At 73.5% G+C, this 57,249-nt stretch carries 48 protein-coding genes and 2 pseudogenes (1 of these 50 only partly in view); 22 read left to right on the top strand and 28 right to left on the bottom strand.

The genetic code is table 11. From position 1 onward, the window contains the following. Positions 1-51, top strand: the 3' end of a protein-coding gene (locus AB0883_RS20150) for a hypothetical protein (protein ID WP_366642708.1). It extends 1,020 nt beyond the left edge of the window; 51 of the gene's 1,071 nt are visible here — the last part of the coding sequence; the start codon falls outside the window, past its left edge; the stop codon is at positions 49-51. Here the strand turns inward: AB0883_RS20150 and AB0883_RS20145 are convergent. Next, on the bottom strand, positions 39-734 hold the full coding sequence (locus AB0883_RS20145; protein WP_366642707.1) for a Tat pathway signal sequence domain protein: 696 nt from the start codon (positions 732-734) through the stop codon (positions 39-41). The genes AB0883_RS20150 and AB0883_RS20145 overlap by 13 nt on opposite strands. A 378-nt stretch (positions 735-1,112) precedes the next feature. On the opposite strand from AB0883_RS20145, the gene AB0883_RS20140 reads away from it, so the two are divergent. The 3 genes from AB0883_RS20140 (at position 1,113) to AB0883_RS20130 (ending at position 3,201) form a co-directional block, all read left to right on the top strand. Further along, positions 1,113-1,886 (top strand): TetR/AcrR family transcriptional regulator, encoded by a 774-nt coding sequence (locus tag AB0883_RS20140; protein ID WP_366642706.1) that lies wholly within the window; start codon positions 1,113-1,115, stop codon positions 1,884-1,886. A gap of 177 nt (positions 1,887-2,063) precedes the next feature. Then, complete coding sequence (locus AB0883_RS20135; protein WP_366642705.1) at positions 2,064-2,693, top strand: DUF6230 family protein; 630 nt, start codon at positions 2,064-2,066, stop codon at positions 2,691-2,693. Position 2,694: 1 nt separating this feature from the next. Further along, complete coding sequence (locus tag AB0883_RS20130) at positions 2,695-3,201, top strand: DUF6114 domain-containing protein (protein ID WP_366642704.1); 507 nt, start codon at positions 2,695-2,697, stop codon at positions 3,199-3,201. A gap of 1 nt (position 3,202) precedes the next feature. Here AB0883_RS20130 and murD read toward each other — a convergent pair whose 3' ends face one another. Beyond that, the gene (murD, locus tag AB0883_RS20125; RefSeq protein WP_366642703.1) at positions 3,203-4,549 is read right to left on the bottom strand and encodes a UDP-N-acetylmuramoyl-L-alanine--D-glutamate ligase; all 1,347 of its coding nucleotides are present in this window, start codon (positions 4,547-4,549) and stop codon (positions 3,203-3,205) included. 90 nt (positions 4,550-4,639) lie between these two features. Between murD and AB0883_RS20120 the strand changes: the two genes are divergently transcribed. Next, a complete protein-coding gene (locus tag AB0883_RS20120) occupies positions 4,640-5,989 on the top strand; it encodes a hypothetical protein (protein WP_366642702.1) in 1,350 nt (449 codons plus the stop codon). A 140-nt stretch (positions 5,990-6,129) separates the two neighbouring features. Here AB0883_RS20120 and AB0883_RS20115 read toward each other — a convergent pair whose 3' ends face one another. Continuing rightward, complete coding sequence (locus AB0883_RS20115) at positions 6,130-8,031, bottom strand: PucR family transcriptional regulator ligand-binding domain-containing protein (RefSeq protein ID WP_366642701.1); 1,902 nt, start codon at positions 8,029-8,031, stop codon at positions 6,130-6,132. A gap of 146 nt (positions 8,032-8,177) precedes the next feature. Here AB0883_RS20115 and AB0883_RS20110 point away from each other — a divergent pair. After that, a pseudogene (locus AB0883_RS20110) lies at positions 8,178-8,332 on the top strand (DNA-binding protein); the annotation flags it as partial. A gap of 146 nt (positions 8,333-8,478) precedes the next feature. Here the strand turns inward: AB0883_RS20110 and AB0883_RS20105 are convergent. Continuing rightward, positions 8,479-8,901 (bottom strand): MarR family transcriptional regulator, encoded by a 423-nt coding sequence (locus AB0883_RS20105; protein WP_366642700.1) that lies wholly within the window; start codon positions 8,899-8,901, stop codon positions 8,479-8,481. A gap of 86 nt (positions 8,902-8,987) precedes the next feature. Between AB0883_RS20105 and AB0883_RS20100 the strand changes: the two genes are divergently transcribed. Continuing rightward, complete coding sequence (locus AB0883_RS20100) at positions 8,988-9,986, top strand: NADP-dependent oxidoreductase (protein ID WP_366642699.1); 999 nt, start codon at positions 8,988-8,990, stop codon at positions 9,984-9,986. A 100-nt stretch (positions 9,987-10,086) separates the two neighbouring features. Here AB0883_RS20100 and argG read toward each other — a convergent pair whose 3' ends face one another. Together argG and AB0883_RS20090 are read right to left on the bottom strand one after the other, a co-directional pair. After that, positions 10,087-11,538, bottom strand: a complete 1,452-nt coding sequence (argG, locus tag AB0883_RS20095; protein WP_366642698.1) for an argininosuccinate synthase — start codon at positions 11,536-11,538, stop codon at positions 10,087-10,089. Positions 11,539-11,611: 73 nt separating this feature from the next. Beyond that, complete coding sequence (locus AB0883_RS20090) at positions 11,612-12,421, bottom strand: RNA methyltransferase (RefSeq protein ID WP_366642697.1); 810 nt, start codon at positions 12,419-12,421, stop codon at positions 11,612-11,614. 143 nt (positions 12,422-12,564) lie between these two features. Here AB0883_RS20090 and AB0883_RS20085 point away from each other — a divergent pair, with 143 nt between their 5' ends. After that, positions 12,565-14,436, top strand: coding sequence for a thiamine pyrophosphate-requiring protein (locus tag AB0883_RS20085; protein WP_366643007.1), 1,872 nt, complete (start codon positions 12,565-12,567; stop codon positions 14,434-14,436). A gap of 17 nt (positions 14,437-14,453) precedes the next feature. Here the strand turns inward: AB0883_RS20085 and AB0883_RS20080 are convergent, their stop codons facing one another. From AB0883_RS20080 to AB0883_RS20060, 5 genes are all read right to left on the bottom strand, one after another. Then, positions 14,454-15,017, bottom strand: a complete 564-nt coding sequence (locus AB0883_RS20080) for a dihydrofolate reductase family protein (protein WP_366642696.1) — start codon at positions 15,015-15,017, stop codon at positions 14,454-14,456. A 137-nt stretch (positions 15,018-15,154) separates the two neighbouring features. After that, entirely contained in the window at positions 15,155-17,371 is a 2,217-nt protein-coding gene (locus tag AB0883_RS20075) for a transglycosylase domain-containing protein (RefSeq protein WP_366642695.1), read from the bottom strand. Between the two features lie 233 nt (positions 17,372-17,604). Further along, a complete protein-coding gene (locus AB0883_RS20070; RefSeq protein ID WP_366642694.1) occupies positions 17,605-18,399 on the bottom strand; it encodes a hypothetical protein in 795 nt (264 codons plus the stop codon). Positions 18,400-18,547: 148 nt separating this feature from the next. Continuing rightward, positions 18,548-19,654 carry an SPFH domain-containing protein gene (locus AB0883_RS20065; protein WP_366642693.1) on the bottom strand — a complete coding sequence of 369 codons (1,107 nt, stop codon included), beginning with the start codon at positions 19,652-19,654 and terminating at the stop codon, positions 18,548-18,550. A gap of 4 nt (positions 19,655-19,658) precedes the next feature. Then, positions 19,659-20,132, bottom strand: a complete 474-nt coding sequence (locus tag AB0883_RS20060; protein ID WP_366642692.1) for an NfeD family protein — start codon at positions 20,130-20,132, stop codon at positions 19,659-19,661. 111 nt (positions 20,133-20,243) lie between these two features. On the opposite strand from AB0883_RS20060, the gene AB0883_RS20055 reads away from it, so the two are divergent. Continuing rightward, the gene (locus AB0883_RS20055; RefSeq protein ID WP_366642691.1) at positions 20,244-21,560 is read left to right on the top strand and encodes a serine hydrolase domain-containing protein; all 1,317 of its coding nucleotides are present in this window, start codon (positions 20,244-20,246) and stop codon (positions 21,558-21,560) included. Positions 21,561-21,721: 161 nt separating this feature from the next. Here the strand turns inward: AB0883_RS20055 and AB0883_RS20050 are convergent, their stop codons facing one another. Further along, positions 21,722-22,531 carry a DUF3097 domain-containing protein gene (locus AB0883_RS20050; RefSeq protein WP_366642690.1) on the bottom strand — a complete coding sequence of 270 codons (810 nt, stop codon included), beginning with the start codon at positions 22,529-22,531 and terminating at the stop codon, positions 21,722-21,724. Between the two features lie 214 nt (positions 22,532-22,745). Between AB0883_RS20050 and AB0883_RS20045 the strand changes: the two genes are divergently transcribed. After that, positions 22,746-23,540 (top strand): hypothetical protein, encoded by a 795-nt coding sequence (locus AB0883_RS20045; protein ID WP_132238744.1) that lies wholly within the window; start codon positions 22,746-22,748, stop codon positions 23,538-23,540. A gap of 7 nt (positions 23,541-23,547) precedes the next feature. On the opposite strand, the gene AB0883_RS20040 is transcribed toward AB0883_RS20045, so the two are convergent. From AB0883_RS20040 to AB0883_RS20010, 7 genes are all read right to left on the bottom strand, one after another. Next, on the bottom strand, positions 23,548-24,459 hold the full coding sequence (locus tag AB0883_RS20040) for an HAD-IIA family hydrolase (protein WP_366642689.1): 912 nt from the start codon (positions 24,457-24,459) through the stop codon (positions 23,548-23,550). After that, a complete protein-coding gene (locus AB0883_RS20035) occupies positions 24,378-25,439 on the bottom strand; it encodes a ferrochelatase (protein ID WP_366642688.1) in 1,062 nt (353 codons plus the stop codon). Before AB0883_RS20035 ends, AB0883_RS20040 begins: the two co-directional genes overlap by 82 nt. A 100-nt stretch (positions 25,440-25,539) precedes the next feature. Next, a complete protein-coding gene (gene fabI, locus AB0883_RS20030) occupies positions 25,540-26,307 on the bottom strand; it encodes an enoyl-ACP reductase FabI (RefSeq protein ID WP_366642687.1) in 768 nt (255 codons plus the stop codon). Positions 26,308-26,362: 55 nt separating this feature from the next. Next, on the bottom strand, positions 26,363-27,067 hold the full coding sequence (fabG, locus tag AB0883_RS20025; RefSeq protein WP_366642686.1) for a 3-oxoacyl-ACP reductase FabG: 705 nt from the start codon (positions 27,065-27,067) through the stop codon (positions 26,363-26,365). Between the two features lie 646 nt (positions 27,068-27,713). Further along, positions 27,714-28,664 (bottom strand): VWA domain-containing protein, encoded by a 951-nt coding sequence (locus AB0883_RS20020; RefSeq protein ID WP_121400748.1) that lies wholly within the window; start codon positions 28,662-28,664, stop codon positions 27,714-27,716. Next, positions 28,661-29,665: a DUF58 domain-containing protein gene (locus tag AB0883_RS20015; RefSeq protein WP_366642685.1), complete on the bottom strand. Its 1,005-nt coding sequence runs from the start codon at positions 29,663-29,665 to the stop codon at positions 28,661-28,663. Before AB0883_RS20015 ends, AB0883_RS20020 begins: the two co-directional genes overlap by 4 nt. Next, on the bottom strand, positions 29,644-30,750 hold the full coding sequence (locus AB0883_RS20010; protein WP_366642684.1) for a MoxR family ATPase: 1,107 nt from the start codon (positions 30,748-30,750) through the stop codon (positions 29,644-29,646). Before AB0883_RS20010 ends, AB0883_RS20015 begins: the two co-directional genes overlap by 22 nt. A gap of 273 nt (positions 30,751-31,023) precedes the next feature. Here AB0883_RS20010 and AB0883_RS20005 point away from each other — a divergent pair, with 273 nt between their 5' ends. From AB0883_RS20005 to AB0883_RS19995, 3 genes are all read left to right on the top strand, one after another. Next, positions 31,024-31,254 carry a hypothetical protein gene (locus AB0883_RS20005; RefSeq protein ID WP_366642683.1) on the top strand — a complete coding sequence of 77 codons (231 nt, stop codon included), beginning with the start codon at positions 31,024-31,026 and terminating at the stop codon, positions 31,252-31,254. A gap of 22 nt (positions 31,255-31,276) precedes the next feature. Next, positions 31,277-31,816 carry a PH domain-containing protein gene (locus tag AB0883_RS20000; protein ID WP_366642682.1) on the top strand — a complete coding sequence of 180 codons (540 nt, stop codon included), beginning with the start codon at positions 31,277-31,279 and terminating at the stop codon, positions 31,814-31,816. A gap of 173 nt (positions 31,817-31,989) precedes the next feature. Beyond that, entirely contained in the window at positions 31,990-33,363 is a 1,374-nt protein-coding gene (locus tag AB0883_RS19995) for a PH domain-containing protein (RefSeq protein WP_366643006.1), read from the top strand. Between the two features lie 15 nt (positions 33,364-33,378). Here the strand turns inward: AB0883_RS19995 and AB0883_RS19990 are convergent, their stop codons facing one another. Then, a complete protein-coding gene (locus AB0883_RS19990) occupies positions 33,379-34,413 on the bottom strand; it encodes a phosphatase PAP2 family protein (protein ID WP_366642681.1) in 1,035 nt (344 codons plus the stop codon). Positions 34,414-34,513: 100 nt separating this feature from the next. Between AB0883_RS19990 and AB0883_RS19985 the strand changes: the two genes are divergently transcribed. Together AB0883_RS19985 and AB0883_RS19980 are read left to right on the top strand one after the other, a co-directional pair. Then, the gene (locus AB0883_RS19985; RefSeq protein WP_366642680.1) at positions 34,514-34,918 is read left to right on the top strand and encodes a hotdog domain-containing protein; all 405 of its coding nucleotides are present in this window, start codon (positions 34,514-34,516) and stop codon (positions 34,916-34,918) included. Further along, complete coding sequence (locus AB0883_RS19980) at positions 34,915-35,742, top strand: MBL fold metallo-hydrolase (protein ID WP_366642679.1); 828 nt, start codon at positions 34,915-34,917, stop codon at positions 35,740-35,742. The genes AB0883_RS19985 and AB0883_RS19980 overlap by 4 nt, the downstream gene beginning before the upstream one ends. 24 nt (positions 35,743-35,766) lie before the next feature. Here AB0883_RS19980 and AB0883_RS19975 read toward each other — a convergent pair whose 3' ends face one another. After that, positions 35,767-36,702: a PfkB family carbohydrate kinase gene (locus AB0883_RS19975; RefSeq protein ID WP_366642678.1), complete on the bottom strand. Its 936-nt coding sequence runs from the start codon at positions 36,700-36,702 to the stop codon at positions 35,767-35,769. A 65-nt stretch (positions 36,703-36,767) separates the two neighbouring features. Between AB0883_RS19975 and AB0883_RS19970 the strand changes: the two genes are divergently transcribed. Next, on the top strand, positions 36,768-37,142 hold the full coding sequence (locus tag AB0883_RS19970; protein WP_366642677.1) for a nuclear transport factor 2 family protein: 375 nt from the start codon (positions 36,768-36,770) through the stop codon (positions 37,140-37,142). A gap of 271 nt (positions 37,143-37,413) precedes the next feature. Further along, positions 37,414-38,532, top strand: a complete 1,119-nt coding sequence (locus tag AB0883_RS19965; protein ID WP_366642676.1) for a lytic polysaccharide monooxygenase — start codon at positions 37,414-37,416, stop codon at positions 38,530-38,532. Positions 38,533-38,662: 130 nt separating this feature from the next. Here AB0883_RS19965 and asnB read toward each other — a convergent pair whose 3' ends face one another. Beyond that, a complete protein-coding gene (gene asnB, locus AB0883_RS19960; protein ID WP_121400737.1) occupies positions 38,663-40,624 on the bottom strand; it encodes an asparagine synthase (glutamine-hydrolyzing) in 1,962 nt (653 codons plus the stop codon). A 227-nt stretch (positions 40,625-40,851) separates the two neighbouring features. Between asnB and AB0883_RS19955 the strand changes: the two genes are divergently transcribed. The 3 genes from AB0883_RS19955 to AB0883_RS19945 all read left to right on the top strand — a co-directional run bounded on the left by AB0883_RS19955 (position 40,852) and on the right by AB0883_RS19945 (position 46,187). After that, positions 40,852-42,333, top strand: a complete 1,482-nt coding sequence (locus tag AB0883_RS19955) for an aminopeptidase P family protein (RefSeq protein WP_366642675.1) — start codon at positions 40,852-40,854, stop codon at positions 42,331-42,333. Between the two features lie 342 nt (positions 42,334-42,675). Continuing rightward, positions 42,676-44,205, top strand: coding sequence for a hypothetical protein (locus tag AB0883_RS19950; protein WP_366642674.1), 1,530 nt, complete (start codon positions 42,676-42,678; stop codon positions 44,203-44,205). Positions 44,206-44,621: 416 nt separating this feature from the next. Continuing rightward, on the top strand, positions 44,622-46,187 hold the full coding sequence (locus AB0883_RS19945; RefSeq protein WP_366642673.1) for a hypothetical protein: 1,566 nt from the start codon (positions 44,622-44,624) through the stop codon (positions 46,185-46,187). A 99-nt stretch (positions 46,188-46,286) separates the two neighbouring features. Here AB0883_RS19945 and pulA read toward each other — a convergent pair whose 3' ends face one another. The 4 genes from pulA to AB0883_RS19925 form a co-directional block, all read right to left on the bottom strand. Then, positions 46,287-51,779, bottom strand: a complete 5,493-nt coding sequence (gene pulA / locus AB0883_RS19940; RefSeq protein WP_366642672.1) for a pullulanase-type alpha-1,6-glucosidase — start codon at positions 51,777-51,779, stop codon at positions 46,287-46,289. Positions 51,780-51,930: 151 nt separating this feature from the next. After that, positions 51,931-52,623, bottom strand: coding sequence for a cellulose binding domain-containing protein (locus AB0883_RS19935; RefSeq protein ID WP_366642671.1), 693 nt, complete (start codon positions 52,621-52,623; stop codon positions 51,931-51,933). A gap of 133 nt (positions 52,624-52,756) precedes the next feature. Continuing rightward, a complete protein-coding gene (locus AB0883_RS19930; protein WP_366642670.1) occupies positions 52,757-53,146 on the bottom strand; it encodes a hypothetical protein in 390 nt (129 codons plus the stop codon). A 37-nt stretch (positions 53,147-53,183) separates the two neighbouring features. Beyond that, the gene (locus AB0883_RS19925) at positions 53,184-53,900 is read right to left on the bottom strand and encodes a hypothetical protein (RefSeq protein WP_366642669.1); all 717 of its coding nucleotides are present in this window, start codon (positions 53,898-53,900) and stop codon (positions 53,184-53,186) included. Between the two features lie 19 nt (positions 53,901-53,919). On the opposite strand from AB0883_RS19925, the gene AB0883_RS19920 reads away from it, so the two are divergent. Next, on the top strand, positions 53,920-54,102 hold the full coding sequence (locus tag AB0883_RS19920) for a hypothetical protein (protein WP_091630004.1): 183 nt from the start codon (positions 53,920-53,922) through the stop codon (positions 54,100-54,102). A 12-nt stretch (positions 54,103-54,114) separates the two neighbouring features. Here AB0883_RS19920 and AB0883_RS19915 read toward each other — a convergent pair whose 3' ends face one another. Further along, positions 54,115-55,785, bottom strand: coding sequence for a right-handed parallel beta-helix repeat-containing protein (locus AB0883_RS19915; RefSeq protein WP_366642668.1), 1,671 nt, complete (start codon positions 55,783-55,785; stop codon positions 54,115-54,117). 73 nt (positions 55,786-55,858) lie between these two features. Further along, the gene (locus AB0883_RS19910) at positions 55,859-56,293 is read right to left on the bottom strand and encodes an ArsC/Spx/MgsR family protein (RefSeq protein ID WP_366642667.1); all 435 of its coding nucleotides are present in this window, start codon (positions 56,291-56,293) and stop codon (positions 55,859-55,861) included. Between the two features lie 711 nt (positions 56,294-57,004). Here AB0883_RS19910 and AB0883_RS19905 point away from each other — a divergent pair. Beyond that, positions 57,005-57,249 (top strand): annotated as a pseudogene (locus tag AB0883_RS19905) (phytochelatin synthase); the annotation flags it as partial.

Here is a 57,249-nt window from a genome sequence, read left to right as displayed (position 1 = left end):
CACGACGGATCGCCGCACGCCGGCCCGGTGGACCGCGGTCAGTTGACGTAGACGGGTGCGTTGCCCTTGCTGGCGTCCTGCACGGGCGAGTACGCCGCGGAGAAGTACGCCGTGCCGAAGCAGAGGCTGGGGCCGGAGAACTTCGTCAGCGTCTGGTTGGTGAAGGTGATCGAGTTGTTGGCGTTGGTCGCCGTGCCGGTCAGGCTGTTGGTGCTGGTCCGGTAGACGCAGGTGATCGCGCCGAGCAGCGAGTTCAGCACGACGGTGCTCTGGATCGGCGCCGTCGCCGTGCCGCTGATCCGGACCACGCCGGCGCTGGTGACCGAGGTGGCGTACGGCAGGTTCTGGACGGTCACGCTCTGCACGCCGGTGGTGCCGATCACGTTGGTGGTGCAGTTGGTGAAGGACTGCGCGGTCAGGCTCTCGGTGGCGGTGCCCGGGGCCGCCGGGTTGCTCAGCACCGTGGCGCTGAAGCTGGACGCGGCGCACTTCACGCCGGTGGTGCCCGTGGCGGAGGAGTAGAAGGTGGCGTTGGTGCCGGTCCTGAGGCTGGCCCGGATCACGTCGTTGACGGCGACGGCGGTGCCGCCCGGCGTCGGGTAGGTCAGCACGTTGTTGGCGAACGGTGCCGGGATGGCGGAGCGCGGAGCGGCGGCTGAGCCCGGGGCGGCGGCGAGGCCGGTCAGCAGCGCGAGGGTGGTGAGGCCCACGCCGATTCGTCCGTACCTGAGCATGGTGGGTCCTTTCCGGGGCGGGGGAGATCGACCCGCGCGGGCGGGGGTGCCCGCGTGGCGACCGGGGCCGTCGCGTCATGGACGGCGGTGGAGGGTGCCGGGCGGCCGTCGGGGCCGGACGGCGGTGGCGGTGGTGGTGCGGCGACGTCAGCGGGCAGGCCGGCGTGGGGCGCCGCGGCGTAGCGGCGTCACCTGCTTCTTTCCGACCTTGGGAGGGCGCTCCTGTTCCGCGATAATGGCAGCCATCGAGCCCTCCTTCGATGAGTCGACGGGTGACCATCCGGAAGATCACCCATGGTGACGGGATCCCAACTGAGCGTGCAGAAAGTTATAAACCTCGGAGGGTCGCAAAGTCAATCGAATGGAGAGGTGGACGCGGTGACCACGCAGCGCCGTCCGCATCCGGCGCCGACGCCCCTGCCGGGCGCACGCCCCGGCCGCGACCCCGATCGCGCGATCAAGCGTGGTCCGCGCCGGCTCTCCGCCGAGGCGGTGGCCGCGACCCAGCGCGACCGCCTCTTCGACGGGCTCGTGCGGGAGGTGGCGACGAAGGGCTACGACAACGCCCGGGTCACCGACATCTGCCACGCCGCCGGGGTGACCCGGCCGGCCTTCTACGCCCTCTTCAGCGGCAAGGAGGACGCCTTCCTCGCCGCGTACCGGCACGGCGTCGCCGTGCTGTCGCAGCTCATGGAGGGCGCCTACCGGGAGGCCGGACCGGAGTGGTCGGACGCCGCCCGCGCCGCCCTGCGCACCCTGCTGGAGGTGCTGGCGAGCGTGCCCGCCTTCGCCCGGATGGCGCTCGTCGAAGTGGACGCGGCGGGCCCGGACGCCCGCCGGGAGCGCGACGCCCTGCTCGGCAGCTTCCGCCGGTTCTTCGCCGACGCCGGCCCCGGCCCGACGGCGGACGTGGACCGCGACGCGCTGGTGTCCACCGTGGTCGGCGGGATCCACGCCACCGTCCGCAACCGGGTGGCCCAGGGCCGGGCGACGGAGCTGCCCCTGCTGCTGCCGGTGCTCACCTACGCGGCCACCGCGCCCTTCCTCGGCACCGACGGCGCGGCCCGGGCGACACGGCTGGCACGTCCGACCGACGGCCCGGGCACGACCGCGCCGTGCGCGCCGACCGGCGAGGCCGCCCCCCTCCCCTGACGGCGCGGTCGGAAACCGCAGCGGTTTTTCACTTTGGCCGCATTTGGCAGATACCGCCTCAACCAGTCCCCACCTGCCGTTGACCCGCCATTTACTCGGCGGTAACTTCAGCCTGCGCAGACCCTTCAGCCGATTTCCCATTGTCGTCGATGAATCGATCTCGAAAGGGAGCCCGCCATGTCGGAGCAGATCGCACCGATCGAACCCGATCCGCCGCGCAGCGGCGTGCGCTGGCGCCGGTTCGCCGCCACGCTGGGCACCGTCGTGGCGGGTGCCGCCGGCATGGTCGTGCTGACCGCCCAGGGCGTGCTGGGCGCGCAGTTCGCCATCTCCGGCATGCCGTTCACCGTCACCGCCGACCGGCTCACGGGCACGGGCTTCGAGCAGTTCGCCACCATCGACCACATGATTCCGGACAGCCCCAACCAGGGCGACACCGGCGGGCAGGTCCTGGTGATGGTGTCGGCGATCGACAAGGCCGAGCTGACGAACCTCTGCCAGAGCATCAACCTGGGCGGCGTCTACCTGAAGATCACCGCCGGCGGCGGCGGAACACCGGTCACCGCCCGCACCCTGGTCGTCGACGGTGACGAGGTCGCCGGCAACGCCTCGTTCAAGAACATCAACGTCGGGCAGGACGCCAGCACCCTCGACCAGGTGCCCGGGGTGCGGGGCAACCCCGGCGTCTTCGCCCAGCAGTCGGACACGGTGACCATCACCAACCTGCGGCAGAACAACTACGCCACCACGGCGGCCGTGTTCAACCTGCCCGACCTGCGCATGGCGTTCACCTCCGACGGATGCTGACGTGACCGCCGGAGAACAGCACCCGGCGCCGGCCGCCCGCCGACCCGGCGGGCGCTGGCGCCGCTGGCGGCGGGGCCGCCCGTTCACCGCCGGGGTGCTGATCGCGCTCGGCGGCCTGGAGATGCTCGTGACCCTGCGCGCGCCGCTCGGGGTGCTGCTGCACGTCGGGCCGCAGGGGCTGGCCGCGTACCTGGTGCCGGCCGTCCTGGTGCTCTGCGGGGTGCTGCTGGTCGCCACTCCGCAGCAGCGGGTCTTCTACGCCGTGCTCTCGCTGCTGCTCGGGCTCGTCTCCTGGTTGACCTCGAACCTGGGCGGCTTCCTGGTCGGGATGTTGCTGGCCCTGGTCGGCGGGGCGCTCGCCTTCGCCTGGACGCCCGACAAGCGGCCCCGGCCGACCGGTGCCACCGGGGCGCCTGGCGCGCCGGACCCGGCGGCCGGGGACGGGGACGGCAGCGCGCTGCTGCCGGGCGCGCGCACGCCAGACCCGACCCCCGCCGACCGGGGCTGAGTCAGCCGGCGGTGTCGCGTACCGCCTGGGCGAAGACCTCGGAGCGGTGCTCGAAGTTGCGGAACCGCCCGTAGCTCGGCGCGGCCGGGGAGAGCAGCACCACCCCGTCGGCCGGGGTCAGCTCGCGGGCCAACCGCACGGCGTCGGCCAGGTCGTCGACCACCTCGGTGCGTACCTTCGGCAGGCCGGCGAGCGCCTCGACGATCCGGGCGCCGCTGTCGGGAATGCCGAGCACGGTGAGCTCGCGCTCCGCGAGGTGCTCGCGCAGCGGCGCGTAGTCCAGGCCCCGGTCGGTGCCGCCGACGATCACCGTCAACGGTCGCCCCTCGTACGCGTCGATGGCGTGCATGGCCGCGTACGGGCTGGTGGCGAGGGTGTCGTCGACGAAGGTGAGACCGGACGGGTCGGCGATCTCGGTGAGCCGGTGGGCCAGTCCCTGGAACCCGGCGACCGCCACGGCCAGGGTGTCTCTGCGGGCCACCACGTCGACACCGAGCGCGTCGAGCACGGCGAGGGCGACGCAGAGGTTGCCCTCGTTGTGCCGGCCGACCAGCGGCAGCACCGCGCGCGGGAACAGCGGCCGGTCGCCGAGGTGGAACCAGGGCGTGCCGTCCGCGCCGCCGGCCACGTGCGCGGTGTCCGGCAGGCCGGCGCGTACCGCCGCGCGGTCGCCCAGTTCGAGGGCGAGCCTCGGGTCGGCGCCGTTGACCACCACGGTCCGCGGCCCGTGCGCCAGCAGGTTGAGCTTGTCCCGGTAGTACTCACGCTCGCCGCCGTGCGCGTCGAGGTGCTCGGGGAAGAGCGCGGTGACGACCGCGACCCGGGGCGAGTCGGTCAGGTCGCTGCACTGGTAGCTGGAGAGCTCCAGCACGTACAGCTCCGCCTCCGGCAGGTCCAGCGTCGGCACGCCGATGTTGCCGCCGAAGACGTTCGGCCGGTCCACGGCGGCGAGCAGGTGGCTGATCAGGCTGGAGGTGGTGCTCTTGCCCTTGCTGCCGGTGACGCCGACGGTGCGGGCGGCGTGGTCGGCCATCCACAGCGCCGTGCCCTGGGTCACGGTCACGCCGCGCCGGCGCAGCTCCACCAGCCACGGATGGGTCTGCGGCACGCCGGGCGAGCGGACCACCACGTCGGCGGCGGCCAGCCGGGCGAAGCCCTCCTCGCCGGTGACCAGCGGCGCCGCCTCGGCCAGCGGGCCCTCCCAGGGCAGGCTGAGGAAGTTGGCGCTGTCGTCGACGGCGACCAGGTCGGCCGGGCCGTGCGCGGCGATCGCGGTCACCGCGGCCCGGCCCTCCCGGCCGGCCCCCCAGACGGCGACGGTACGTCCGCGCAGGTCAGACAGGCGCACGGGCTCTCCTCAGGGGGTGTTGGCGGGTGGGGCAGGGGCGGGTCCGGCGCAGCCGGACACGGCCGGACGAACCAGGGCCTAGTATGGCGTGTGCCCAACGAGCAGCTCCGGCGGATGGACGCCTTCACCTTCCCGTCCTACTCGATCGACCTCTCCACCGGGGAGGTGTTGTTCGACTACGCCCTCACCGGCCCCGACGGCGAGCAGCGGTTCACCGAGGTGGTCACCCTTCCGCTGCCGGACGCGCCGCCGTCGGACGAGACCGTGGCGACCCTGGGCCGGGTGCTGGAACTCCTGCACGTGGTCGCCGGCGTCAGCTACTACAAGGCCGCCGCGCCGCCCCGCCTGGTGCTGCCGGCGCCGCTGGGGACGGCCGCCACCGAGCTGGTCACGGCCGTCTACACCAAGGGCCTCGCGGAGTACGCGTACCGCAACCAGCTGCCGCACGTGCTCGAACTGCGCCCGGAGGTGCCGCCCGGCTCGGTCTCCCCGGCCCGGGAGTACGACGACTCCGACCGGCGTCCGCTCTCGGCGGTCGGCGGCGGCAAGGACTCCATCGTCAGCCTGGAGGCCCTGCGCCGGGCGGGCTTCGACCCGGTGCCCTTCTCGGTCAACCCGAACCACGTGATCGTCGCGGTGAACGAGGCGTCCGGGCTGGCCCCGCTCGCCGCCCGGCGGCGCATCGACCCGGTGCTGTTCGAGCTGAACGCCGCCGGGGCGCTCAACGGCCACATCCCGGTCACCGCGATCAACTCACTGATCGCCGTCGCCACGGCGGTGCTGCACGGGCTCGGCCCGGTGGTGATGTCCAACGAGCGGTCGGCGTCGGACCCGAACCTGGTCTGGAACGGCCACGAGATCAACCACCAGTGGTCCAAGGGCGTGGAGGCGGAGGGGCTGCTGCGGGCCGCGCTGGCCGCGCACGCCGGGCTGACCGAGCCGTACTTCTCGCTGCTGCGCTCGCTGTCGGAGCTGCACATCGCCCGGTCGTTCGCCGAGATCGACCGCTACGACGACGTCGTGACGAGTTGCAACGCCGCGTTCAAGCTGCGCGACGCCAGCGAGCGCTGGTGCCGTGACTGCCCGAAGTGCCGGTTCGTCTTCCTCGCCATGGCGCCGTTCATGTCGCGCGAGCGGATCACCCACATCTTCGGCGGCGACCTGCTCGCCGACCCCACGCAGATCCCCGGCTACCGGGAGCTGCTGGGCGTGGACGGGCACAAGCCGTTCGAGTGCGTCGGCGAGGTGGAGGAGTCGGTGGTGGCGTTGAGCCTGCTCGCCGAGCAGGACCAGTGGCGCGACGCCCCCGTCGTGCGCGCCCTCGTCGACGCCGTACCCGAGACGGCCTGGTCGGCCGCCGCCGGCTCCGACGTCTTCACCCCGGGCGGCCCGAACCACGTCCCCCCGCCCTACGCGAAGGCCCTCACCACCCTCACCTGACCCACCCCACCCACCCCGCCCCGGCCCGCCCCGGCCCGCCCCGGCGTCGATCATGAGGTTGGCGGGTGCGGTTCGGGCGGTTCCTCCCCGCCAACCTCATGATCGACAGCGGACGGGAGGTGGCGGCGGGAGCGGCGGGGTCAGGGGGTGCGGATGGCGTCGAGGGCCAGCAGGGCCACGTGCAGGGAGAGGCAGGCCTCGACGGAGTCGAGGTCCACGTCCAGGACGCGGCGGATCCGGGCCAGCCGCTCATAGAAGGCCGGGCGGGACAGGTGTGCCGCTCCGGCCGCCGCCGACTTGTTGCGACCCTGCTCCAGGTAGGCCCGCAGGGTGCCCAGCAGCTGCTCCCGCGGGTGCTGCGCGTCGTGGGTCAGCAGTGCGCCGAGTTCCCGCTCGACGAAGGTCTGCAACCGGGGCTCGTCGCGCAGCAGGTGCAGCAGCCCCGCCAGCCCGACGTGCGGCAGCCGGAAGACCGGCAGATCCCGTCGGTCCCGCCGGGCGGCGTCGGCGACCTGCCGGGCCTCGATCAGCGACCGACGCGCCTCCCGCAGGCCGGGCACGCCGGAACCCGCCGCGATGAGCAGTCCGCCGCCTGCCGGCCGGGCCACGCCGTTCGTCCGGCCGTTGGGCCGGGCCGGTCCGTCCCCACGGACGGGCCCGACCAGGCGAACCTGGGCGTCGGGACGCGCGGAGCCACCCGGGCGGGGAGGACTGTCCGGGCGGACATGGCCGTCCGAGCGCGCGGGGGTGTCCGGGCGGGTGCGGTGCAGCGCGGTGACGAACGCGGCCAGCGACCGCTCCTCGGCCGCCGGCTCCGGCAGGGCGAGCAGCACGCCGACGGCGTGGTCGTCGATGGCGCTGGACAGCCCGGTCAGCTTCGCCTCGTGCAACGCCTGCCCGACCGCCTCGGCGAGATCACGCAGCCGTGCCGGGCCAGCCTCCGGACCGCCCGGGTGCCCCTGGTCCGGGGCCGCGCCGCCCTCCCCCGCCGGGTCGTCGGCCCGGTGCCGGACCACCACCCCGACCAGGTGCCGGCGCTCCAGCACCACGCCGAGCGCCCGGGCCCGCAGGGCGACCTCGTCCACCGGCAGGGAGTGGTCGAGCAGGGCGGTGAGCAGCGTCCGGTGGATCTGCCGCTCCAGGCCCTCGGCGTCGCGCCGGATCAGCCGGCCCAGGGCCAGCGTCGAGGCGGCCCGCTCGACGAGGATGGTCAGCCGGGTGGGCGGGACCACGGGCGGCGCGGCGACGCCGACGGGCGCGCCGCCCTCCTCGGCGGGGTCGAACACGCGCTGGCCCGCCGCCAGGTCACCCCCGCCGGGCCAGCGCAGCAGCAGCCGCCCCCAGTCCTGCCCCCGGGCGCCCACCGTGGTCACCAGCCACCCGTTGTCGCCGTCGTACGCCGTGCGCCCCGCCGGCCGGATCCGCCGCGAGTGCTGCTCCCAGCAGTCCAGCAGCAGCTCGGCGCTCTCCCCCGCCGGGTCGTACGCGAGCACCTGCCGGGAGAGGTTCTCCAGCACCACCGGGCAGCCGGAGAGGTCGGCGGCCTGCCGCACCACCTCGCCGGGGCCGGCGCCCTCCACCGACAGCTCCGTGAAGCGCTGGTGGATCTCCTCCGTGGCCCGCAGCTCGGTCAGCTGGGCGTCGACGATCAGCGCGTGCACGGCCTCGGTGATCCGGACGAACGGGGTGGCCCGCCGCAGCTCGACCAGGGGCAGCCCGCGCCGCTCGGCGGCGGCGGCCATCACCCGGGGCACCCCGCTGACATAGCGGCGGCCCAGCTCGACGACCAGCCCCGAGACCCCCACGTCCGCCAGGTCGCCGATGAAGGCGCGCAGCCCGGCGTCGTCGGCGGGCAGCCCGATCCCGGTGGTGAGCACCAGCTCGCCACCGCCGAGCAGGGGGGCGATGTCGGGCACCTCGGTCACGTGCACCCAGCGCACCGGGCGGTCGAGGCCGGCCTCCCCGGCGACCAGGCGCGGGGCGCCGTGGCGGACCGGGTCCAACGCGAGGACCTCACGGACGGTAGGGAACACGGGCGACACGCTACCGTCCGTGACGTCGATTCCGCACCGCCCAGGCTTGCGCTCTGCGGCGGTGGCGCGCCCGGGGGCCGGCGTGGCCCGTCCCGGCTCTCCGTCGGCGGGAACGGGCCGCCCGGGAGCGGACGGCTGGGGCGGATGCGGGTGAACGGGCGGACGAGGTGCTCCACCTGGCGACCTACTCGTGGCGCTGCTGCGGATCGCCGAGCACGACCGTGGGCCCTCCTGGTTCCGGCCGTGGCTGGAGGCCGAGCGCGCCGCCAGGCAGCTCCGCTACTTGAACCCGGCGTTGCTTCCCGGCCTGTTCCATCCGCCGACGGCGGGTGGGTCGGGCACCTGGAGCACCAGCTCGGCGGGGCCGTGGTCGACGACGAGGACGGGGTGGCTGCCACGACCGCCCGCTCGCGGCCGTCGGTTCCGGCCCGGTGCAAACGGGGGCGCGCACGCGCGTCAGCCCAGCGCCTTGCGCAGCAGCGCCGTCAACTGGTCCTGCTCGTCGGGGGTGAGTCGTCCGACCGCCGTGCGGGCGAAGGTGAAGGCCGTGGCGAAGCGTCGGTTGACCTCGTCCCCCCGGGGGGTCCGCGTGACGAGCCGGGCGCGGCGATCCCGGGGATTCGGCTCGCGGGTCACCAGGCCGAGCGCTTCGAGACGTACGACGATCTGGGTGATGTTGGAGGCGTCGCAGCCGAGCTCCTCGGCCAGGGCGCCCATGCCCCGGCGCTCGTCGAGTCGCCCGAGCACACATGCCTGCGCCGGGCTGAGCGACAGCTCGGCCGCCGCCGCCTCGTAGGCGCGGTCGTACACGTCGACCAGGTCGAACAGGACGGCCTCGGCCGCGGACGAGGTGGTCACGGGTCCGTTCGGCAGCGCCATACCCCCAGCCTAGAGGCATTGCTTGATTCGCTCAAATATCCGTGCTCCAATAATCCTTGATTCACTCAAGTAACCGAGGGGGGCCGATGGAGAGCAGAGTCGAGCGCGGGGCGGGCGGCGCGAGCGTGGCGCCGGGGATGAACGCGGTCGTTCTCGACCGGTTCGGCGGCGTCGACGAACTCACGGCACGCCGGATACGGCTTCCCCGGGTCGGCGACGACGACGTCCTCATCCGGGTGGAGTTCGCCGGGGTCGGGTCCTGGGACGCGGGTGAGCGGGAGGGGGACTACGACGGCGTCTTCGGCGTCGCGTCGACCTTCCCGTACGTCCTCGGCTGGGACGCGGCGGGCACGGTGGCCGCCGTCGGGCGCGACGTCACCCGGTTCGAGGTGGGCGAGCGGGTCTACGCCGCGACGATGCCGGTGCCGCGGGGCGGCTGCTACGCCGAGTACACCGTCGTCGAGGCGGAGTTCGTGGCCCGCGTACCCGACCGGATGCCGACCGAACAGGCCGGCGCGATGGCCTGGGACGCCCTGACCGCGCTGAGCGGCCTCGACCTGCTCAACCTGCGGCCGGGCGGGACGCTCATGGTCTTCGGCGCCAGCGGGGGCATCGGGCACATGGCGGTGCAGCTGGCGCGGCACCGGGGCATCCGGGTGCTGGCCGTGGCCTCCGGCGCCGACGGTGTCGCCCTGGCCCGGCGACTGGGCGCCGATCACGCCGTTGACGGCCGCAGAGACGACGTGCTGGCCGCCGCGTTCGAGTTCGCGCCGGGCGGGCTCGACGCCGCTCTGGTCACCGTGGGAGGCGAGATCGCCGAACGGTCTCTCCGCGCGGTCCGGGAGTCGGGACGGATCGCCTGGCCGAACGGCGTCCTGCCCACGCCGGTGGCGTCGCCGGGGGCGACGGTGTCCCACTACGACGGGGATCGCAGCCGCATCGCCACCGACCGGCTGAACGCGATCATCGAGGCGAGCTCCTTCGAGGTCCACGTCGCCCGGACATTCCCGTTCGAGCGGGCCAGGGACGCGCACCGCGCCCTGGACGACCACTACGTCGGGAAGCTGGCCCTCAAGGTCGGATAGGACGCGACAAACGGCCCACAGTTACCTGAGCGACGCGGCCCGGAAGCCCCCGACGTGAGGGACTTCCGGGCCGCGTGACGATCATGTCCAGAGGCGGCGCTCAGTCGACGCCGAACTCCATCGCGGCGCGGTCGAGTGCCTCGTCGTCGGCGGAGGAGACGCCCCGGGAGGCGATGGCTTCCGCGCCGCCCTGCGGCATCGCACCGATCAGCCCGGTCGAGGCCGCCTGCGCGGCGCCGACCATCCGCTGCGGGGCCCCGCCGCCGACCATGCCGAGGTTCGCGTACTGCTCCAGCTTCGCCCGCGAGTCGGCGATGTCCAGGTTGCGCATGGTGAGCTGGCCGATCCGGTCCGACGGGCCGAATGCGGAGTCCTCGGTACGCTCCATCGACAGCTTGTCGGGGTGGTAGCTGAACGCCGGGCCGGTGGTGTCCAGGATCGAGTAGTCCTCGCCCCGGCGCAGCCGCAACGTCACCTCGCCGGTGACCGCCGTGCCCACCCAGCGCTGCAACGACTCGCGCAGCATCAGCGCCTGCGGGTCCAGCCAGCGCCCCTCGTACATCAGGCGCCCGAGGCGGCGGCCCTCGCTGTGGTAGTTCGCCAGGGTGTCCTCGTTGTGGATGGCGTTGACCAGCCGCTCGTACGCGGCGTGCAGCAGCGCCATGCCGGGCGCCTCGTAGATGCCCCGGCTCTTGGCCTCGATGATCCGGTTCTCGATCTGGTCCGACATGCCCAGGCCGTGCCGGCCGCCGATGGCGTTCGCCTCCAGCACCAGGTCGACAGGGCTGCCGAACTCCTTGCCGTTGATCGTCACCGGGCGGCCCTGGTCGAAGCCGATCGTGACGTCCTCGGTCGGGATCTCCACCGACGGGTCCCAGAACCGGACTCCCATGATCGGGCTGACCGTCTCGATGCCGGTGTCGAGGTGCTCGAGGGTCTTCGCCTCGTGCGTGGCGCCCCAGATGTTGGCGTCGGTGGAGTACGCCTTCTCGGTGCTGTCCCGGTACGGCAGGCCGCGTTCGAGCAGCCACTCCGACATCTCCTTGCGCCCACCGAGTTCGGTGACGAAGTCGGTGTCGAGCCACGGCTTGTAGATGCGCAGCTGCGGGTTGGCCAGCAGGCCGTACCGGTAGAACCGCTCGATGTCGTTGCCCTTGAAGGTCGAGCCGTCTCCCCAGATCTGGACGTCGTCGGAGATCATCGCCCGGACCAGCAGGGTCCCCGTCACGGCCCGGCCCAGCGGGGTGGTGTTGAAGTACGCCCGCCCGCCCGAGCGGATGTGGAAGGCCCCGCAGGTCAACGCCGCCAGGCCCTCCTCGACCAGGGCGGCGCGGCAGTCGACCAGCCGGGCGACCTCGGCGCCGTAGCTGAGCGCGCGACCGGGCACCGAGGCGATGTCCGGCTCGTCGTACTGGCCGATGTCGGCGGTGTAGGCGCAGGGGACGGCGCCCTTGTCGCGCATCCACGCGACCGCGACCGAGGTGTCGAGGCCGCCGGAGAAGGCGATGCCGACACGTTCGCCGATGGGCAGGGAGGTGAGAACCTTGGACACGGGGAAGATTATGCACCTGACCGCATGGCCATGCAAATGGAACCCGCCGTCACCACCTTCCCGGGCAGGACACCTAGGCCGGGTCGTCGCGGCCCAGCTCCCAGCAGGCCACGGCGGTGGCCGCCGCGACGTTGAGCGAGTCGACGCCCCGGCGCATCGGGATCACCACGCGGACGTCGCTGGCGTCCATCGCCGCCCGGGTCAGGCCGGCGCCCTCGGCCCCCATGAGCAGCGCCGCGCGGGCCCGCTGCGCCGCGTCGAGCCGCTGGATCGGCACCGCGTCCGGCGCAGGGGTCATCGCCAGCACGGTGAAGCCGGCCGCGCGGACGTCGCCGAGCGCGTCCGGCCAGGGGTCCAGCTTCGCGTACGGGATCGCGAAGACCTCGCCCATGCTGACCCGGACGCTGCGCCGGTACAGCGGGTCGGCGCAGGTCGGCGAGAGCAGCACGGCGTCCACGCCGAGCGCGGCCACCGCCCGGAAGATGGCCCCCAGGTTCGTGTGGTTGTTCACGTCCTCGAGGATCACCACCCGGCGCGCGGCGGCCAGCACCTCGGCGGCGGTCGGCAGCGGCTTGCGCCGGAACGACGCCAGCACGCCCCGGTGCACGTGGAACCCCGTGGCCCGTTGCAGCACGTCCTGGGTGGCGGCGTAGACGGGGGCGTCGCCGGTGTCCAGGTCGGCGAGCTGGTCGACCCGCTTGGCGTCCACCAGGTACGACCGGGCCGGGTAGCCGGCGCGCAGCGCCCGGCGCAGCACCAGCTCGCCCTCGGCGATGAACAGGCCGTGCGGCGGTTCCCAGCGGGTACGCAGCTCGACGTCGGTCAGCGCGCGGTAGTCGGCGATCCGGTCGTCGTCGGGGTCGGTGATCGGGTGGATGGGCACCCGCCCGATTCTGCCGGACGCGCCGCCGCCGCCCCGGGCCGCCCGACGGCGGAGCAACCCGTGGCGTTTTGTCCGGGTAGGACCGGGAATGGCGGGCCGGAGCGGCGGACCGACGGAAGGACAGTCAGGTGAACGCACGTCCCATGGGCACGCCGGGGCCGGCCCGCACCGACCACCCGGACGGATGGCGCGTCGACCTGGGCCCCCTGCCCCGCGACGCCACCGTCGCGGACCACATCGTGCACCGGTTGGCCGGCTGGGGCGTCCGCCGCTACTTCGGCTATCCCGGCGACGGCATCAACGGCCTGACCTCGGCGCTGCAACGCACCGGGGAGCGGGCGCAGTTCGTCCAGGTCCGGCACGAGGAGACCGCCGGCTTCGCGGCCTCGGCGCACGTCAAGTACGGCGGCGGGCCGCTCGGCTGCGCGCTGGTGACCAGCGGCCCCGGCGCGATCCACCTGCTCAACGGCCTGTACGACGCCAAGCTGGACCACCAGCCGGTGGTCGCCCTGGTCGGCCACACCGCGCTCACCGCCGAGGGCGGCGGCTACTACCAGGAGGTGGACCTGCTCGCCCTCTACAAGGACGTCGCGGCCGCCTTCCTGGCCCAGCTCGACCACCCCAGCCAGGTCCGCCACCTGGTCGACCGGGCCTGCCGCACGGCGCTGGCCCGGCGCACGGTCACCGCGCTGGTGCTGCCGTCCGACATCCAGGACGCGCCGGCCGTGCCGGAGCCACCGCACGCGCACGGCTTCTACCGCACCAGCGACGTGCCCGGCACCGGACCGACCGCGCCGCCGGAGGCGGACCTACGCCGGGCCGCCGAGGTGCTGGGCGGCGGCGAGCGGGTCGCCATGCTGGTGGGGCAGGGCGCGCTCGGCGCGGTGGACGAGGTCCGCGCGGTCGCCGACCGGCTCGGCGCGGGGGTGGCGGCGGCGCTGCTCGGGTTCGCCGCGGTGGACCACCGGGAGCCGTGGGTGACCGGCGCGATCGGCCTGCTCGGCACCCGACCCAGCTGGCAGCTGATGAACGAGTGCGACCGGCTGCTCATCGTCGGCAGCAACATGCCGTACTCGGAGTTCTACCCGCCGCAGGGGCAGGCCCGGGCGGTGCAGATCGACCGGGACGGCACGCAGTTGGGGCTGCGGTACCCGACCGAGGTGAACCTGACCGGGGACGCCGCCCTCACCCTGCGGGCCCTGCTGCGCGAGCTCGGCCCCGGGCCGGGACCGACCCGCTGGCGGGCGACGATCGGAAAGGCCACCACCGCCTGGCGCCGCACGCAGCGGGAACTGGCCGGGCAGGCCGCCGATCCGGTCAACCCGCAGCTGCTCTTCGCCACGCTCAGCGACCGGCTCCCCGACGACGTGATGATCTCGGTCGACTGCGGCACCACGACCGCCTGGTACGCCCGGCACCTCCAGGTCCGCCCCGGCATGCTGGCCAGCCTCTCCGGCACCCTGCTCTCGATGGGCGGCGCGATGCCGTACGCGCTGGCCGCCAAGTTCGCCCACCCGGACCGCCCGCTGGTGGCTCTGATCGGCGACGGCGCGATGCAGATGAACGGGGTCAACGAGCTGATCACGGTGGCCAAGTACTGGCGGAGCTGGTCGGACCCCCGCTTCGTGGTGCTCGTGCTCAACAACCGGGACCTGGCCTTCGTCAGCTGGGAGCAGCGCTCCAGCGAGGGCACGCCGATGTTCCCGGACAGCCAGCAACTGCCCGACATCGGCTACCACCGCTGGGCGGAGGTGCTGGGCCTGCACGGCGAGCTGGTCGACGCGCCGGAGCAGGTGCCGGGCGTCTGGGAGCGGGCGCTGAGCGCGGACCGGCCAGTGGTCGTCAACGCGCTGGTCGACCCGGCCGAGCTGATGCTGCCGCCGCACTTCACCGCCGAGCAGGCCCGCAACACCGCCGCCGCCGTGCTGCGCGGCGACACCGACTGGGCGGGCATCATCCGGCGGGGCCTGCCTACGGCGGTCGCCACCCTCCGGCCGGGGCGCGGCCGGGGCTGAGCCACGTCCCCCGGGGCTCAGTCCGCACGGCGGTAGCGCAGCAGCACCGACCTGCCGTCGAAGGTCCGCGACTCCACCAGGTGCAGTTTGATCCGCCCCGGGACCGAGAAGACCGGCTTGCCGCCGCCGAGCATCACAGGGTGGACGAAGATCTGGTACTCGTCGACCAGGCCGAGGTCGGTCAGCGCGCCGGCGGCCCCGGCACCGCCGTTGAGCAGCAGGTCGCCGCCCGGCTGCTCCTTGAGCGCGGTGACCTCCTTGCCGAGGTCACCGCCGCCGACCACCTGCGCGCCGTGCTCGGCGGCGGTGAGGGTGCGCGAGACCACCACCTTCGGCGTACGCCGCCAGATGGGCGCGAACGCGAGGTCGTGCGGGTGATCGGAGATCGACTCGGCCTGCGGCCAGTAGGCGGCCATGAACTCCCAGACCCGGCGACCGTAGAGGAACGCACCGGCCCGGTCGCACTGCGCCAGCGAGTACGCGGACAGCTCCGGCCCCATCTCCGGCCAGTCGAACTCGCCGTTCGGCCCCTCGATGAACCCGTCGAGCGACTGGTGCACCCCGTAGATGATCTTCCGCATGCCGCTGCTCCTCCTGGCCTCGGTCGCCCCTCGCGGGCGTTCTCGCCAAGTGGTCGGAGCGGCGTCGCCGGATCCGACAGCCCGGGACGACTTCTTCCCGGGCGGTCCCAAGGGTGGGGCAGCTCGACAGCGCGCGGTCAGCCGCGGCGCTCCAGCCAGCGGCGCAGGTCGGACAGGCGCTGGTCGTCCGCGGGCGACGGCCGCCGCTCCTCGGGCGGGCGGCGCTGTTCGACCGGCGGACGCTCCACCGGGCGGCGCGGGTCGCCGACCAGCTCTCGGCTCGGGGCGGCGAAGGCCTTCTCCGGCTCCTCGGCGACGGCCGTGCCGATGACCCGGGCGACCGCGTCGATCACCCTCGCCTGCACCGCCGCGCCCACCGAGTCGGTCGGGTCGTCCGGGTTGGCGGCGATCCCGGCGACCGCCACCTGCGGGGTGAAGCCGACGAAGGTCTCGGTGGCGTTCTTCTCCGAGCTACCGGTCTTGCCGGCCACCGGCCGGCCGTCGAGGATCCGGTTCACCGAGGTGGCCGTGCCCCCGTTGCACTGCCCGGACGCGGACTGCTGGCCGACCGGGCAGCGGGCCGCGTCGGTGGCGGCCCGGGCCACGTCGGCGTCGAGCACCCGGCGGCAGGACGGGTCGCCGACCGGCACCCGCTGGCCGTCGGCGGCGGTCACCGAGACCACCGGCAGCGGCGCGCAGTACGTGCCCTCGGCGGCCACCGTGGCGTACGCGTTGGCAAGGTCGAGCGGGGTGGTGGCGGTCACACCGAGGGTGAACGAGCCCCAGTCGGCGGCGTCGTTCTCGGCGAAGGTGGCGTCGGCGTCGGCCCGGAAGGTGATGCCGAGGCGCTTCGCCATCTCGACCACCTTCTCCTGCCCGACCTGTTCGGCCAGCCAGACGAAGTAGGTGTTCACCGAGCGGCCGAAGCCGTCCCACATCATCCGGTAGCCGTCCATCCACTCCGGGTTGGCGTTGGCCGGGCACCACCGGCCGTCGCAGCTGCCCTCGCCCTCGGCGGCGTACCGGGTGGGCAGCCGGCTGGGCGCGTCGAAGCCGGTGGCGAGCGGCTTGCCGGCCTCCAGCGCGGCGAGCATGGTGAAGAGCTTGAACGTCGAGCCGGCCTGGTAGCCGTCCACGCTGTCGCCGCCGGAGATCAGCGGGTTGACGGTGTTGGGGCGGTTGGCCTGCCCGGCCGGGTTGGCGTCGAGGCTGTAGTGCCGGTTGACCGCCATCGCCAGCACCCGGCCGGTGCCCGGTTCGACGGCGGCGATCGGCAGGGCGCGCTTGTTGTCGTAGGAGTAGACGCCGGTGGCCTGCTTCTGCGCGGTGGCCTGGATCCGCGGGTCGAGCGAGGTCACCACCGTGTAGCCGCCGCGGCGCAGCGCCTGCTCGCGCTCCTCGACGCTGGCCCCGAACTCGGGCTGCGCGAGCCACCACTGCCGCAGGTAGTCGCAGAAGAAGCCCCAGTCGTCGTGCCCCTGCGCGACGGCGGTGCAGCCGTTGGGCTGGGCGGTGGGGCGCAGCGTCAGCTTCTCGGCCCTGGCCCGCGCGGCCTCCTCGGCGCCGATCGCGCCGGTGGAGACCATCGAGTCCAGCACGTAGCCGCGGCGCTCCAGGGCGGCGTCCGCGTCACCGTCGATCGGGCTGTACGCCTCCGGCGACTGCACCAGGCCGGCGAGCAGGGCCGCCTCGCCGAGGGTCAGCTCCGCCGGGGACTTGGCGAAGTAGCGCTGGCTGGCGGCGGCGATGCCGTACGCCCCGGAGCCGAAGTACGCGATGTTCAGGTACCGGTTCAGGATCTCGTCCTTGCTCAGGCGCTGCTCCAGCGCCGTGGCGTACCGGATCTCCTGGATCTTGCGCCCGACGGTCTGCTCGGTGGCCGCGGCGCGCTCCTCGGCGGTGCGGCCGGGGTCGGTCTTGAGCACGTTGCGGACGTACTGCATGGTCAGCGTGGAGCCGCCCTGCTGGCCGCCGCCGGAGACGTTCGACACCACGGCCCGCAGCAGCCCGCGCAGGTCGGCGCCACCGTGGTCGTAGAAGCGCCGGTCCTCGGCCGCCACGATCGCCTGCCGCATCACCGGGGCGATCTCGTCGAGCGGCACGTCGGTGCGGTTGACGTCGTAGAACGTGGTGATCAGCGTCTTGCCGTCGTTGGCGTAGAGGTAGGAGCGTTGCGGCGTGACCGGGGTGCGCAGCGCCTCGGGCAGCGCGGCGTACGACCCGACCGCGGCCTTGGCGGCGAACCCGAGCAGCAGGTTTCCCGGTAGCGCGGCGACCGCCAGCACGAGGCCGGCGAGCACGCCGGCGAGCAGCACGGTGAACAGCCGCGACAGCGGCGGGCGGGGTGGGGCCATGGTCCCCAGGATTGCCACGTAAGGGGCCAACCGACCACCCCCGCAGCCCGGTTGTCAGCAATTTCACCGCCCGCGACCAGGGACTTCCCATCCACCCGCCCCCTCGGCCACCGCCCGCCCCGTGGGTACCGCCCGCCCCGGCGGCGCCCGCCGGTTCCGGTGGCCGTCGGTTCCGGTGGCCGGCGGTTCCGATGGCCGGCGGAGGCGATGGCCGGCGGAGGCGGTGCGGCGGGTCAGGTGGGCAGCGGGCCGTTCGGGCCGGGAGCGGCCGGGGCGGCGGCGAGGCTCGCGCTGGCGGCGTCGCGGGCGATGTCCCGGGGCACCAGGCGGCCGGAGCGGTAGCCGATGCCGATGCCGGAGATCAGCACGAAGATCGCGCCGAAGGTCTGCAACGAGCCGATCAGCGCGCCGCCCACGCCCAGCAGCGGGGCGGCGATCATCAGCATGGCGCCGTCGCCGATGCTGAACGTGCCAGACCGGGCCACCGACCAACCGGTCAGCAGCCAGCCCAGGCTGTAGCAGGTGGCGCCCACCAGCACGAGCGCCCGGGCGGTGGTGCCGAAGACCGGGGTCTGCTCCGCCAACCCCGCGAAGGGAAGCATGAGCACCGTGCCCGCGATGGAGACGAGCAGGCCGGCGACGGCCGCCCGGCGGCTGCGGGTCGCCGCCAGCAGCCCGGTCAGCGCCAGCAGGGCGAGCAGCCCGAGCCACACCGCCGCCACCCAGCCCACCAGGTAGAGGGGCCGGCCGTCGGCCGGGTACGGGTCGTTGCCCACCCCGCCGTCGCTACCCATCGCCACGACGGCGTAGAGGATGGCGTACGCGGGGAGCAGCCACACCGCGCCCCGGGCGAGCCGGCGCAGCGACCAGGCCCAGGTGGCGTTCGTGGCCGGCCCGATCGGCGTCGGCTCGACGAAGGGCAGCACCCCGAACCCCCCGCCGGTACGCCGACTGCCGAGCGGCCCGGCGGGATCGTGGGCACCGGGCACCGGGGCCGAGGACCGTACCCGCTTCGCCGGATCCTTCATGCGTCACCTCGCTCGTCCGACGAGCGGTGCGGGACGCGCCGGGGCGCCCCGATGCCTGCTCACCGCCCGTCCTAGGACCGATGGTGGCAGGCGACGGAGCGCCCCATGAGTGGTTCTCGCATTTCCGGGCCATCGCGCCCGGGGCCGGTCAGCCCCGTTCGCGCTGGTCGGCCGGGTCGTTCAGCAGGCTCGCCGGGGAGACCGGCTCCGGCGCCGGCAGCCCCTGCGGCCGGCCGCCGGTGGCCTGCGCCTCGGCGACGCGTACCTCGTCGTGGATCTGCTGCGCGGCGGCCGCCGCGGCCTGCGCGGCCTCGGCCGCCTCGCGCTCCACCTCGCTCGCGCCGTCGGCCGCCTCCGGCGCCGGCTCGTCGCCGACCATCCGGCTCAGCCCGCCGAGCGCGCCGCCCATGCCCTCCAGCGCCTTGGTCAGCTCGGCCGGCACGATCCAGACCTTGTTCGCGGTGCCGTTGGCGATCTGCGGCAGGGCCTGGAGGTACTGGTAGGCGAGCACCTTCTGGCTCGGGTTCGCCTGGTGGATCGCGTCGAACACCGTCTTGATCGCCTTGGCCTGGCCCTCGGCCTGGAGGATGCGGGCCTGCCGGTCACCATCGGCGCGCAGCACCGCGGACTGCTTCTCACCCTCGGCCGTGAGGATCTGCGACTGCTTGTGCCCCTCGGCGTTCAGGATCGCGGCCCGGCGGTCCCGCTCGGCGCGCATCTGCTTCTCCATCGAGTCGCGGATGCTCGCCGGCGGCTCGATCGCCTTGAGTTCGACCCGGGTGACCTTGATGCCCCACCGGCCGGTCGTCTCGTCCAACACGCCCGACAGGTGACGGTTGATCTGGTCGCGGCTGGTCAGCGCCCGCTCCAGGTCCAGCGAGCCGATCACGTTACGCAGCGTGGTGACGGTGAGCTGCTCGATGGCCTGGAGGAAGTTGGAGATCTCGTACGTGGCCCGGACCGAGTCGACGACCTTGAAGTAGAGGACCGTGTCGATCGAGACGACCAGGTTGTCGGAGGTGATCACCGGCTGCGGCGGGAAGCTGACCACCTGCTCGCGCATGTCGACCTTGGTACGCACCGCGTCGACGAACGGGACCAGGATGTTCAGCCCCGGGTTGAGCGTGCGCTTGTACCTGCCGAGCCGCTCGACCACGTCCTGACGCTGCTGCGGCACGATCCGCACCGCCTTGGCCAGGGTGATCACCCCGATCAGCGCGATGGCGATCAGTAGGACCGGGATCACAAGTTCCATGTACTCACCTTTTCGCTTCGGGTAGCTCGCCGGAAGGGGAAACGTCGTCCCGCCACACCAGGGCGGTGGCGCCCCGCACCTGGATCACCTGCACCCGGTCGCCGGGGGCGAAGTGCTGGCTCGCGTCGTAGGAGCGGGCCTGCCACAGCTCGCCGTCGATCTTCACCATGCCCTGCCCGGCGTCGACCTGCTCCAGCACCAGCGCCGTGCTGCCCTCGATCGCCTCCACGCCGAAGGGCAGCTCGCCGCTCTCGAGCGCGGAGCGGCGGTGCCTGCGCAGCGTGGGCCGCACGCCCAGCACCGTCAGCGCCGACACGCCGGCGAAGACGATCGCCTGCACCCCGACCGGGGCGCCGAGCGCCGCCGCTCCCGCGGCGGCCAGGGCCCCGACCGCGAACATGATCAGAAACAGCGTCGTCGTGAAGATCTCAGCGACCGCCAGAACGACACCCAGCACGATCCACAGCACGGCGTCCACCACCCGATCGTGACACGTCGAAGCACGTGGAGCCCACTGTCGAAGATCAGTAAGCTCGGCGGCACGCCGGCGGCCCACCCCGACGGCACCGGAATGCCCCGAGGAGAGCCCGTGTCCCTGTTACCCGAGACCACCCGCCAGGTCGATGCCCTCGTCGCCGGGGCCCAGTCCGCCGGCCGTACGCCGTCGCTGCTGATCGGCGTGGTGCGGGACGGCGCGCTGACCCACCTCGCCACCGCCGGCGAGCACCCGCGACCCGACGCCGACCTCCAGTACCGCCTCGGGTCGATCAGCAAGACCATGACCGCCACCCTGGTCCTGCAGGAGCGCGACGCCGGCCGGCTGGCCCTGGACGACCCGCTGGAGAAGCACCTGCCCGGCACCGGTGTGGGCACGCGCACGCTGCGGCAGCTGCTCGGCCACGCCAGCGGCCTGCGCCGCGAGCCGGACGGGCAGTGGTGGGAGCGCGCCGAGGTCGGGGACCTGACCACCCTGCTGGCCGGGGTGAGCGCCGCGAAGATCGCCTATCCCCCGCACCGCTCGTACCACTACTCCAACCTGGCGTACGGGCTGCTCGGCGGCGTGCTGGAACGGATCACCGGCACCCCCTGGGCCGAGCTGCTGCGCCAGCGCGTGCTGGAGCCGCTCGGCATGCGCCGCACCACGTACGCGGCGACCGAGCCGTTCGCCCGCGGCTACGTGGTGCACCCCTGGCACGACACGCTGCGGGAGGAGCCGCGTACGGACACCGGGGCGATGGCCCCGGCCGGGCAGCTCTGGTCCACCGCCGAGGACCTGGCCCGGTGGGCGGCCTTCCTGGCCGACCCGGCGCCGCAGGTGCTGGCGGCGCAGACGCTGACCGAGATGTGCGTCCCGGTGTCGATCAGCGACGTCGACTCGTGGACCGGCGGGCACGGCCTCGGGCTGGAGCTCTACCGGCAGGGCGAGCGGGTGTACGTCGGGCACGGCGGCTCGATGCCCGGCTACGTGGCCGCCCTGGCGGTGCACCGCCCGTCGCGCACCGGCGTGATCGGCTTCGCCAACTCGTACGGCTTCCGCACCGGCGGGATCGGCGGGCTCGCGCTCCGGGTCCTCACCACCGTGCTGGACGCCGAGCCGGTGTTCCCGCAGCCCTGGCGGCCGGCCGCCGCTCCCCCGCCCGCCGAGGTCGACGAGGTGACCGGCCGGTGGTGGTGGATGGGGGCGTCGCTCGACGTCACCTGGGACGCGGCCGCGGGTGAGCTGGTCGCGTACGTGCGCGGCGAGCGGGTCAGCGTGTTCGTCCCCGAAGGGCCCGACCGCTGGCGGGGTCGCTCCGGCCCGGAGAACGGCGAGATCCTGTCGGTGCTGCGCGACGATGCGGGGCGGGCGGTGGCGCTCGACATCGCCACCTTCGTCTTCACCCGCACCCCCGATCAGGAGCCCTGACCGTCCACGTTCCGCCCTGCGGCAGGCGACGACCCTTGACGCGGGGCGGGGCGGGCCGGGCTCCGGCTCTCCGCGCTCCGGCTCGCCACGCTCCGCGCTGCGGCTGCGGCTGCGGCTGCGGCTGCGGCTGCGGCTGCGGCTGCGGCTGCGGGAAACGACGCTCAGGCCGGTTCGGTGACGAAGTCGATCAGTCGTTCCATCGCGTTGATCAGCGGGGTCTCCACGTCGGCGAAACTGTCGACCCGGGACAGGATGTGTCGCCACATGTCCGCCGGCTCGGCGACCCCGAGCGCGGCGCAGACGCCCTCCTTCCACGGCCGCCCCGGCGGCACCACGGGCCACGCCGGGATGCCCAGCGCCGCCGGCTTCACCGCCTGCCACACGTCGACGTACGGGTGCCCGGTGACCAGCACGTGCGGGGAGGTCACCTTCGCAACGATCCGGCTCTCCTTGGAGCCGGCGACCAGGTGGTCGACGAGCACGCCGAGGCGCCGGCCGGGACCCGGTGCGAAGTCGCGCACCTCGGCGTCGAGCGCGTCGATGCCGTCCAGCGGCTCCACCACCACGCCCTCGATGCGCAGGTCGTCGCCCCAGATCCGCTCGACCAGGGCGGCGTCGTGGATGCCCTCCACCCAGATCCGGCTGGCCTTGGCGACCTGGGCGCGTACGCCGTCGACGGCGATCGAGCCGGAGGCGGTGCGGCGGCGGGCGGCCGGCACCGGGGCGCGGGTCGGCCGGCGCAGCGTCACGGGCCGGCCGTCGAGCAGGAACGCCGCCGGCAGCAGCGGGAAGTTGCGCCGGCGTCCGTGCCGGTCCTCCAGCACCACCGCGCCGGCCTCGAAGCCGACCACCGCCCCGCAGAAGCCGGAGTCGGCGTCCTCGACCACGAGGTCCGGCTCGGCGTCCACCTCGGGCGTGACCTTCCGCCGCCGCCAGTCCCCCGCCAGCACATCGTCCGCGTACCGCCCCATGCCGATCAAGCTAACCTCCCACCCCGCCCCCCGCACCCGACACGCCGCCACCCCGCCCCTCCCCGCCCACGTCGCGGCGATCATGCAGCTGTGGTCCCCCGCAAAAAGGGCAGAGATCGACGATCCGCCCGCCACAACTGCATGATCGACGGGGCTGCGGACAGTCGGAGCGGCAGTCGAGACAGGGGCGGCGGTGACCACGTACCCTTTCGGCATGTCCACCCCCGCAGCGGGCGCGGCCACTCTCACACCGCGCCGGTCGAGCCGGTTCGTTGCCTGGGTACGCGCGTGGCGTGCCGGGCTGGTGCCCTTCGACGAGGTCGCCGACGCCATCGCCGGCGACGAGGAGCACCTCGTCGCCGACGCGCCCGGCACCTGGACCGACGTCCCCCTGCCCCAGGCGCTGCCCACCCTCGCGAAGCTCTCGCCCGACGAGATCCGGCTCGTGCTGCCCGCACCCGGTGATCCGCGCGGGCTGCCCGGGCCGGGCGACTTCGCCGGCGCGGCGCTGGTCGCCGGTGAGGCGGTCGTCGCCGGGGGTCTCGGGCTGATCCCGCACGTGCGCACGCACACGTCCGGCTCCGGCGACACCTTCGAGACGGTGCTCTGGCGGGTCTACCCGCTGCCGGCCGACGCCCCGGCCGCCTCCCTCGCGTTGCCCGGCGCGGCCGAGGCCGAGGCCGAGCTGGCGGTGGCCCTGGCCGACACGACCGCCGCGCTGACCCGGTTGGACGTCGCCCAGTGGCGACCCGAGCTGGCCGGGGCACTGGAGGCGCTGCGCCGGCCGGACGGCGCCACCGACCTGCCGCCCGGTTTCGACCCGCGCGCCCGGCGGCTCTTCGCCCGGGCCGCCGTGCTCGACCGGGTGCTCGCGCTGGCCGGGCACGCCGCGCCGGGCGGCGCGATCAACAACTACGAGGCCCAGCAGCGCGACGCCGCGCTGCGCCCGCTGACCACCGCCTGCCGGCAGGCGCTGGTGGCCGCCTGCAACGCCCCGCTGCGGCCCTGAGCGCCGGTCAGATCTCGTCGACCAGGTCGGCGACGGAGTCGACGATCCGCGACGGACGGTACGGGTAGCGCTCCGCCTCGGCGCGGCTGCTGATGCCGGTCAGCACCAGGATCGTCTCCAGCCCGGCCTCCAGCCCGCAGAGGATGTCGGTGTCCATCCGGTCGCCGATCATCGCGGTCGTCTCGGAGTGCGCGTTGATCGTGTTCAACGCCGAGCGCATCATCATCGGGTTCGGCTTGCCGACGAAGTACGGCTCGATCCCCGTCGCCTTGGAGATCATCGCGGCGACGGAGCCGGCGGCCGGCAGCGCGCCCTCCACCGACGGGCCGGTCACGTCGGGGTTGGTGCAGATGAACCGGGCCCCGTCGTTGATCAGCCGGACCGCCTTGGTGATCGCCTCGAAGCTGTAGGTGCGGGTCTCGCCCAGGACCACGTAGTCCGGGGCGAAGTCGGTCAGCACGTAGCCGACCGCGTGCAGCGCCGTGGTGAGCCCGGCCTCCCCGATCACGTACGCGGTGCCGCCCGGGCGCTGGTCGGCCAGGAACTGGGCGGTGGCCAGCGCGGAGGACCAGATCGCCTGCTCCGGCACGTCGAGGCCCATCCGGCTCAGCCGGGCCGTGAGGTCGCGGGGCGTGTAGATCGAGTTGTTGGTGAGCACCAGGAACGGCTTGCCGGAGGCGCGCAGCCGGGAGACGAACTCCGGCGCCCCGGGCACGGGCTGGCCCTCGTGCACCAGCACGCCGTCCATGTCGGTCAGCCAGCTCTCCACCGGCTTGCGGTCCTGCATCGTCACTCGTTCCAGGGGTGTCGGGGCCGCCGGCGGGGCCGGCGTGGCGGTCAGGAGGCCGGATTCCCGGGTAGCGGGGCGGCGGCGGGGCGGCGGGCCGGGACGCAGCACACCGTGGGGCAGGTGTCCCACATGGGCAGCTCGCCGAGGCGGCGGCGCAGGGCGACCCCGTCGGGCTCGGTACGCTCCCGGACCAGCTCGCGGACCATCGCCACGAACCGGGGGTCGGTGCCGGGGGTGGCGGCCCGGACGAAGTCCAGCCCGAGCTGCCCGGCCGTCTGGCGCGCCTCGGTGTCCAGGTCCCACACCACCTCCAGGTGGTCGGAGACGAACCCGATCGGGCTGACCACCACGGCGGTGGTGCCGGCCTCGGCCAGCGTACGCAGGTGGTCGTTGACGTCCGGCTCCAGCCACGGCACCTGCGGCGGGCCGGAGCGGCTCTGCCAGACCAGGTCCCAGGGCAGGTCCGGGGCGGCCGCGGCGTGGACCAGCCGGGCGACCTCGGCGAGCTGCGCCTCGTACCGGCCGCCGTGCGGGCCGGCGTTGGCGGCCATCGAGTTCGGGATCGAGTGCGCGGTGAACACCAGCCGGGTGCCGCTCCGCTTCGCCGGGTCGAGCCGGCCGAGCGCCGCCCGCACCGCGTCGGCGTGCGGCTCGACGAAGCCGGGGTGGTCCCAGAACTGGCGGAGCTTGTCGATCAGCGGGGCGTCGGGGCCCACCGCCGCGCGGGCGGCGGCGATGTCCTCCTGGTACTGCCGGCAGGAGGAGTAGCCGCCGAAGGCGCTGGTCACGAACGCCAGGGCGTGGGTGACGCCGTCGTCGCGCATCTGCGCCACGGTGTCGGCGAGCATCGGGTCCCAGTTCCGGTTGCCCCAGTAGACGGGCAGGTCGACGCCGTTGGCGGCGAAGTCCTCCCGGACCGCCGCGAGCAGCTCCCGGCACTGCTGGTTGATCGGCGAGACGCCACCGAAGTGCTGGTAGTGCTCGGCGACCTCCGCCAGCCGCTCCGGCGGCACGCCCCGCCCCCGGGTCACGTTCTGCAGGAACGGCATCACGTCCTCGGGCCGTTCCGGTCCGCCGAAGGACACCAGGACCACCGCGTCGTACGCCATGACCGCATTCTCCCCGGTGGCCGCGCCGGCCGGGCGGGCCCCCCTGATGCCGCCCGTCCGGCGATGGTGCGCGGCGGGCGATCGGAGGGGCCCCTACCCCTCAGGCGCCGATGGCGTGGTAGCCGCCGTCGACGTGCACGATCTCGCCGGTGGTGGCCGGGAACCAGTCGGACAGCAGCGCCAGGCAGGCCCGCGCGGCCGGCTCCTGGTCGGTGAGGCTCCAACCCAGCGGCGCGCGCTCGGCCCAGGCCTGTTCGAACTGGTCGAAGCCGGGGATCGACTTGGCGGCGATGGTGCGCAGCGGCCCGGCGGCCACCAGGTTGCTGCGGATGCCCTGCTTGCCCAGGTGCAGCGCCAGGTAGCGGGAGGCGGACTCCAGCCCGGCCTTGGCCACGCCCATCCAGTCGTAGACGGGCCACGCCTTCGTGGCGTCGAAGGTCAGGCCGACCACCGCGCCGCCGGCGGACATCAGCGGCAGCGCCGCCATGGCCAGGGACTTGTAGGAGTACGTGGAGACGTGCAGCGCGGTCGCCACGTCCTCCCAGGGGGCGTCGAGGAAGCCACCGCCGAGGCAGCTCTGCGGGGCGAAGCCGATCGAGTGCACCACCCCGTCCAGGCCGTCGACGTGCTCGCGCACGCGGTCGCCGAGCCCGGCGAGGTGGTCGGCGTCGGTCACGTCCAGCTCGATCACCGGGGCGGGCTCGGGCAGTCGCCTGGCGATCCGCTCCACCAGGGAGAGCCGGCCGTAGCCGGTGAGCACGACCTGCGCCCCGTTCTCCTGGGCGAGCTTCGCCACCGAGAAGGCGATCGACGCGTCGGTGATGACGCCGGTGACCAGCAGCCGCTTACCGGCGAGCAGTCCGGACATGCAGGGATTCCTCCGTAGTTCTCAGTGACCGCTTGTCAGTGGCCGGTGCCGCTTGTCAGTGGCCCATGCCGAGGCCGCCGTCGACCGGGATGACGGCGCCGGAGACGTAGCCGGCGGCGTCGCCGGCCAGCCAGGTGACCACGCCCGCGATCTCGTCCGGCTGGGCGAACCGGTTGGCGGGGATGGCCTTGCGGTACTCGGTCCTGCGGGCCTCGGGCAGGCCGGCGGTCATGTCGGTCTCCACGTAACCGGGCGCGACCACGTTGGCGGTGATGTTGCGGCTGCCCAGCTCGCGGGTGATCGAGCGGGCCACGCCCACCAGGCCGGCCTTGCTCGCCGCGTAGTTGACCTGGCCGGGGCCGCCGTAGAGGCCGACCACCGAGGAGATGAAGATCATCCGGCCCCACTTCGCGCGGAGCATCTTGCCCGACGCGCGCTTGGCACAGCGGAACGCGCCCGTCAGGTTGGTGTCCAGCACGCGGGTGAACTGCTCCTCCGACATCCGCAGCAGCAGCGTGTCGTCGGTGATCCCGGCGTTGGCCACGAGCACCTCCACCGGCCCCAGCTCGGCCTCGACCGCGGTGAACGCCGCGTCGACCGACGCGGAGTCGGTCACGTCGCAGCGGACCCCGAACAGCCCCTCGGGTGCATCGCCGCTGCGGTGGGTCACCGCCACCCGGTCGCCCTGCTTGGCGAAGGCCTGCGCGATGGCGAGGCCGATCCCCCGGTTGCCGCCGGTCACCAGGACGGTACGGGCCACGGTTCCCCCTGTAGTTCAGTGATCTCCCGGTCGGTCGGAGCCTAGGCGTTACCGGCAGGTAAGCGCTAACGGCGGGCACGTCCGGCCCGGCGCGGCGTCGCCCGGCACCGGCCCGCGCCCCGCCCCGAAGTCCGGGCGGCGGGCCCCTCGGACGAGGCCCGTCCGGCCGCTCGGCCGAGTGCGGCGACGGCGACCGGCGGGTGTACGATGATCCGCGTTTGCGGGCCGTGCGGTCCGCTTCCGGGCCCCGCCGACCGCAGGAGGTGATCGCTGTGCGAGATAGCGATCCTCCCAGTCGTGGCCGGGCCGAACGTCAGCCCCGCTGAGCCACGACTCAGCAGGTGAGCTGACCCAGCTCCGCTCCCCGCCTCCGCCCGGTCACCGGCCCCGCGCCGGACGACCGCGCCGCGCCGCCCGTCGCCCGGGCGGTCGCCGGGAGCCGCCCGGTCACGACTTCGTGTGCGCGTCCTGATCCACCCCCTGCGGTCCGCCCCGCACGCGCGGACCGTCCAGTCGCCACCCGGAGCCGTCCATGAGCCGCTACGTCGCCCCGCTGGGCTTCACCCTCGCCGCCGTCTGGGTGGCCGTCGTCTTCGTCCTGGCCGGCGGCGGCGCGCACTGACCGCCACCGGCCCCGCCTCGCGGGTCAGAGCATCCGCGAGGACCACAGCAGGTTGAGCGCGCCGGCGCAGAGCGCCAGCAGCAGGGCCACCCCCGCGTACCACTGGGTGACCTCGCGGGGTTCCGTGCGGAACCCGATCGAGCTGCCCATGTCCTGGTAGACCTGCTTCAGCTCGGTCACCGAGGCCGCCTCGTAGAAGTAGCCCTCGGTGGCCTCGGCCAGGTCCGCCAGGGCCAGCCGGTCCACCGGCACCCGTTGCAGCTGACCGCCGATGTCCACCTGCCCCGAGTCGGTGCCGAAGGCGATGGTGGAGACCGGCACGTTCGCCGCCTGCGCGGCCGCGGCCGCCTCCTCCACCGACCGGCCCGAGGTGCGGTACCCGTCGGAGAGCAGCACGATGCGGGCCGGCGGGATCCCTGCCGCGCCGTCCGCCGGCACCGACCGGATCGCCTCCAGGCAGGTGAAGACCGCCTCCCCCGTCGCCGTCGCCTCCGCCAGCACCAGCCCGTCGATCGCGCTGGTCACCGCGTCGCGGTCCTTGCCCGGCGGCACCAGCACGTTCGCCGACTTGGCGAACGAGACCAGCCCCAGGTTGTAGCTCTCCGGCAGCTCACCGACGAACTGCTTGGCCGCCTCCTGCGCCGCCTCCAACCGGTTCGGCGCCACGTCGTCGGCCTGCATGGACAGCGACACGTCGATGGCGAGCATCACCGTGGCCCGCTCCAGCGGCTCCCGGGTGTCGACCGACGGCCGGGCCAGCGCGGTCGCCAGCACCAGCAGGCAGAGCAGGAACGCCGTGGCGGGCACGTGCCGCCGCCAGCCCAGCCCCTTCGGCGCCAGGGTGCGCAGCAGGTCCACGTTGGTGAACCGCATCGCGTACGCCCGGCGGTGCAGCTGCCGCCAGACGTAGAGGGCGGCGAGGGCGAGCACCGGCAGCACGGCCAGCAGCCACCACGGTTGCAGAAAGCGGATCATCGTGTCGTCCCCCTGGTGCGCGCGTGCCGCTGCGCGGCCACGAAACGCACCATGTCGAGCAGCCAGTCTCGGTCCGTACGCAGTCGCAGGTGGGCCGCACCCGCGCCGCGCAGCGCCGCGGAGATCTCCGCCCGCTGGGCGGCCGCCGCCTCGGCGTAGCGGTGGCGCAGCCGCGGGTCGGCGGTCTGCACCTCGTGCAGCTCGCCGGTCTCCGGGTCGACCACCGGCAGCACCCCGACGTCGGGCAGCTCCAGCTCCCGGGGATCGACCACCTCGATCGCCACCACGTCGTGCCGGACGCGCAGCTTACGCAGCGGCCGGGCCCACCGGTCCGGCGGGGCGAGGAAGTCGGAGATGACCACCGCCACGCCGCGCCGCCGGGGCGGCCGGTTGAGCATGTCGACAAGCGTGCCGAGGTCGCTGCGCCCGGGGCGGATCTCGGTGCCGGCGATCGCCCGCAGCAGCGCGTGGGCCTCCTTGCGCCCGGAGCGCGCGGGCAGCCGGGTGTAGACGTCCGGACCGGCGACCGGCGGCGCGGCGCGCCACCGGCGGACCGGCGCGTCCACGCCGCCGCCGCTGCCGATCACCGCGCCGATCCGGTTGCCGCCCCGGACGGTCAGGTGGGCCAGCGCCGCCGCGGCGGCCACCACGACGTCGCGCTTGAGCCACCGGCCGGTGCCGAAGTCCAGGCTCGCCGAGAGGTCCACCGCCAGCCACGTCTCCAGCTCCCGGTCGGCCACCGTACGCCGCACGTGCGGCATCGTCGTGCGGGCGGTGACCGGCCAGTCCATCCGGCGTACGTCGTCGCCCGGGCGGTACTCCCGGGACTCCCCCGCCTCGCTGCCCGGCCCGGGCAGCAGGCCGGCGTAGTCGCCCTGGAGCAGGCCGTCGAGTTTGCGGGTGACCATCAGTTGCAGCCGCGACAGGACGGCTTCGGTGCGGTCGGAGGGGACGTCGGCAGGCCGACGGGCGGGTGAGGTCACGGGCGCTGCCCGGGCCAACCGGCGCCCGGCGGCGCGGTGGTCGGCGTGGGGCTGGACTGCTGCCGGGGCGCGACCGAGGGCAGCGGGATGGTGGACATCACCCGGTGCACCACGTGGTCGGCCGGCACATCGTCGGCGAGCGCGTCGTAGCTGAGCACGAGCCGGTGGCGCAGGATGTCCGGCGCGATGTCCTGCACGTCCTGCGGCAGGGCGTAGTCCCGGCCGCGCAGCAGCGCCAGCGCGCGGGTGGCCCGGACCAGGCCGAGCGAGGCGCGCGGGCTGGCCCCGTACTGGATGAGCTGGGCGACGTCCGGCATCCCGTGCTCCGCCGGGGCGCGGGTGGCCAGCACCAGCCGGACCGCGTAGTCGACCAGGGCGTTGTGCACGAAGACCTGGTCCGCCTTGCGTTGCAGGGCGATCAGGTCGGGGGTGGTGAAGACCGGCGCCGGCTGCGGCGGGGCGACCCCCATCCGGTAGACGATCTCCCGTTCCTCGGCGTCGGTCGGGTAGCCGACGACGATCTTCATGAGGAAGCGGTCCCGCTGGGCCTCGGGCAGCGGGTAGACCCCTTCCTGCTCGATCGGGTTCTGCGTCGCCATCACCAGGAACGGGTCGGGCACCCGGTGGGTCTCGCCGCCGATGGAGACCTGCCGCTCGCTCATCACCTCCAGCAGCGCCGACTGCACCTTGGCCGGCGCCCGGTTGATCTCGTCGGCGAGCAGGAAGTTGACGAACACCGGGCCCAGCTCGACGTCGAACTTCTCGCTCGACTGCCGGTAGATGCGGGTGCCCATGATGTCGGCGGGCACCAGGTCGGGGGTGAACTGCACCCGGGCGAAGGAGCCGCCGACCACCTTCGCGAGGGTCTCCACCGCGAGGGTCTTCGCCACCCCCGGCACGCCCTCCAGCAGGCAGTGGCCCCGCGCGAGCAGCGCGACGAACATCCGCTCCACCATCCGGTCCTGCCCGACGATCACCCGTTTGATCTCGAACAGCGCCCGCTCGAGCAGGGTCGCGTCCTCGGCCGGCGTGGTCACCGGCTCGGGTGTCTCCGGGCCCGTCCCGTTCGGCGTCGGGGCGTCGGGCGTGGTCGGCTGGGCCACCGGTCCTCCACAGCATGATCGGTTGTCGCGCGGCGTGGTGCGTATCAAGACTCGCATGCCCGGCTGAGTGCCGAGGTGGGGAGAAGCCGATTCTCGCCGCCCCGTCCCCGATGCCGTGTCCCGGGCCCGCCACGCCGTCGCGCGGTACGGAATCGCCGCTCACGGGTGGACAGGGACGGGCCCGGCGCGTGTACCATTCACCCGTCGCCGGGCGGCTCCCCCCGTGGTCGCCCGGCGCTCAACCTCCGGCGCCGCCGCCCTAGACTGGCCGGGATGAGCAGCCCCCTCCCCGCCGACGAGCCGCTGGTCTGCTCGTCCCGCGGGTGTCGTGCCCCCGCCCACTGGGCGCTGAGGTGGAACAATCCCCGGCTGCACGCCCCCGACCGGCGCAAGACCTGGCTCGCGTGCACCGCGCACCGCGCCACCCTCGGTGACTTCCTCGACGCCCGTGGCTTTCTCCGGGAGGTCGTACCGGTGCCCGGATCGCCTACGCTCGAAGGGTGAGCGCGCACAACGGATGTCTCCGGTGAGCGGTGACGGGTCCGCCGGCCCGCCGCCGGCGCCACCCCTTCCGCCGGCGGGCCCCCTGGAGCCGTGGCCGGACACCGTCCGCTGGCAGTCGATCTCGGCCGACCTGATCTGGGTGGAGCTGATCCGCCTGGCGATGGTGCTGGTCGTCCTCGCCCTCGGGCTGGGCGTCGGCTGGGCGGTCAGCGGCAGCGGGTTCCTCGGCGCGGCACTCGGCGTGGTGCTGCTGTTCGGCGTCCTGCGGGCCGTGACGATCGTCCGCGCCGTACGGGCCTGGGGCTACGCGGAGCGGGAGGACGACCTGCTGGTCCGGCACGGGCTGCTGGTGCGGCGGCTCTCCATCGTGCCGTACTCGCGGATGCAGTTCGTCGACGTCAGCGCGGGGCCGCTGGAGCGCGCGTTCGAACTCGCCACCGTCCAGCTGCACACGGCCGCGGCGGCGAGCGACGCCCGGGTGCCCGGGCTGCGCCCGGCGGAGGCGTCCCGGCTGCGCGACCGGCTCACCGCGCTGGGCGAGGACCGGGCGGAGGGCCTGTGAGCGACCCGGCCGCCCGGGGCACGGACCGCCCCGGGCCGACGCCGGCGGAACCCGGCGTCCGACCGGAGCCGGCCGGGCACCTCGCGCAGCCCGACGTGCCGCCGGAGCCGGCCGGGCACCTCACGGAGTCCGGCGTCCGACCGGAGCCGGCCGGGCACCTCGCGCAGCCCGACGTGCCGCCGGAGACGGGCGGGCACTTCGCGGCGGCGGGGCCTGCCGGGCCGGCGGGGGGTGCCGAGCCGCGGCAGCGGCTGCATCCGCTCAGCCCCGCCCTGCACGGCGCCAAGTCCCTGGTCGTGGTGATCGCCGGACTGTCGTGGTCGACGCTGTCGCGGGTCGGCTTCGGCTGGTTCGCCCTGATGGCGGTGGTGCTGGCCCTGGGCGCCACCGTGCTGGCCGTGGTGAGCTGGTACTACACCGGCTACCACGTGGTGGGCCGCGAGCTGCGGGTGTACGAGGGGCTCCTCTGGCGGCGTACCCGGGCGATCCCGCTGGAGCGGCTCCAGGCCGTCGAGGTGGTCCGCCCGCTGCTCGCCCAGCTCACCGGCCTGGCCGAGCTGCGGCTGGAGGTGGTGGGTGGGGGCAAGACGGAGGCGCCGCTGGCCTACCTGAGCGTCGCCGAGGCGACCGCGCTGCGTCAGCGGCTGCTCGCGATCGCCGGGCGGGTCGCGGCCGAGACGAGCGCGCCGCCGCCCGGGGTGCCCGCGGGTCCGGCGGGCACGCCGGCGCCACCGCCCGGCCGGCCGCTGCACGCCGTGGGCAACAACGACCTGCTGATCAGCCAGCTGCTGACCCCGCAGGCGTTCATGATCCCGTTCGGCGTCGCGTTCGTGGTGGCGCAGTTCCTCTCCGAGGACTCCTGGTCGTTCATCGCGGTGGCGAGCACCCTCACCGCCATGGCCGGGGTGCTGCTGCAACCGGTGCGGCGGGTGCTCGACGACTGGAACTTCCGGCTCGCCCGGGACGAGGGCACCCTGCGGATCCGCAACGGGCTGCTGGAGACCCGCGCGCAGACCGTGCCGCTGGACCGGGTGCAGGCCGTCGGGGTGACCTGGCCGCTGCTGTGGCGGGTCAAGGGCTGGTTGCGGCTGCGCCTGGAGGTGGCCGGCTACTCGGCCGGCGAGGCCGACGAGCGCAACCGGCCGGACCGTCTGCTCCCCGTCGGGGACCTGGCGACCGGCGAGGCGATCGTGGCGGAGGTGCTGCCCGGGGTGCGGCTGGCCGCGCTGCCGCTGAGCGCGCCGCCGACGCGGGCCCGCTGGCTCAACCCGCTGAGCCGGGGCGTGCTCGGCGCCGGGCTCGACGCCCGGGTCTTCGCCGTCCGCTCCGGCCTGCTCACCCGGCAGTTGGCGCTCGTGCCGTACGCCCGGATCCAGAGCGTGCGGGTCGTGCAGGGGCCGGCGCAGCGGCGGCTGCGGCTGGCCACGGTGCACGCCGACACCGCCGGCGGCGCCGGCGCAGCCGCCCGGGACCGGGACGTCGCCGAGGCGTGGGCCCTGGCGGCCGAGCTGACGGCCCGCGCGCACGCCGCCCGCCGGGCGGGCTGACCCCGCCCGGACCGGTCAGCGGGCCGCCGTCACCGGCGGCGGCTCGGCCGACGCCGGCGGATCGGTCGGCGCGGCGTCGGGCTCCTCCGCCGGGGCCCGGCGGGCCCTGCGGGCCGCCCACCAGCGCTCGGCCAGGCCGACCGCGAGGAAGGTCATCCCGACGTACGCCCAGCCGACCAGCACGTCGATGACGTAGTGCTCGCCCGAGTAGACCAGGGTGAACGTCATCGCCAGCGGGTACGCCAGCAGCAGCGGCCACCAGCGGCGGCGGGTCTGCCGCAGGAAGAACAGCACCACGAACAGCGCGAACGCGGTGTGCAGCGAGGGCATCGCGGCCACCGGGTTGGAGGCGATCTGCCCGGCGTTGAGCAGGTTGCCGGCGCCGTGCATGCCGAACGCCTTCCACCCGCGCGTGGAGATCCGGGCGACCTCCTCCAGCAGCCCGTTCTGCGCCGCCCACCAGGGCGGGGCGGCCGGGTAGAGGAAGTAGGTGATCAGGCCGGTGGCGCACAGGAAGCCCCAGCGGCGCATGAAGGCCGCCCACCGTGCCCGGTCCCGCAGCCAGAGCACCGCCGCGGCGGCCAGCGCCACCACGAAGTGGGAGAAGTAGACCCAGCTGACGGCGACGTCCCACCAGTGCACCTCGGGCCGGTAGAGGTGCTCCTGGAGCCAGGTCGTCGGCACCTGCCCGCCCGTCGCCCAGCCGAACATCACCCGGTCGGCGACGATCAGCTCGTACGCGTGCGGGGTGGCGCCGTTGTCGGCGAAGCCCCGGGACAGGTTGTAGACGGCCAGCAGCAGCACCACCGGCACCCAGTCCCGCGCGAAGCGCAGGTGGCTGCGCCACGGCCGGCTGCTGTTCCAGGCGACCGTCGCCGCCCAGATCCACAGGAACGCGTACGCCGGGTCGGTCGGCAGGCCGATGCCGAGCCAGCCGGCGACGAAGGCGACCCCCCACACCGTCATCGCGACCACACGGCGACGCCCGCCGTCGGGCGAGGCGGGCGGCTCGGTCCGGGCGGGGGGCTGGGGGTCGGTCGCGACAGACATCGCGGTCAAGGTTAACGGCGCGGACGGCATCGACCGACGCCGACCACCGGTCCCTCGCGGGCCGCCCGCCGCCCGGTGCCGTCTCGTCTAGGCTTTGACCATGCAGGAGCAGCCGGAGTCCGCGCTGACCCCGGGCCTGACCGCCCGGGTGGAGCTGACCGTCACCGACACCGACACCGCCGAGGCGGTCGGCTCGGGGGACGTGCCCGTCCTGGGCACGCCCCGCGTGCTCGCCCTCGCCGAGGCGGCCACGGTGGCGGCCACCGCCGACCGGATGCCCGGCGGGTCGACGACCGTCGGCACCCGGGTCGAGCTCGACCACCGGGCCGCCACCCCCGTGGGGCGCACGGTGGTGGCGCAGGCGCGGCTGACCGCGGTCGACGGGCGGCGGCTGCACTTCGAGGTGAGCGTCAGCGACGGCGACGAGACGGTCGCCGAGGGCCGGGTGGAGCGGGTGCTGGTCGACCGGCAGCGCTTCGTGGAACGCGCCGCGCGGTCGTCGTGACCGCCCGCTTCGTGGCGGTCGCCGACGGGGTGCACGTGCTGCGCGAGCCGTTGCTGCACGTCAACGTCACCCTCGTCGTCGGCGACGGGGCCGCGCTGCTGGTCGACACGCTCTCCACCGCCGGGCAGGCCGCCGCGCTGGCCGACGCGGCCCGGGCGGTCACCACCGCCCCGTGGACGGTGGTGAACACCCACCACCACTTCGACCACTGCTTCGGCAACGCCACCCTCGCCGCCGACCCGCCCCGCCCGGTGTACGCGCACGAGATCGCCGCCGAGGCGATGCGCGATCCGGACCGGCTGCTCCGGGAGGCGTACGAGGAGCTGCGCGACGAGCATCCCGCGCTGGCCGGGGAGGTGGCCGGGACCGCGCTGCTGGCGCCGACGCACACCGTGCACGGCGAGACGGTGCTCGACGTGGGCGGCCGGCGGGTGGTGCTGCGCCACCCCGGCCGGGGGCACACCGCCGGCGACCTGGTGGTGCACGTGCCGGACGCCGACGTGCTGGTCGCCGGGGACCTGGTGGAGCAGAGCGGCCCGCCCGCCTTCGAGGAGTCGTACCCGTTGCAGTGGCCCGACACGGTGGCGGAGCTGCTGCGGATGACCACCCCGGCCACGGTGGTCGTGCCGGGGCACGGGGACCCGGTGGACGCCGGGTTCGTCCGCGCCCAGCACGCCCAGCTCGTCGAGCTGGCCTGGCTCATCCGCGCCGGGCACACCGGCGGCGCACCGCCCGAGCGCATCGCCGCCGAGGCGCCCTTCGGCGCCCGTCCCGCCCTGTACGCCGCCCGCCGCGGCTACGCCGAGCTCGACGGCACCGCCTGACGCGCGTGATCGCGGCGGGGCGGGTCAGCGGGGGAAGCGGGCGAGGACCTCGGCGCGGGTGGGCATGGCGGTCGCGCCGCCGGGTGACTCGCAGACCAGGCCGGCGACCCGCAGCGCGAACGCCACCCGCCCGGGCCAGGCCGCCGGGTCGGTGGGCTCGCCGTCGACCAGCAGGTCCGCGATGAGCGCGCCCACCACCGAGTCGCCGGCGCCGGTGGCGTCCACCGCGTCGACCTTCGGCGCGGGTACGCGTACCGGATCGGCACCGGCGGCGGCGAGCACCGCGCCGGCGGCGCCGAGGGTGACCACCACGGTGCCGGCGCCGAGTTCCCGCAGGTACGCCGCCACGCCCTCCTCGGGTTCGCCGGGATAGAGCAGCCTCGCGTCGGCGGCGCTCAGCTTGACGAGGTGGGCGCCGGCGGCGAACTCGGCCACGACCTCGCGCAGCCCGGCCAGGGCGGCCGGCCCGTCGAGCAGCCGGGGGCGCACGTTCGGGTCGAAGACCCGCAGCCCGGAGGCGAGCCCCCAGGCCCGGCGCGCGGCGGCCAGCACCGGTGGCTGGAGCAGCACGATCGACCCGCAGTAGACGACGCCGGCGCCCCCGACCAGCTCGGCGTCGAGGTCGTCGGGGCCGAGCAGGCCGTAGGAGGGCGGCTCGCCGTAGAACCGGAAGTCGGGCTCCGGACCGGCGAAGGTGGCCACCGCCAGCGCGGTCGGCGCGGGGACGGTGACCGCCCCGGCCAGGCCGACGCCCGCACGGGTCAGGAAGTCGCGGATCCGCCCGGCCAGGAGGTCGTCGCCGAGCGACCCGACGAACTGCACCGCGCCGCCGAGCCGGGCGACGGCGACCGCCACGTTCAGCGGCCCGCCTCCGACGGCCTGCCGGTAGACCGGCTCTCCGTCGCGCTCGGTGTCGAGCAGGTCGACCAGTGCCTCGCCGAGCACCACCGCGTATCCCATTCCGGTCCTCCGTCCACGGCGCGCGCCGACCGATCTTGTCGCACCAGGCTGGCACAGTACGGGCCGTGACGAGCGCTGAAGCCACCGTATTGGCCTACTGGGCGGCGTGCGAGGCGCGGGACTGGGCGGCCTTCGGCCGGCTGCTCGCCGACGACGTCGTCTACCACCTGCCGCAGACCCGCGAGCGGATCACCGGCCGCTCCGCGGTGGTGCGGTTCAACCGGGAGTACCCCGACGGCTGGCACGTCACGGTTACCCGGGCGGTCGGCGTGGGCCGGCACGCCGCCACCTGGATCACCTGCGCCCACGAGGGCGCGCAGCTCGCGGCCACCAGCTTCTTCGACCTCGACGAGGCCGGTCTCGTCCGCGAGGTCACCGAGTTCTGGCCCGAGCCCTACGAGCCGCCGGCCGGCCGCGAGCACCTCGCCGAGCGTTACTGACACATCGAGCAACGGCTATTGCGCGCGGTCGTCGTCCGTGGTGGGATGGCGCTTGCCGGGCGGTGCGGGGGCTGCCGCGCCGCCGGCGCCGGGTTCACTCCACGCGAGGGCACCGGCCCGTCAGTCGGGCCGCCGACGGCGCACGTACGCCGGCCATCCGCGCCGGGGCACGTCCGCCGCGACCGTTCTTACCCGCGTCGCAGCGGGGCGGCCGGAGCCGCCCCCGCGCGTTGCCCGTGGGACGCCCGCGTCCCGCGAGTGAGGAGAACCCGTGTCCCACCGATCGCGTACGGCCGCGTTGCTCACCGCGGCCGCGACCCTTCTCGCGGGTGCCGTCGTCCTGACGGCGGGGCCTGACCCCGCCGCCGCGCACGGCACCCCGATGGCCCCCGGCAGCCGCACCTACCTCTGCTGGAAGGACGGTCTCACCAGCACCGGCGAGATCAAGCCGAACAATCCCGCCTGCTCTGCCGCCGTGGCCCAGAGCGGGACCAACTCGCTCTACAACTGGTTCAGCGTGCTGCGCTCCGACGCCGGCGGCCGGACCGTCGGCTTCATCCCGGACGGCAAGCTGTGCAGCGGCGGCAACCCGGGCTTCGCCGGCTACGACCTGGCCCGCACCGACTGGCCGCTGACCCACCTGACGGCCGGGGCCCGGATGGAGTTCCGCTACAGCAACTGGGCCCACCACCCGGGCACGTTCTACTTCTACGTCACCAAGGACAGTTGGAGCCCCGACCGCCCGCTGGCCTGGAGCGACCTGGAGGAGCCGTTCCTGACGGTGACCAACCCGCCGCAGCGCGGCTCGAGCGGCACCAACGACGGGCACTACTACTTCAGCGGCAACCTGCCCACCAACAAGAGCGGCCGGCACCTCATCTACTCGCGCTGGGTCCGCTCCGACAGCCAGGAGAACTTCTTCGGCTGCTCGGACGTCACCTTCGACGGCGGCAACGGCGAGGTCACCGGCGTCGGCCCGGGCGGCACGCCGCCGCCCAACCCGACCACTCCCCCGCCCAACCCGAGCACGCCCCCGCCGAACCCGACGACCCCGCCGCCGAACCCGACCACGCCGCCGCCGCACAGCGGTGACTGCATGCCGGTCTTCAAGGTGATCAGCTCCTGGTCGGGTGGTTTCCAGGGCGAGGTCATGATCATGAACCACAGCGCGTCGACCTGGTCTGGGTGGACGGCCAACTGGACGTGGCCCAGCGGGCAGACCATCAACAGCCTGTGGAGCGGCACGCTGAGCGGATCCGGCTCCTCGGTCACCGTGACCAACGCGCCGTACAACGGCACGATAGCCCCGGAGGGCACCACGACCTTCGGCTTCGTCGCCACCACCAACGGCACCAACACCCTGCCCACGGTCACCTGCTCCGGCCGCTGACCCGCTGCCACCCCGCCCACGGGCCCTTGGCCCCCTGAAATGATCAAGAGGTTTGCGTCCTCCGGGAACGCTTCCGGGGACGCAAACCTCTTGATCGACAGCGTGGCCGCCAGGCGGGGCCCGGCGGGGGTCAGCGGACCATGGAGCCGACCACGGGCTTGGTGAGCAGGGCGGACTGGTTGCGCTGGATGCCCGGGTCGAGGGTCTTGGCGACGAAGATGGCGTGCCAGATGCAGAAGATCAGCACCGTCCACACCTTGCGGGAGTGGTCGGCCTCCTCCCGCTTGTGCTCCTCCAGCAGCCGCATCGCGTACGACAGGTCGAGCAGGTCGCCGGCGCCGGAGGTGGACAGCACGTGCCGGGCCCACTCGTACATCTCGCCGCGCAGCCAGACCCGGGTGGGGGTCGGGAAGCCGAGCTTCTTGCGGTTGACGATGGCCGGCGGCACCACGCCCTGCAACGCCTGGCGCATCGCGTACTTGGTGGCGTCGGAGCGGGGCGGGAGCTTGAGGTCCACCGGGATCCTGGACGCCACGTCGAAGACCGCCCGGTCCAGGAAGGGCACCCGCACCTCGAGCGAGTGGGCCATCGAGATCCGGTCGGCCTTGACCAGGATGTCGCCGCGCAGCCAGGTGTAGAGGTCGACGTACTGCATCTTGGTGACGTCGTCGAGTTCCGTGCACTCGGCGTAGATGGGCGCGGTGACGTCGGTGTAGCGGACCGAGGGGTCGTAGCGGCGCAGCAGGTGCTGCTTCTCCTCCTCGGTGAACATCCGGGCGTTGCCGTAGTAGCGCTGCTCGATCGGGGTGGTGCCGCGCTCCAGGAAGCTCTTGCCCTTCACCCCCTGCGGGATGGCCTTGGAGACCGCCCGCAGCCCCTTCTGCACCCCGTCGGGCAGCCCGTTGACCGAGCTCAACGACAGCGGCTCGCGGTAGATGGTGTAGCCGCCGAAGAACTCGTCGGCGCCCTCGCCGGAGAGCACCACGGTGACGTGCTCGGCGGCCTTCTTCGCCACGAAGTAGAGGGGCACCAGCGCCGGGTCGGCCACCGGGTCGTCCAGGTGCCAGACGATCTTCGGCAGCGCCTCGATCATGTCGTACGGCCCGATCTTGGTCGGGATGGTGGTCACGTCGAGGTGCCGGGCCGAGTCCTGGGCGACGTCGATCTCCGAGTAGCCCGGCACGTCGTAGCCGACGGTGAAGGTGAGGATGTTCGGGTTGAACTCCCGGGCCAGGGCGACCACGGCGGTCGAGTCGATGCCGCTGGAGAGGAACGAGCCGACCGGCACGTCGGAGCGCATGTGCATCCGGACGCTCTCGCGCAGCGTCTCCCGGATCTCGTGGTAGAGCCGCTGCTCGTCGTCGACCGGGGTCGGCCGGAACACCGGCCGGTACCACCGGCGCACGTCGATCCGCCCGCCCGGGGTCCAGGTCAGGTACTCGCCGGAGCCGATCCGGCTGATGCCCTTGTGCAGGGTGCCGGGCTCGGGCACGTACTGGAGGGTCAGGTAGTGGCTGAGGTTGGCCGTGTCGATGCCGGCGTCGCCCTGGTAGTTGGAGTGGGCGAAGGGCAGCAGCGCCTTCTTCTCCGAGGCCAGGTAGAGGCCGTCGGCGGTCTCCAGGTAGTGCAGCGGCTTGATGCCGAAGTAGTCCCGGCCGCCGAACGCGCGGCGCTCCTGCCGGTCCCAGATGACGAAGGCGAACATGCCGCGCAGCCGGGTGAGCACCTGCTCGCCCCAGAAGTGGTAGCCGGCGACGATCACCTCGCCGTCACCGGCGGTGGCGAACTGCGCGCCGAAGGTCCGGATCAGCTCCTCGCGCAGCTCGATGTAGTTGTAGATCTCGCCGTTGAAGGTGAGCAGGTAGCGCCCGTTCGCGTAGGACAGAGGCTCTTGGCTGGAGGCCACGTCGATGATCGCCAACCGCTTGTGCGCGAACACCCCGTCCGCGTACCGGCCGGAGGCGTCGCCGACCACTTCGACACCGGTCTCGTCCGGTCCGCGGTGGTGCAGGCATTCCAACGCCCCGGCGATGTTGTCGCGGTGGGCGGCGGCGTCGCCGCGCGCGCTGAAGAAGGCCAGGAGTCCGCACATGGTCGTCATCTTTCCACGCGGCCCGAGCGGCCGTCGCGGCACCGCTGGGCTCTCCCCCGCCGCGGCGCCACGCGGCCGGCCGGGACCGCGTCCGGAGCCGGCCGGGGCGGCGGGCGGCGCGTACGGGTGGCATCCGTCGCGTACGACACCCGCCACCGTCGGGGCCCGGCCGGGCCCCGACGGCGCGCGGTACCGTCTGACCTGCGACGACGCGGAGGGAGCGCAGCATGACCGAGGGACGTACGGACAGCCGGCCGGCGGACGGCACCGAGTCGCACGACCCGGACTTCCCCGAGGCGTTCCTGGCGTTCATGCGGCGGGGCTGGCGGGACACCACCCTGCCGGTCGGCCCGCGACCCGAGGTGCCGAACCACGCCAAGCGACGGGCCGCGCTCTCGGCGGCCTTCCCGGGCGAGACCCTGGTGATCCCCACCGGTGGCGAGAAGGTACGCGCCAACGACACCGACCACCCGTTCCGCCCGGGCAGCGACTTCGCCTACCTGACCGGCGACCACGACCCGGACGGCGTGCTCGTGCTGCGGCCGAACGGGTCGGGCCACGACGCCACCCTGTACATGCGGCCCCGCTCGTCGCGACGCACCGACGAGTTCTTCCGCAGCCGGCACGGCGAGCTGTGGGTCGGCCGGCGGCACACCCTGGCCGAGAAGTCGACCGAGCTGGGCCTGCCGACGGCGGACCTGACCGAGCTGGACGCGACGCTGGCCGACCTGGCGCCGGGGCGCACCCGGGTGCTGCGCGGCTTCGACGCGCGGGTGGACACGGCCGTGCGCCCGTACGACGGCCACCGCGCCGAGGGCCAGCCGGCCCGCGACCGGGAGCTGGCGATCGCCATCGCGGAGCTGAAGCTGGTCAAGGACGAGTGGGAGATCGCCCAGCTCCAGGACGCGGTCGACGCGACCGTCCGGGGCTTCGAAGACGTGGCCCGGGCGCTGCCGGCGGACCGGGGCGTGTCGGAGCGGCTGTTGGAGGGGATCTTCGCGCTGCGCGCCCGGCACGACGGCAACGACGTCGGCTACGGCTCGATCGTCGGCGCTGGCGAGCACGCCACGATCCTGCACTGGGTGCACAACCACGGCACGACGCGGCCGGGCGAGCTGCTGCTGATGGACATGGGCGTGGAGAACCGCAACCTCTACACCGCCGACGTGACGCGGGTGCTGCCGGTCGACGGCCGGTTCACCCCGCTCCAGCGCCAGGTCTACGACGCCGTGCACGCCGCGCAGCAGGCCGGCATCGACGCCATCCGGCCCGGCGTGGCGTTCCGGGAGGTCCACCTGGCCTCGATGCGGGTGCTCGCCCAGGCGCTGTCCGACCTGGGTCTGCTGCCGGGGAGCGTCGACGAGGCCATGGACGGCAGGTCGACGGTGTACCGGCGCTGGACGTTGCACGGCACCAGCCACATGCTCGGCATCGACGTGCACGACTGCGCGAACGCCCGCAAGGAGAAGTACCGGGACGGCACGCTGGGCGAGGGCTACGTGCTCACCGTCGAGCCCGGGCTCTACTTCCAGCCGGAGGACGAGCTGGTTCCCGAGGAGCTGCGCGGGATCGGCGTCCGGATCGAGGACGACATCCTGGTCACCGCGACCGGCGCGGTGAACCTCTCCGCGGGGCTGCCGCGCGCCGCCGACGAGGTGGAGAGCTGGCTGGCCGAGCAGCGCGAGGCCGGTCCGCGCCTGCCGGGCTGATCCCGGTACGACCACACGACGGGACCCGCCGCCACCGGCGGCGGGTCCCGTCGTCGTTTGCGCTGCTCAGCCCCTTCCTGCCCGGACCGGCCGGGTTGACGCGTCACGCCCAGAGTGAGGGGAATACGGGCTTTTCTCGGATTAGCGCATCTCGCGAGGATCCTTCTCATACGGTGGCTATCAGAGGCTACAAACCCATTTGTGGCTGGTCGCGCCGCTTCGGGTGGTGCGACCCCGTCTGGCAGCAGGAAAGGGCGGAAGGCTCTGATGTCCAATGACGTAACGACTCCCGACGGTGGCGCCCCCACGGGCGCACCGACCCGAGGTCGGCGCAAACTCTGGGTGGCTGCGGGCGTTGCCGGCCTGACCGGCGTGGTCGGCCTGGCGGCACTGGGCGGCCTGGCCGCCCGCGATGACAAGTCCGGCGGCGCGGACCGGCTGTCGGACGCGCAGGCGTCGTCCCTGCGGCAGAACGTCAGCGACGCCGGCACGGCCGACCCGGGCTCCGGCGAGAAGGACGACAAGAGGGGTGACCACGACGCCCGCGGTGGCGGCCAGGACGACTGGCAGGGCCACGACGCCCGTGGTGGCAAGGACGACTGGCAGGGCAAGGACGGCAAGGACGGCAAGGACTGGCAGGGCAAGGACGGCCGTGACGGCAAGGACAAGGACGACCGCGACGGCAAGGACGCCAAGGAACTGCCCTGTGACACCGACGTGCTGGTCGAGGCGGTGAACAGGGCCACCGAGGACAACGGTGGGGTGTTCAAGCTGGCCAAGGACTGCACGTACAAGTTCACCGAGCAGACCGCCAACAACGCCTTCCCCGTCATCGACCAGCGCATCACGATCCTGGGCAACAACTCGACGCTGTTCCACGACGGCAGCGAGCTGTTCCGGTTCTTCACCGTCGCCTCCGGCGGCGACCTCACGCTGAAGGACCTCACCCTCAAGGGCGGCCAGGTCACCGCGCCCCCGCCGCCGCCAAGCGGCGCCAACGGCGGCGCCCTGCTCGTGCAGGAGGGCGGCGAGGCCACCCTGAAGCACACCAAGCTGATCGACAACCGGGCCACCGGCGTCGGCACCGAAGGCAACGGCGGCGCCATCGCCAACTTCGGCAAGGTCGAGATCGACAAGAGCATCCTCGCCAACAACCACGCCCGCGGCGTCGGCAACGGCGGCAACGGCGGCGCCATCTACAACGAAGGCGAACTGACCGTCCACGACACCCGCATCGACGAGAACACCGCCACCGGCAACAGCGCGGTCAGCGGCAACGGCGGCGGCATCGCCAACGAAGGCGACGGCATCACCACCATCGCCTACAGCCAGATCACCAACAACAAGGCCAGCAACGACGGCGGCGGCATCAACAGCGAAAACGACGCCCGCCTCACCGTCACCCGCACCAAGATCGCCCACAACACCGCCTGCGACGACGGCGGCGGCATCCACAACGACGGCGACTCCACCATGCTGCTGGAATACGTCATCGTCACCGGCAACAAGGCCACCGACGACGGCGGCGGCGTCTTCCACGACAGCGACAACATCGCCACCATCAAGCACGCCGTCTTCACCGACAACACCGCCGGCGACAACGGCGGCGGCCTGTTCAACGGCGACACCCTCAACCTCTACGACAGCGAGTTCAAGGGCAACCACGCCGAACAGGGCGGCGCCATCTACAACGACAACAACGCCACCCTCACCATCCGCAACAGCAAGATCGTCGGCAACTTCGCCGCCGAAACCGCCGGCGCGGGCGGCATCTTCAACACCAACAACGCCACCGTCACCCTCGACAACAAGACCATCATCAAGAAGAACGAACCCCGCAACTGCACCAACGTCACCGGCTGCGCCAACTGAACCACCACATAACGAAGGGATCCCTTCCCCCGGGCACGAGGGAAGGGATCCCTTCCGTGCTGGCGCGGTCCAGGACGATCCCGCGCCGACGCGGTCCAGGACGATCCCGCAGCCCGTCCGGGGCGCCGACCGTCGGGATCGGGTCGGCAGGCGCCAGCGCGGGTTTTCCGGACCGGTTGCGCCGACCCGTGGCGCAAGCCGCCGGTTCGGCACGACTGCGGGGCCTGACTCCTCGCCGTCCGGACCGTCCCGCCCTGATCCGTGTTACCCCTAACGTGGGCTTCTTTCGGATATGGCCGTGAAGAGAAAAAGATTCTCATACGGTGGGCCTCAGTAGCTACAACCGATTTGTAGCCAGGGCAGCCCGCGGTGCCGGAGCGGCCCTGTCTGGTACGAGGAGAGAGCAGAGAGCTCCGATGTCCAACTACCTTCGCAAGAACGCCGAGAACACCGCGCCGAAGAGCCGGCGCAAGCTGTGGCTCGCCACCGGCGTCGCCGGGCTGACCGGCGTGGTCAGCCTCGCCGGCGTCGCCGCCGCGAGCAGCGCGGGCGCCGTCGGGGTCGACCGTCTCGCCGACCTGAAGTGGTCCACGGCCGAGCAGGTCGCCAAGGACGACGTCGCGGGTCGCGACGACCGTGCGGGCGAGACCGGCAAGGGCCAGGAGGGCCACGACGCCCGTGGTGGCAAGGACGACTGGCAGGGCAAGGACTGGCAGGGCAAGGACGGCAAGGACGGCAAGGACTGGCAGGGCAAGGACGGCCGTGACGGCAAGGACAAGGACGACCGCGACGGCAAGGACGCCAAGGAACTGCCCTGTGACACCGACGTGCTGGTCGAGGCGGTGAACAGGGCCACCGAGGACAACGGTGGGGTGTTCAAGCTGGCCAAGGACTGCACGTACAAGTTCACCGAGCAGACCGCCAACAACGCCTTCCCCGTCATCGACCAGCGCATCACGATCCTGGGCAACAACTCGACGCTGTTCCACGACGGCAGCGAGCTGTTCCGGTTCTTCACCGTCGCCTCCGGCGGCGACCTCACGCTGAAGGACCTCACCCTCAAGGGCGGCCAGGTCACCGCGCCCCCGCCGCCGCCAAGCCGCGCCAACGGCGGCGCCCTGCTCGTGCAGGAGGGCGGCGAGGCCCCCCTGAAGCACACCAAGCTGATCGACAACCGGGCCACCGGCGTCGGCACCGAAGGCAACGGCGGCGCCATCGCCAACTTCGGCAAGGTCGAGATCGACAAGAGCATCCTCGCCAACAACCACGCCCGCGGCGTCGGCAACGGCGGCAACGGCGGCGCCATCTACAACGAAGGCGAACTGACCGTCCACGACACCCGCATCGACGAGAACACCGCCACCGGCAACAGCGCGGTCAGCGGCAACGGCGGCGGCATCGCCAACGAAGGCGACGGCATCACCACCATCGCCTACAGCCAGATCACCAACAACAAGGCCAGCAACGACGGCGGCGGCATCAACAGCGAAAACGACGCCCGCCTCACCGTCACCCGCACCAAGATCGCCCACAACACCGCCTGCGACGACGGCGGCGGCATCCACAACGACGGCGACTCCACCATGCTGCTGGAATACGTCATCGTCACCGGCAACAAGGCCACCGACGACGGCGGCGGCGTCTTCCACGACAGCGACAACATCGCCACCATCAAGCACGCCGTCTTCACCGACAACACCGCCGGCGACAACGGCGGCGGCCTGTTCAACGGCGACACCCTCAACCTCTACGACAGCGAGTTCAAGGGCAACCACGCCGAACAGGGCGGCGCCATCTACAACGACAACAACGCCACCCTCACCATCCGCAACAGCAAGATCGTCGGCAACTTCGCCGCCGAAACCGCCGGCGCGGGCGGCATCTTCAACACCAACAACGCCACCGTCACCCTCGACAACAAGACCATCATCAAGAAGAACGAACCCCGCAACTGCACCAACGTCACCGGCTGCGCCAACTGACGACAGCCACGCGGCACCGGCCGCAACGGGCGTCGGCTGACGCAGAGAACGGTCCGGCCCCCTTCCGCACGGCGGAAGGGGGCCGGACACGTGTGACACCTACCGCTGCACGAACACCGCCACGCTGCGGGCCGGCACGGTGAACGTGCCGCTGGCCCGGTCGAACGAGGCCGTCCGCAGCGCCTCGTCCGCCGAGGTCCGCAGCACCGGATGCAGCGCGACGTCCGCCCCGCGCAGCCCGGTCAGCCGCTGCGTCGCCGCGCCGCCGGTGGCGTTGAAGACCACCGTCACCGACGTCCACCGCCCGTCGAGGCCCCGACCGTCCAGCGTCATCGTGAGCACGCCGGGGGTCTCCCCCGCCCCGGAGAGCGGGAAGGCGACCCGCTTCTGCACCTGCTCCGCCGTGGTCAGCCCGAAGACCGGCGAGGAGGCCCGGATCTTCAGCAGTTCGGCGTAACGGGCGTCGGCCAGGTCGATCGCCGCGCAGTCCGGCACCAGCGCCGGGTCGGCCAGCAGCGGTTTGGCGTACGGCCACTTGTCGCGGTTGTCCTGCTCGGGCGGCAGGCCGGCGCCGAAGCCGTTGCCCTGGGCGCAGTCCCAGCGGATCTGGTTGAACCAGTCACCCGAGTTGTACGAGTTGCGGTCCAGCGACTTCGAGCGCAGCCGCTCGGTGCCGGTGGTGGCGAACCCGGGCCCCTGCCCCATCACCACCGTGCTCAGCGCCAGCACCTGCATCCGGGCCCGGTCCGCCGCCGGGGTGTCCTGCGGCAGCTTGTACGCCAGCGCGTCGTACAGGATCTCGTTGTCGTGCGCGTCGACGTAGGTCACCGCCTCCCCAGGCGCGGCGGTGTAGCCGGCGGGCGAGCCGTTGTAGTCGACCTGCGCCCCGGTCACCTGCCGGCCCGACGAGTCGGTGAACCGGTACCCGCGCAGGTTGCCGGTGAGCCCCACCTTGATCAGGTCGTGCTGGTGCAGCAGGCGGGCCCGCTGCTCGGCCGTGGACCCGTTCACGTCGTCGCCGTTGGGGTCGGTGAACAGGCCGGAGGCGAAGCCCTGCACCCGGGGGTTGGCGTCGAAGGGCCCGCCACCGCGTACCGCGTCGCGCAGCCGGTCGTTGAACGTGCCGATCCCGGTGCCGGCCATGTTGGCCTGGGTGGCCTGCACGAACCGGGCGTCGTCGGCGACCTCGCCGAAGTTCCAGCCCTCGCCGTAGAGCAGGATCTTCTTCCCGTCCACGCCGTCGCGGGCGACGGTCAGCTCGTCGAGCGCCTTGCGGACGGCGAGGATGTTCGCCTTCGGGTGGTGGCCCATCAGGTCGAAGCGGAAACCGTCCACCTTGTACGCCCTGGCCCAGGTGACCAGCGAGTCCACCACGAGCTTGCCCATCATGGCGTGCTCGGGGGCGGTGTTGGCGCAGCAGGTCGAGTTGGCGACGCTGCCGTCGTCCAGCAACCGGTGGTAGTAGCCGGGCACGATCTGGTCGAGCACCGACTTCGGGTCGGCGCCCGCCGCCGAGGTGTGGTTGTAGACGACGTCCATCACCACGCGCAGCCCGGCGCCGTTGACGCCGGCCACCATCCGCCGGAACTCGGTGGTGCGCTTCGCGCCGGCCGGGTCGACGGCGTAGCCGCCCTCCGGCACGGTGTAGTGCAGCGGGTCGTACCCCCAGTTGTAGCCGTCGGTGTCGGCCACGGCCGCGACGCACTTCTGCTGCTGCTCGGAGTCCGGCGGCAGCGCGGCCAGGTCGCAGGCCGGCTGCCGCTGGTCGGCGCGCCGCTCGGGGATCGTGGCGAAGTCGAACGCGGGCAGCAGGTGCAGGTGGGTCACCCCGGCGTCGCCGAGCGCCTTCAGGTGCTTCATGCCGGCGGTGCCCGGGTCGGTGAAGGCGAGGTAGGTGCCCCGCCGCTCCGCCGGCACGGTGCTGTCGGCGATCGAAAAGTCCCGCACGGACAACTCGGAGATCTGCACCTTCGTCGACGGCACCGCCGCCGGCTTGCGCAGCGAGGCCCACCCGGCCGGCGCGAGCGTCGGGTCGGCCAGGTCCACGATCTGGCTGTGCGTGGAGTCCGGCGCGAGCGCCAGCGAGTACGGGTCGGTCACGGCGGCGGTGGCCATCTTCTGCGTCGCCGGCTGCCACGCCTGGACCTGGTAGCGGTAGTACCGCCCGGTCCAGTCGCGGGAGCCGCGCACCGACCAGACGCCGGTGCGGTCGTCGCGGCGCATCGCCACCGTCCGCGGCGTCGCGGTCGGCGAGTCGAAGAGCTGCAACGACACCTGCCGCGCCGTCGGCGCCCAGAGCGCCAGCGTCGGCACCCCGCCGGCGAAGGTCGGCCCGAGCCGCGCGCCGGTGGCGCGGGCGTAGACGTCGTCGAGCACGCCGGGGATCTGCACGCCGGTCGCGGCGAGCAGGGCGCCCGCCGCGTCCCGCTCGGTCACCAGGAGCTGCCCGCGCAGGGCCGCCGGTACCTTCGCCAGGTCCCGCCGGTCGAGCGTGAAGGCGCCGTGCGCCCACAGGTGCGGGAAGGCCGCGCGCTGGGCCTCGGTGAGCCCGTTGCGCTGCGCGGTCAACGGCAGCGTCGTGTACGTCCCGACCAGCTCGCCGTCGGCGACGGTCACCCCGCCGGCCGGGGCGGCGACCAGGGCGTACGTCCTGCCGTCGGTGGGCCCGGCCTGCCAGGCGACGGTCGAGCGGTCGATCCAGTGCGCCTTCTGCTTCGTGATGTCGACGTCGCCTGCGGCGCCGGAGGCGGTGGACGGCAGCAGCCGCCCGGGCGTGCCGGCGAGCAGCCACACCTCGCGCCCGGCCTCGGCGAAGTCGAGTCGCTGGTCGGTCGGCAGGTCCTTCTCGTCCCCCTTGTGGATGATGTAGCTCAGCCCGGTCGCCCCGGCGGCCAGCGGCACCCGGAAGACCGCGCCGAAGGCGTCGATCCGGGCCGGGGCGAGCGGAGCAGCCCAGTCCGTCGGGTTGGCGGCGCCGTCCCACAGGTGCAGGCCCCAGCCGTCGTAGTTGCCGTCGGCGCGGCGGTAGTGGATGAGGGCGGTGCCGTCCTCCACCGGCGGGTCGGGTTCGCCGGTGGCGGCCTGCCGGCTCGGGTACGTCGCCGGGTCGCCCTGCTTGACCCAGACCTCGCCGGTCTTCGTCACGTCGATCGTCCGATCCTGTTCCACGTCCTTGTTCCCGGACCTGTCGACCACCAGGAAGCCGACCGACTTCGCGCCCGGCTTGAGCTTCACCCAGGCGAACCGGCCGTAGGAGTCCTCGCCGGCGAACGGCTGGCCCTTGGGCCACTCGGTGGCGTACGCGGGGTCGATGTCGCCCCAGGCGTAGAGGCCCCAGTCGTCGTAGCCGCCGGCGGGGCGCTGGTAGTGCACCACGGCCCACTCGCGGGAGGCGGACTGCGCCGGGGTGCCCACGGTCGCGGTGGACCGGGCGGTCGCGGTGCGGCCCTTCCCGTCGCGGACGACGGCCTTGTACTCGACCTTCGTGCCGCCGGCCAGCCCGGTCAGGTCGTGGTGCACCGTGTACGGGGCCCGGTCGGCGCTGCCGAGCAGCGTCCACCTGCCGCCGGCGACCCGGGCGGCGACGGTGACGGTGGCCAGCGGGTCGCCGGTGACCTGCGCGGTGACGGCGGCCTTCGTGGCGACGGGCTCGCCGGGCGCCGGGGCGGTGATCGTGATCCGGGGCGCGGCGTCGGGCGACGCGATCGGGGTGCCGGCGCGGTGCACCACGGCCGACAGCGGCGGCACGGTCAGCGTGAGTTTGCCGTCCGCGCCCGCGACCGGGGCCGCCGATGCGCCGTAGACGCCGGTGAAGGTGGCGCCGGCCGACCAGGTGTCCACGGTGACAGTCTGCGCCGTCGCGGCGTTGTTCACCGCGACGACGTACTCGGTGCGCTGCTTCGGGTCGATGCGGGAGAACGCGAAGACGCCGGGGCCGTCGGCGGCGTACCGGCCGACCTGCACGCCGTCGCGCAGCGCCGGGTGCGCCTGACGCAACGCGCCCAGCTCGGCGATGGCCCGGTAGAGCGGGTGGGTGCGGTCGAACTGGTCGCTGGCGTGCGTACGGTCGGTGCCGAGCAGGTCGTCGTCGAGGTAGTCGGGGGTCTTCGAGGCGAACATGTCCTGCCGGGCGTCCTTGTCGCCGCCCGGGCCGGTGAAGCCCTGCTCGTCGCCGGAGTAGACCACCGGCTGGCCACGGGTGAGGAACATCAGCTCGTGTGCGAGCTGGTCGCGGCGCAGGTGGGTCGCCGGGTCGGTGCCGCCGCCGGCGATGAACGAGCCGATCCGGCCCATGTCGTGGTTGCCGAGGAAGGTGGTCAGCCGGCCCGCGTCGGTGTCCCGGGCACGGTAGAGGTCGTCGCGGGCGTACACGTCGGCGAGCGCCCTGGCGGAGCCGTCGCCGGCGGTGTAGCCGCGCGCCGCCTCCTGGAAGGCGAAGTCGAGGGTGGCCGGCAGGCCGCCGCGCCGCACGTACGTCGAGGTGATCTCCGGGTCGGCGCTGTAGACCTCGCCGAACATGAAGAAGTCCTTCTTGCCGGCGCGGGCGGCGGCGCGCTCGACGCCCTGGCTGAACTGCGGCCAGAATTCGAGGTTGGCGTGCTTGACGGTGTCCAGCCGGAAGCCGTCGACGCCGGTGGAGGCCACCCAGTCGGAGTAGACCTTGGTCAGGCCGCGCACCACCTCGGGGCGCTCGGTCCACAGGTCGTCGAGGCCGAAGAAGTCGCCGTACTCGCTGTTCTCCCCGGCGAAGGTGGAGTCGCCCCGGTTGTGGTACATCGTCGGGTCGTTGAGCCACGCCGGGACCTTGACCTTCGCGTCGGCCGGGTTCGCGAACGTCGGGGTGTACGGGAACGACGTGGTGTCCACCTTCGGGAAGCCCCGGCTGCCGTCGGCGTAGTTGCGGTCCTCGAAGGGGCGCCCCTGCGCGTCGGTGTACGGGGAGGTGGCCTTGTCCACGTAGCTGTACTTGTCCTCGGCGTACTTGATGACGTCGGCGGTGTGGTTGACGATGACGTCGAGGTAGACCTTGATCCCCCGCCGGTGCGCCAGCGCGACCAGCCGCTTCAGGTCCTCCCTGGTGCCGAAGTGCGGGTCGACCTGGGTGAAGTCGGTGATCCAGTAGCCGTGGTAGCCGGCGGAGACGTCGGCTCCGGTGCCCTGCACCGGGCGGTTCTTGAAGATGGGCGCGAGCCAGATGGCCGTCGTGCCGAGCCCCTCGATGTAGTCGAGCCGGTCCATGACGCCCTTGAGGTCGCCGCCGTGGTAGAAGCCCTTGTCCTTCGGGTCGAGGCCGGTGGAGAGGCGGTCCCCGGTGAGGCCGCCGGTGTCGTTGCGCCGGTCGCCGTTGGCGAACCGGTCCGGCAGGACGAAGTAGAACTGCTCGGCGCGGGCCTGGCGGCTGCCGGCGGCGAGCAGCGCCTCCGCCGAGGGTTCGGTGCGCCACTGCGCGGCGCCGGTGGTGACCAGCGGGCCGGTGCCGTCGGGGGCGTCGGCGCCGAGCTGGCGCACGGCCAGCGGGGTGCCGACGAGGGTGAGGGTGAGCAGGGAGACGAGGGCGAGCAGGGCCTTGCGCGGTATCGGCGGGGGTTTCATCGACGCCTTCCTCTGGTCGCTGACTGGCCCGCACGCTAGCTCTTGCCGAAACGTTCTGCAATACCTTGCAAACAAAGTCGTAACACGGCAGGACGCTTGCAAAAGGAACGGCCCGGCGGGTTCGCGCCGGGCCGTACGGGAAGAGGATGGGCTAGACGCGGCAGGCGCCGCCCTCGACCGTGCAGCTCGCCGGGCGGCTCTGCGTGCCCTGGACGTAGAACCGCAGCGTGGCCGACGCGCCCCCGGGCAGGTCATCGCCGCTGCGGTAGGTGAAACCGTCGTCGATCCGCTGCGCCGTCCCCTGTGGCGCGCCCTCGATCCACGCGCTGCCCAGCCGCGCTCCCGGGAAGGTCAGTCGCGCCGTCCAGCCCCGTCCGGTCGACGACGTGTTGTTGACCAGCACCTCCCCGACGAACCCGTCCGCGTACGACTCCACCACCCGGTACCGGCCCGTCAGCGGGGACGCCGACGACGACGGCGGCGCGATCAGCGCAGTCTCCTCGCTCCCGCTGGGGGTCGGGGACGGCGGGGCGCTGCTGCGGGCGGGCGTGGACCGCGTCGGGGTGGGCCGGACGGTGGAGCGGCCGGACGACGTGGCCGGCGCCCGGGACGAGCGCGTGGCCGTCGGGCTGGTCGCCGACGGCTGCGGGTCGGTCAGGCCGACGGTCGGCAGCGGCGGGCCGGGCTGCGCGTCGAACGCGGGGCCGCGCCCCCGGTAGGTGCCGAGCGCGATGGCCAGCAGGACCACCATCACCGCGACGCCGACGGACACCACGATCCACGGCGAGGACGCGATGGCGGTCGTGCCGTAGGACTTGCTCGACGTTCGGCGCGTGCCGGACATGCCCCTCCTCCCGCGGTCCTCCCGGGCAGCGTAGCGGTCCGTGGCGACCTGGTGCGACCGTCCGCGCGCGGCGCGTACCGGCATCGCGTGGGCGGGATCGCCGCCGTCGGAGGGTGCCGCGGTCCTGCCGTGGTCAGGCGGTCCGCAGGACCGTGCAGATGACCGGGCCGTCGTCGGTGGAGCGCAGCAGGTAGCGGTAGCGCTCGCCGGGGACCGCCCGGCCCTGGCTGTCCAGGAACTCCCACTCCACGGCCACCATGGTCAGCAGCGCCGACACCGGGTGCACGTCCTCGATGGCCGCGTGCGCCGCGACCAGCTCGCGCTCCTGGTAGTCGGGGGCCGCGCCCACGAAGGACAGTGCCACCGCCGCCGGCGAGGTGAACGAGAAGCTGTACGTGTCGGCCACCACCATCCCGGGCAGGGCGTAACAGCCGGCGATGGCGGCCACGTCGCCGGTGGTCAGCGCCACGCCGTACCGGTCGAAGAAGTCGGTCAGCGTGTCCAGATCGGTGGGGGCTCTCACGGGGACAGCAATTGCCGGCCGGACGGCGGGCCAAACCTCAGCGCGGCGGGATGCGCACCTCGATCTCCGCCCCGAGCCGGGCGCCACCCGCGAGGCCGAGGTCGTCGCCGCTCCAGAACCGGCCCGGGTCGTACCAGTTGGGACGCCGCCCGGCCGGCAGCAGCCCCATCGCCTCGTAGGTCACCGCGACCACCTCCGCGCAGTACGCCGTCTCCAGTGCGCGGTCGCGCACGGCGAGACCGGCGCGGTCGGACTCGGCCGCCCCGGCGCGGTCGGGCGCCGGGCCGCCGGGGCGGTCCCCCGCCCGGCCGGGCAGGGCCGGCAGCCGCACCGCCGGGACCCGGCCCCGCAGCCAGCGCCAGGCGAGCTGGGCGGTGGACGGGAACGGGGTGCCGTCCAGGCGCGCGACGGTGCGCAGCACCGCCTTCTCCATCTCCGCGTCGGCCGGCGGGTCGAGCTGGCGCAGCCAGCCCCGCTGGCCGTACCGGTTGGCCCAGACGCAGACCGCGTCGCGCAGGTCGTGCAGCTGCACGCCGCGCTGGTGGGTGCCCGTCCACATGTCGGGCAGCGACCTGCCCAGCTCGGCGTGCCACATCAGGGGCGGCATATCGTCCAGCACGACCGCCATGCCGACGTGGTTCACCGGGCTGTTGGTGGTGAACTGGATGGCCCGGTCGGGCACGCTGCGGCCCCGGAACACCCACACGTCGCCGGTACGGGTCAGGTCCACGGCCTCGTCCAGGCTGATGCTCATGGGGGTCTACCCTAGGCCGATGCGGCAACGGATGCGGTGGTGGAAGGTGCTCGGGCTGGCGGGCCTCGCCGGCGTGGCGGCGTCGGGCGTGGTCATCGCCCGGGCCGAGCGGCGGCGCCGGGCGTACACCCCGGAGGAGATCCGGGCCCGGCTGCGCGACCGGCACGCGGAGGCGACGGCGCCCGCCGACGACGCGCGCTGAACGCCGTCGGCGTCAGTCGACGTCGTGGTGGTTGCGTTCCCAGCGCCCGCCGACGGGCGGGGTGTCGAGCCGCACGGCTCCGGCGGCGTTGCCGGCGAGGTCGTTGTCCTCGACGCGGCAGGACAGGCAGCTGCCCGCCGGGGTTATCCAGATCCCGTAGGTCTGGGTCTGCTCGTCGCGGTGGTCCCAGATCCGGTTGCCCCGCACGGTGGCCGAGTCGAACGGCGCGTTGACGGTGATGCCGGCCCGGATCGGCGGGGCCGCCGGCAGTTCGTACGCCGCTCCGGGCGGCGGCGTGTCCTCGTTCCAGCCGGTGGGGGAATCCGCCCGCACCTCGGCGAGGGTGAGGACGGTGTCGGTGTTGGACACCACCACCGCCGTGCGTGACCCGACCCGCACCGCCTTGCCCCGGTGCCCGTCGTGCGGCCAGTGCGCCCCCAGGTCGGTGACGGACCGGTGGTGGTAGCGCACCGACTCGCCACTGCCGGTGGCGGCGGGGGCGCACCGCCGGCCGTTGTTGCGGATCCGGTTGTTCACCACGATCGCGTCGGTCATCGGCCGGTCGATCCGGATGGCGTCCAGGCCGTTGTCCCAGAACTCGTTGCCGTCGACGACCACGTCCGCCGCCGCGCCCCGGTAGCCGTGCCCCAGGTCGTGCTCGTGGTAGCCGTGCGCCCCGTTGGCGCTGATCCGGTTCCCGCGCACCGCGTACGGGCCGGGCGTGTTGCCCATGCTGATCCCGTCGCCGACGTTGCGGTCGATGACGCAGTCGCTGACGATGCCGCCCCGGCCGGCGACGCCCGCCGTGCCGTTGCCGGAGACGTCGAAGCCCGCCTCCAGGTTGCCGGTGAGGGTGCAGGCGGAGACGATCAGGCCGTCGGCGCCCCAGTCGGAGATGCCGAAGCGGTTCGCCTGGCTGTGGCAGCCGATGATGCGGTAGCCGCGCGGCGGCGTCCAGTAGTCCTTCTGCAGTTCGAGGAAGATCCCGTTGGTGCCGTTGCCGAGGGCGGTGCAGTTGGCGATCGTGAGGCGCTCCACGTCGCCCCACCCGCCGATGCCGACGCCGATGCCCGCGCCGCCCATCTCCTCGCCGTTGTCCAGCCGTCCGCAACCGACCACGACGACGCCGTCGATCAGGCTGTCCTGGAGGAAGTCGCAGCCGAGGCCAGTGGCGCCGGTGTGGTGGATGTAGAGGTTGCGGAAGACGCCGCGCACCACGTACTGGAGGCCGAGCCCCTTGGCGAGGTAGTTGTACTCGACCATCGCCACGCCGGAGCCGTCGATCTCGAAGTCCGCGAAGGTGCAGTCGGCGATGTGCCGGTCGCGGCTCGCGCCGTGCTGAACCGTGGTCCAGAACGCCAGCGGCGTCGGGTCCGCCCGGTTTCCCTCGTTGCTGAGCAGGAACCGCGTCGTCCCCGGTCCCGCGCCGATCAGCGACACCCCGCTGCGCCACACCGTGCCGGCGTCCCGGATCGAGTAGATCCCCGGCGGGCAGTAGATGACCCGGGCCCGCCCGTCGGCGGCGTAGCCCTCGCCGAGGCGGTCGACCAGGGCCGACAGCGCCGGCTGGTCGTTCGTCACGCCGTCGCCGCGCAGCCCGAACTCCCGCGCGTCGCACCACAGGGGCGCGCCGGCGACCGGGGTGAGCCGCTGCGCGGCGGTGGACAGGCCCTGGCGCGGCATCCGACCCTCCTCTGCGACGTACGGTCGTTCACCTGCGACCGGCGCATTCCCGCCGCACCCGGCCGGAAACGCGCTACCCGGCCGGCGTGGGCCGCTCCGACGCGGTCGCCGGGGAGCCGGGCTCCGCGCCGGTGCCGGTCGTCGCGCCGCTGCGGCGCACCGCCTCCGCCAGCGCCCCGGCGGTACGCCCCACGAGCGCGCCGCCGTCGTCGAGCAGCAGCAGGGGCCGCTGGATCAGCTCGGGGGCGGCCACCATCGCCGCGATCCAGCGCGGCTCGGCCGCCTCGTCGCGCGGCCAGTCGGCCATGCCGAGGGCCACCGCGGCGGGCTCCTGCGTGCGGCAGACGTCCCAGGGGCGCGCGTCGAGCCGGCGCAGCACCTCGGTCAGCTCCGCCGCGCTCGGCGGCCGGTCCAGGTACGGGCGCAGCGCGTAGCCGACCCCCGCCTCGTCGAGCGCGGTACGGGCGGCGGCGCACTTCGAGCAGGACGGGTTGTTCCAGATCTCCATGCCGGCCATGGTCGCAGCTACCCAGCCTTTGCTCGGCCCGCCCCCGCCTCCACTCCGCCCTCTCCGCGAGCCGTCCGAGTGCGCCGCCTGCCACCGACTTGCCACCGTCGCCCGCCGGCTCTCCGCCCTGTCCACCACGCTCCGCAGCAACGCCCCCGCCGCCTCCGGATGCTCGCCAAACGTGATCAGGACCCCGTGGACCTCAAACCGGGCAGATAACGTCCATGGGGCCCTGATCACGAATGCGCTCGCGCCTCGCGCCTGCCGCGCGAAGCCGGCGCCGCCCAGCAGCAGCACGCCCCTGCGGCGTTCGGCGCGCTGTCCGTGGTGTCGTGCCGGCTCTGGCACCCGGCCGACGAGTGCACCGGCCGCCCCGGCGGATGTGCGATTCGGGCACGGTGTCCGGTTCGGGGCAGCCCGCTCGGACGGCCCATCCGGTTTGCACGGGTCTGCGGTGGCGGGCGCCACCGGCCCGGCCGGCATGGGTCGGGGGCCCGGGTCGTTGTAACCATCGTGAACGCGTAACCCCCCGGGGCCCCGGCGGTCGGGGCGACGGTCGGAATGCCGGCCGGGCCCGCGTCGTTACATCCCCGGGACGCGCCCCACCGCCTCAGCGAGGGCGTACCCCTGGTTCGACCTTTCTCATCCGTGGCGCACCCGCCCCCCTTTGGTGTGTGTCGCGTGCCCCCGATCGAAAGGTGCAGACGAATCATGCGTACCGACATGCTGCGTAAGACCGCTCTGACCGCTGCCGGGCTCGCCTTCACCGGTGGCGCCATCGCCGGCCCCGTCACCACCGCCTACGCCGCCCCCGCCGACACCAAGCCCGCCCCGGCCACCGGCCAGGACCGCAAGGGCGGTGAGCGTGAGCTGGGCGTGCGCTACGAAGCCCAGCCCAACTTCTACTACTGCGGCCCCGCCGCCGCCCGCAACGCCCTCAGCGTCCAGGGCAAGAA

Origin of the sequence: Micromonospora sp. NPDC047812, assembly GCF_040704175.1 — a bacterium.
Lineage (GTDB): Bacteria > Actinomycetota > Actinomycetes > Mycobacteriales > Micromonosporaceae > Micromonospora.
This window is presented reverse-complemented; position numbering and strand designations above follow the sequence as displayed.

Bases quoted from the DNA above. Each gene is read 5' to 3' on its own strand.
- AB0883_RS19925 (WP_366642669.1), bottom strand. From the start codon at position 53,900: ATGAGCATCAGCCTGGACGAGGCCGTGGACCTGACCCGTACCGGCGAC.
- AB0883_RS20035 (WP_366642688.1), bottom strand. From the start codon at position 25,439: ATGGCGTACGACGCGGTGGTCCTGGTGTCCTTCGGCGGACCGGAACGG.
- fabI (WP_366642687.1), bottom strand. From the start codon at position 26,307: ATGTCCGGACTGCTCGCCGGTAAGCGGCTGCTGGTCACCGGCGTCATC.
- AB0883_RS20080 (WP_366642696.1), bottom strand. From the start codon at position 15,017: ATGCGGAAGATCATCTACGGGGTGCACCAGTCGCTCGACGGGTTCATC.
- AB0883_RS20005 (WP_366642683.1), top strand. From the start codon at position 31,024: ATGAGCAGCCCCCTCCCCGCCGACGAGCCGCTGGTCTGCTCGTCCCGC.
- AB0883_RS20020 (WP_121400748.1), bottom strand. From the start codon at position 28,664: ATGATCCGCTTTCTGCAACCGTGGTGGCTGCTGGCCGTGCTGCCGGTG.
- AB0883_RS19915 (WP_366642668.1), bottom strand. From the start codon at position 55,785: ATGCCGCGCCAGGGCCTGTCCACCGCCGCGCAGCGGCTCACCCCGGTC.
- AB0883_RS20045 (WP_132238744.1), top strand. From the start codon at position 22,746: ATGTCCACCCCCGCAGCGGGCGCGGCCACTCTCACACCGCGCCGGTCG.
- asnB (WP_121400737.1), bottom strand. From the start codon at position 40,624: ATGTGCGGACTCCTGGCCTTCTTCAGCGCGCGCGGCGACGCCGCCGCC.
- AB0883_RS19955 (WP_366642675.1), top strand. From the start codon at position 40,852: ATGACCGAGGGACGTACGGACAGCCGGCCGGCGGACGGCACCGAGTCG.
- AB0883_RS20105 (WP_366642700.1), bottom strand. From the start codon at position 8,901: ATGGCGCTGCCGAACGGACCCGTGACCACCTCGTCCGCGGCCGAGGCC.
- AB0883_RS19920 (WP_091630004.1), top strand. From the start codon at position 53,920: ATGCGGCAACGGATGCGGTGGTGGAAGGTGCTCGGGCTGGCGGGCCTC.
- AB0883_RS19975 (WP_366642678.1), bottom strand. From the start codon at position 36,702: ATGGGATACGCGGTGGTGCTCGGCGAGGCACTGGTCGACCTGCTCGAC.
- AB0883_RS20075 (WP_366642695.1), bottom strand. From the start codon at position 17,371: ATGGCCCCACCCCGCCCGCCGCTGTCGCGGCTGTTCACCGTGCTGCTC.
- AB0883_RS20070 (WP_366642694.1), bottom strand. From the start codon at position 18,399: ATGAAGGATCCGGCGAAGCGGGTACGGTCCTCGGCCCCGGTGCCCGGT.
- AB0883_RS20065 (WP_366642693.1), bottom strand. From the start codon at position 19,654: ATGGAACTTGTGATCCCGGTCCTACTGATCGCCATCGCGCTGATCGGG.
- AB0883_RS20050 (WP_366642690.1), bottom strand. From the start codon at position 22,531: ATGGGGCGGTACGCGGACGATGTGCTGGCGGGGGACTGGCGGCGGCGG.
- AB0883_RS20135 (WP_366642705.1), top strand. From the start codon at position 2,064: ATGTCGGAGCAGATCGCACCGATCGAACCCGATCCGCCGCGCAGCGGC.
- AB0883_RS19985 (WP_366642680.1), top strand. From the start codon at position 34,514: ATGCAGGAGCAGCCGGAGTCCGCGCTGACCCCGGGCCTGACCGCCCGG.
- AB0883_RS20145 (WP_366642707.1), bottom strand. From the start codon at position 734: ATGCTCAGGTACGGACGAATCGGCGTGGGCCTCACCACCCTCGCGCTG.
- AB0883_RS19945 (WP_366642673.1), top strand. From the start codon at position 44,622: ATGTCCAACTACCTTCGCAAGAACGCCGAGAACACCGCGCCGAAGAGC.
- pulA (WP_366642672.1), bottom strand. From the start codon at position 51,779: ATGAAACCCCCGCCGATACCGCGCAAGGCCCTGCTCGCCCTCGTCTCC.
- AB0883_RS19990 (WP_366642681.1), bottom strand. From the start codon at position 34,413: ATGTCTGTCGCGACCGACCCCCAGCCCCCCGCCCGGACCGAGCCGCCC.
- AB0883_RS19935 (WP_366642671.1), bottom strand. From the start codon at position 52,623: ATGTCCGGCACGCGCCGAACGTCGAGCAAGTCCTACGGCACGACCGCC.
- AB0883_RS19910 (WP_366642667.1), bottom strand. From the start codon at position 56,293: ATGGAGATCTGGAACAACCCGTCCTGCTCGAAGTGCGCCGCCGCCCGT.
- AB0883_RS20085 (WP_366643007.1), top strand. From the start codon at position 12,565: ATGGGCACGCCGGGGCCGGCCCGCACCGACCACCCGGACGGATGGCGC.
- AB0883_RS20100 (WP_366642699.1), top strand. From the start codon at position 8,988: ATGGAGAGCAGAGTCGAGCGCGGGGCGGGCGGCGCGAGCGTGGCGCCG.